General features: G+C 66.0%; 60 protein-coding genes (1 of these 60 running past the window's edge). 26 read left to right on the top strand and 34 right to left on the bottom strand.

Annotated features, from left to right (window positions below):
- Nucleotides 1-722: the 5' portion of a LytR/AlgR family response regulator transcription factor gene (locus tag SCH01S_RS08860; RefSeq protein WP_046348437.1), read on the bottom strand. Its footprint begins 22 nt before the window's first position; the window shows 722 of its 744 coding nt (coding positions 1-722); its start codon is at nucleotides 720-722; its stop codon lies beyond the left edge, outside the window.
- A complete protein-coding gene (locus SCH01S_RS08855; RefSeq protein WP_046348436.1) occupies nucleotides 709-1,827 on the bottom strand; it encodes a sensor histidine kinase in 1,119 nt (372 codons plus the stop codon). The genes SCH01S_RS08860 and SCH01S_RS08855 overlap by 14 nt, the downstream gene beginning before the upstream one ends.
- A 152-nt stretch (nucleotides 1,828-1,979) precedes the next feature.
- Between SCH01S_RS08855 and SCH01S_RS08850 the strand changes: the two genes are divergently transcribed.
- From SCH01S_RS08850 to SCH01S_RS08840, 3 genes are all read left to right on the top strand, one after another.
- Entirely contained in the window at nucleotides 1,980-2,228 is a 249-nt protein-coding gene (locus SCH01S_RS08850) for a hypothetical protein (protein WP_046348435.1), read from the top strand.
- A 171-nt stretch (nucleotides 2,229-2,399) separates the two neighbouring features.
- The gene (locus tag SCH01S_RS08845; RefSeq protein WP_046348434.1) at nucleotides 2,400-2,951 is read left to right on the top strand and encodes a hypothetical protein; all 552 of its coding nucleotides are present in this window, start codon (nucleotides 2,400-2,402) and stop codon (nucleotides 2,949-2,951) included.
- A 148-nt stretch (nucleotides 2,952-3,099) separates the two neighbouring features.
- Nucleotides 3,100-3,579 (top strand): hypothetical protein, encoded by a 480-nt coding sequence (locus tag SCH01S_RS08840; RefSeq protein ID WP_046348433.1) that lies wholly within the window; start codon nucleotides 3,100-3,102, stop codon nucleotides 3,577-3,579.
- 97 nt (nucleotides 3,580-3,676) lie between these two features.
- On the opposite strand, the gene SCH01S_RS08835 is transcribed toward SCH01S_RS08840, so the two are convergent.
- From SCH01S_RS08835 to SCH01S_RS16780, 4 genes are all read right to left on the bottom strand, one after another.
- Nucleotides 3,677-4,708, bottom strand: coding sequence for a mechanosensitive ion channel family protein (locus SCH01S_RS08835; RefSeq protein ID WP_369385538.1), 1,032 nt, complete (start codon nucleotides 4,706-4,708; stop codon nucleotides 3,677-3,679).
- A 158-nt stretch (nucleotides 4,709-4,866) separates the two neighbouring features.
- Nucleotides 4,867-5,844, bottom strand: a complete 978-nt coding sequence (locus SCH01S_RS08830) for a DNA topoisomerase IB (RefSeq protein ID WP_046348465.1) — start codon at nucleotides 5,842-5,844, stop codon at nucleotides 4,867-4,869.
- An 83-nt stretch (nucleotides 5,845-5,927) separates the two neighbouring features.
- The gene (locus SCH01S_RS08825; RefSeq protein WP_046348431.1) at nucleotides 5,928-6,194 is read right to left on the bottom strand and encodes a hypothetical protein; all 267 of its coding nucleotides are present in this window, start codon (nucleotides 6,192-6,194) and stop codon (nucleotides 5,928-5,930) included.
- Entirely contained in the window at nucleotides 6,191-6,361 is a 171-nt protein-coding gene (locus SCH01S_RS16780) for a hypothetical protein (protein WP_169746377.1), read from the bottom strand. Before SCH01S_RS16780 ends, SCH01S_RS08825 begins: the two co-directional genes overlap by 4 nt.
- Nucleotides 6,362-6,457: 96 nt before the next feature.
- On the opposite strand from SCH01S_RS16780, the gene SCH01S_RS08820 reads away from it, so the two are divergent.
- Nucleotides 6,458-7,093, top strand: a complete 636-nt coding sequence (locus SCH01S_RS08820; RefSeq protein ID WP_046348430.1) for a S24 family peptidase — start codon at nucleotides 6,458-6,460, stop codon at nucleotides 7,091-7,093.
- On the opposite strand, the gene SCH01S_RS08815 is transcribed toward SCH01S_RS08820, so the two are convergent.
- The gene (locus SCH01S_RS08815; protein ID WP_052733870.1) at nucleotides 7,090-7,566 is read right to left on the bottom strand and encodes a hypothetical protein; all 477 of its coding nucleotides are present in this window, start codon (nucleotides 7,564-7,566) and stop codon (nucleotides 7,090-7,092) included. The two genes, SCH01S_RS08820 and SCH01S_RS08815, sit on opposite strands and share 4 nt — an antisense overlap.
- 85 nt (nucleotides 7,567-7,651) lie before the next feature.
- On the opposite strand from SCH01S_RS08815, the gene SCH01S_RS08810 reads away from it, so the two are divergent.
- From SCH01S_RS08810 to SCH01S_RS08790, 5 genes are all read left to right on the top strand, one after another.
- Entirely contained in the window at nucleotides 7,652-8,422 is a 771-nt protein-coding gene (locus SCH01S_RS08810) for a Coq4 family protein (RefSeq protein ID WP_245612206.1), read from the top strand.
- 41 nt (nucleotides 8,423-8,463) lie between these two features.
- On the top strand, nucleotides 8,464-9,240 hold the full coding sequence (locus SCH01S_RS08805; protein ID WP_046348429.1) for a Coq4 family protein: 777 nt from the start codon (nucleotides 8,464-8,466) through the stop codon (nucleotides 9,238-9,240).
- Nucleotides 9,241-9,260: 20 nt separating this feature from the next.
- Nucleotides 9,261-10,322, top strand: coding sequence for a DNA replication/repair protein RecF (gene recF, locus SCH01S_RS08800; RefSeq protein WP_046348428.1), 1,062 nt, complete (start codon nucleotides 9,261-9,263; stop codon nucleotides 10,320-10,322).
- Between the two features lie 76 nt (nucleotides 10,323-10,398).
- Nucleotides 10,399-11,034, top strand: a complete 636-nt coding sequence (locus SCH01S_RS15830; RefSeq protein ID WP_157032870.1) for a hypothetical protein — start codon at nucleotides 10,399-10,401, stop codon at nucleotides 11,032-11,034.
- Between the two features lie 113 nt (nucleotides 11,035-11,147).
- Nucleotides 11,148-11,648: a glycine zipper 2TM domain-containing protein gene (locus SCH01S_RS08790; protein ID WP_052733868.1), complete on the top strand. Its 501-nt coding sequence runs from the start codon at nucleotides 11,148-11,150 to the stop codon at nucleotides 11,646-11,648.
- Nucleotides 11,649-11,683: 35 nt separating this feature from the next.
- Here the strand turns inward: SCH01S_RS08790 and SCH01S_RS08785 are convergent, their stop codons facing one another.
- The 6 genes from SCH01S_RS08785 to SCH01S_RS16775 form a co-directional block, all read right to left on the bottom strand.
- The gene (locus SCH01S_RS08785) at nucleotides 11,684-12,475 is read right to left on the bottom strand and encodes an esterase/lipase family protein (protein WP_046348427.1); all 792 of its coding nucleotides are present in this window, start codon (nucleotides 12,473-12,475) and stop codon (nucleotides 11,684-11,686) included.
- A 62-nt stretch (nucleotides 12,476-12,537) separates the two neighbouring features.
- Nucleotides 12,538-13,086, bottom strand: coding sequence for a GNAT family N-acetyltransferase (locus SCH01S_RS08780; protein WP_245612205.1), 549 nt, complete (start codon nucleotides 13,084-13,086; stop codon nucleotides 12,538-12,540).
- Entirely contained in the window at nucleotides 13,083-14,156 is a 1,074-nt protein-coding gene (locus SCH01S_RS08775; protein WP_046348426.1) for an alpha/beta fold hydrolase, read from the bottom strand. The genes SCH01S_RS08780 and SCH01S_RS08775 overlap by 4 nt, the downstream gene beginning before the upstream one ends.
- Nucleotides 14,153-14,512, bottom strand: a complete 360-nt coding sequence (locus SCH01S_RS08770) for a hypothetical protein (RefSeq protein ID WP_046348425.1) — start codon at nucleotides 14,510-14,512, stop codon at nucleotides 14,153-14,155. The genes SCH01S_RS08775 and SCH01S_RS08770 overlap by 4 nt, the downstream gene beginning before the upstream one ends.
- Nucleotides 14,513-14,553: 41 nt before the next feature.
- On the bottom strand, nucleotides 14,554-14,841 hold the full coding sequence (locus SCH01S_RS16130) for a type II toxin-antitoxin system RelE/ParE family toxin (protein WP_046348424.1): 288 nt from the start codon (nucleotides 14,839-14,841) through the stop codon (nucleotides 14,554-14,556).
- Entirely contained in the window at nucleotides 14,838-15,086 is a 249-nt protein-coding gene (locus SCH01S_RS16775; protein WP_245612207.1) for a ribbon-helix-helix domain-containing protein, read from the bottom strand. The genes SCH01S_RS16130 and SCH01S_RS16775 overlap by 4 nt, the downstream gene beginning before the upstream one ends.
- A 124-nt stretch (nucleotides 15,087-15,210) precedes the next feature.
- Between SCH01S_RS16775 and SCH01S_RS08755 the strand changes: the two genes are divergently transcribed.
- The 4 genes from SCH01S_RS08755 (at nucleotide 15,211) to glnA (ending at nucleotide 19,583) form a co-directional block, all read left to right on the top strand.
- Nucleotides 15,211-15,981 carry an ImuA family protein gene (locus tag SCH01S_RS08755; protein ID WP_245612204.1) on the top strand — a complete coding sequence of 257 codons (771 nt, stop codon included), beginning with the start codon at nucleotides 15,211-15,213 and terminating at the stop codon, nucleotides 15,979-15,981.
- Between the two features lie 115 nt (nucleotides 15,982-16,096).
- Nucleotides 16,097-17,686, top strand: a complete 1,590-nt coding sequence (locus tag SCH01S_RS08750; RefSeq protein ID WP_245612203.1) for a Y-family DNA polymerase — start codon at nucleotides 16,097-16,099, stop codon at nucleotides 17,684-17,686.
- A gap of 117 nt (nucleotides 17,687-17,803) precedes the next feature.
- The gene (locus SCH01S_RS08745) at nucleotides 17,804-18,142 is read left to right on the top strand and encodes a P-II family nitrogen regulator (RefSeq protein WP_046348420.1); all 339 of its coding nucleotides are present in this window, start codon (nucleotides 17,804-17,806) and stop codon (nucleotides 18,140-18,142) included.
- A 28-nt stretch (nucleotides 18,143-18,170) separates the two neighbouring features.
- A complete protein-coding gene (gene glnA / locus SCH01S_RS08740) occupies nucleotides 18,171-19,583 on the top strand; it encodes a type I glutamate--ammonia ligase (RefSeq protein WP_046348419.1) in 1,413 nt (470 codons plus the stop codon).
- 143 nt (nucleotides 19,584-19,726) lie between these two features.
- Here the strand turns inward: glnA and SCH01S_RS08735 are convergent, their stop codons facing one another.
- From SCH01S_RS08735 to SCH01S_RS08715, 5 genes are all read right to left on the bottom strand, one after another.
- Entirely contained in the window at nucleotides 19,727-20,020 is a 294-nt protein-coding gene (locus SCH01S_RS08735; RefSeq protein ID WP_157032867.1) for a hypothetical protein, read from the bottom strand.
- A gap of 113 nt (nucleotides 20,021-20,133) precedes the next feature.
- A complete protein-coding gene (locus SCH01S_RS08730) occupies nucleotides 20,134-20,436 on the bottom strand; it encodes a HigA family addiction module antitoxin (protein WP_046348417.1) in 303 nt (100 codons plus the stop codon).
- Nucleotides 20,436-20,711, bottom strand: coding sequence for a type II toxin-antitoxin system RelE/ParE family toxin (locus tag SCH01S_RS08725; RefSeq protein WP_046348416.1), 276 nt, complete (start codon nucleotides 20,709-20,711; stop codon nucleotides 20,436-20,438). Before SCH01S_RS08725 ends, SCH01S_RS08730 begins: the two co-directional genes overlap by 1 nt.
- Nucleotides 20,712-20,757: 46 nt before the next feature.
- Nucleotides 20,758-21,870: a DNA polymerase III subunit beta gene (gene dnaN / locus SCH01S_RS08720; protein WP_046348415.1), complete on the bottom strand. Its 1,113-nt coding sequence runs from the start codon at nucleotides 21,868-21,870 to the stop codon at nucleotides 20,758-20,760.
- A 145-nt stretch (nucleotides 21,871-22,015) separates the two neighbouring features.
- Nucleotides 22,016-22,594: an outer membrane protein gene (locus tag SCH01S_RS08715; protein ID WP_046348459.1), complete on the bottom strand. Its 579-nt coding sequence runs from the start codon at nucleotides 22,592-22,594 to the stop codon at nucleotides 22,016-22,018.
- Between the two features lie 280 nt (nucleotides 22,595-22,874).
- On the opposite strand from SCH01S_RS08715, the gene SCH01S_RS08710 reads away from it, so the two are divergent.
- The 3 genes from SCH01S_RS08710 (at nucleotide 22,875) to SCH01S_RS08700 (ending at nucleotide 25,646) form a co-directional block, all read left to right on the top strand.
- The gene (locus tag SCH01S_RS08710; protein WP_046348458.1) at nucleotides 22,875-23,882 is read left to right on the top strand and encodes a Ppx/GppA phosphatase family protein; all 1,008 of its coding nucleotides are present in this window, start codon (nucleotides 22,875-22,877) and stop codon (nucleotides 23,880-23,882) included.
- Nucleotides 23,879-24,541 carry an RlmE family RNA methyltransferase gene (locus SCH01S_RS08705; protein WP_046348414.1) on the top strand — a complete coding sequence of 221 codons (663 nt, stop codon included), beginning with the start codon at nucleotides 23,879-23,881 and terminating at the stop codon, nucleotides 24,539-24,541. Before SCH01S_RS08710 ends, SCH01S_RS08705 begins: the two co-directional genes overlap by 4 nt.
- A 205-nt stretch (nucleotides 24,542-24,746) precedes the next feature.
- Nucleotides 24,747-25,646, top strand: a complete 900-nt coding sequence (locus SCH01S_RS08700; protein ID WP_046348413.1) for an OmpA family protein — start codon at nucleotides 24,747-24,749, stop codon at nucleotides 25,644-25,646.
- A gap of 48 nt (nucleotides 25,647-25,694) precedes the next feature.
- Here the strand turns inward: SCH01S_RS08700 and SCH01S_RS08695 are convergent, their stop codons facing one another.
- The 4 genes from SCH01S_RS08695 to SCH01S_RS08680 all read right to left on the bottom strand — a co-directional run bounded on the left by SCH01S_RS08695 (nucleotide 25,695) and on the right by SCH01S_RS08680 (nucleotide 31,914).
- Entirely contained in the window at nucleotides 25,695-26,399 is a 705-nt protein-coding gene (locus SCH01S_RS08695; protein ID WP_046348412.1) for a DsbA family protein, read from the bottom strand.
- Nucleotides 26,396-27,775: a M48 family metalloprotease gene (locus SCH01S_RS08690; protein WP_046348411.1), complete on the bottom strand. Its 1,380-nt coding sequence runs from the start codon at nucleotides 27,773-27,775 to the stop codon at nucleotides 26,396-26,398. Before SCH01S_RS08690 ends, SCH01S_RS08695 begins: the two co-directional genes overlap by 4 nt.
- A 129-nt stretch (nucleotides 27,776-27,904) precedes the next feature.
- Complete coding sequence (locus SCH01S_RS08685) at nucleotides 27,905-30,424, bottom strand: Rne/Rng family ribonuclease (protein WP_046348410.1); 2,520 nt, start codon at nucleotides 30,422-30,424, stop codon at nucleotides 27,905-27,907.
- 338 nt (nucleotides 30,425-30,762) lie between these two features.
- Entirely contained in the window at nucleotides 30,763-31,914 is a 1,152-nt protein-coding gene (locus SCH01S_RS08680) for a GNAT family N-acetyltransferase (RefSeq protein WP_046348409.1), read from the bottom strand.
- Between the two features lie 88 nt (nucleotides 31,915-32,002).
- Between SCH01S_RS08680 and SCH01S_RS08675 the strand changes: the two genes are divergently transcribed.
- Nucleotides 32,003-33,100, top strand: coding sequence for a fatty acid desaturase family protein (locus SCH01S_RS08675; protein ID WP_046348457.1), 1,098 nt, complete (start codon nucleotides 32,003-32,005; stop codon nucleotides 33,098-33,100).
- On the opposite strand, the gene SCH01S_RS08670 is transcribed toward SCH01S_RS08675, so the two are convergent.
- From SCH01S_RS08670 to lptF, 3 genes are read right to left on the bottom strand one after another with little or no spacing between them, the layout of a single operon-like run.
- Nucleotides 33,090-34,604: a lipopolysaccharide biosynthesis protein gene (locus SCH01S_RS08670; RefSeq protein WP_046348408.1), complete on the bottom strand. Its 1,515-nt coding sequence runs from the start codon at nucleotides 34,602-34,604 to the stop codon at nucleotides 33,090-33,092. The two genes, SCH01S_RS08675 and SCH01S_RS08670, sit on opposite strands and share 11 nt — an antisense overlap.
- Nucleotides 34,601-35,695, bottom strand: coding sequence for an LPS export ABC transporter permease LptG (gene lptG / locus SCH01S_RS08665; protein WP_046348407.1), 1,095 nt, complete (start codon nucleotides 35,693-35,695; stop codon nucleotides 34,601-34,603). Before lptG ends, SCH01S_RS08670 begins: the two co-directional genes overlap by 4 nt.
- Nucleotides 35,696-35,698: 3 nt before the next feature.
- Nucleotides 35,699-36,904 (bottom strand): LPS export ABC transporter permease LptF, encoded by a 1,206-nt coding sequence (lptF, locus tag SCH01S_RS08660; RefSeq protein WP_046348406.1) that lies wholly within the window; start codon nucleotides 36,902-36,904, stop codon nucleotides 35,699-35,701.
- A gap of 380 nt (nucleotides 36,905-37,284) precedes the next feature.
- Here lptF and SCH01S_RS08655 point away from each other — a divergent pair, with 380 nt between their 5' ends.
- From SCH01S_RS08655 to SCH01S_RS08645, 3 genes are read left to right on the top strand one after another with little or no spacing between them, the layout of a single operon-like run.
- Nucleotides 37,285-37,782 (top strand): DUF2141 domain-containing protein, encoded by a 498-nt coding sequence (locus SCH01S_RS08655; RefSeq protein ID WP_046348456.1) that lies wholly within the window; start codon nucleotides 37,285-37,287, stop codon nucleotides 37,780-37,782.
- Nucleotides 37,782-38,744, top strand: coding sequence for a diacylglycerol/lipid kinase family protein (locus SCH01S_RS08650; protein ID WP_046348405.1), 963 nt, complete (start codon nucleotides 37,782-37,784; stop codon nucleotides 38,742-38,744). Before SCH01S_RS08655 ends, SCH01S_RS08650 begins: the two co-directional genes overlap by 1 nt.
- 11 nt (nucleotides 38,745-38,755) lie before the next feature.
- Complete coding sequence (locus tag SCH01S_RS08645) at nucleotides 38,756-39,601, top strand: hypothetical protein (RefSeq protein ID WP_046348404.1); 846 nt, start codon at nucleotides 38,756-38,758, stop codon at nucleotides 39,599-39,601.
- On the opposite strand, the gene SCH01S_RS08640 is transcribed toward SCH01S_RS08645, so the two are convergent.
- From SCH01S_RS08640 to SCH01S_RS08630, 3 genes are read right to left on the bottom strand one after another with little or no spacing between them, the layout of a single operon-like run.
- Complete coding sequence (locus tag SCH01S_RS08640; protein WP_046348403.1) at nucleotides 39,558-41,558, bottom strand: ATP-binding protein; 2,001 nt, start codon at nucleotides 41,556-41,558, stop codon at nucleotides 39,558-39,560. The genes SCH01S_RS08645 and SCH01S_RS08640 overlap by 44 nt on opposite strands.
- Before the next feature lie 50 nt (nucleotides 41,559-41,608).
- Nucleotides 41,609-42,865, bottom strand: coding sequence for a serine palmitoyltransferase (gene spt / locus SCH01S_RS08635; RefSeq protein WP_046348402.1), 1,257 nt, complete (start codon nucleotides 42,863-42,865; stop codon nucleotides 41,609-41,611).
- A gap of 4 nt (nucleotides 42,866-42,869) precedes the next feature.
- Complete coding sequence (locus SCH01S_RS08630) at nucleotides 42,870-43,112, bottom strand: acyl carrier protein (RefSeq protein ID WP_046348401.1); 243 nt, start codon at nucleotides 43,110-43,112, stop codon at nucleotides 42,870-42,872.
- A gap of 74 nt (nucleotides 43,113-43,186) precedes the next feature.
- Here SCH01S_RS08630 and SCH01S_RS08625 point away from each other — a divergent pair, with 74 nt between their 5' ends.
- Entirely contained in the window at nucleotides 43,187-43,723 is a 537-nt protein-coding gene (locus SCH01S_RS08625; RefSeq protein ID WP_046348400.1) for a Pycsar system effector family protein, read from the top strand.
- A 181-nt stretch (nucleotides 43,724-43,904) separates the two neighbouring features.
- Here SCH01S_RS08625 and SCH01S_RS08620 read toward each other — a convergent pair whose 3' ends face one another.
- The 5 genes from SCH01S_RS08620 to SCH01S_RS08600 all read right to left on the bottom strand — a co-directional run bounded on the left by SCH01S_RS08620 (nucleotide 43,905) and on the right by SCH01S_RS08600 (nucleotide 48,565).
- A complete protein-coding gene (locus SCH01S_RS08620) occupies nucleotides 43,905-44,816 on the bottom strand; it encodes an NAD-dependent epimerase/dehydratase family protein (RefSeq protein WP_046348399.1) in 912 nt (303 codons plus the stop codon).
- Nucleotides 44,817-44,823: 7 nt separating this feature from the next.
- Nucleotides 44,824-45,927: a glutamate 5-kinase gene (gene proB / locus SCH01S_RS08615; RefSeq protein ID WP_046348398.1), complete on the bottom strand. Its 1,104-nt coding sequence runs from the start codon at nucleotides 45,925-45,927 to the stop codon at nucleotides 44,824-44,826.
- A 52-nt stretch (nucleotides 45,928-45,979) separates the two neighbouring features.
- Nucleotides 45,980-46,747 carry a PEPxxWA-CTERM sorting domain-containing protein gene (locus tag SCH01S_RS16430; protein ID WP_245612202.1) on the bottom strand — a complete coding sequence of 256 codons (768 nt, stop codon included), beginning with the start codon at nucleotides 46,745-46,747 and terminating at the stop codon, nucleotides 45,980-45,982.
- A gap of 150 nt (nucleotides 46,748-46,897) precedes the next feature.
- Nucleotides 46,898-47,947, bottom strand: coding sequence for a GTPase ObgE (gene obgE / locus SCH01S_RS08605; RefSeq protein WP_046348396.1), 1,050 nt, complete (start codon nucleotides 47,945-47,947; stop codon nucleotides 46,898-46,900).
- Between the two features lie 33 nt (nucleotides 47,948-47,980).
- Nucleotides 47,981-48,565 carry a TetR/AcrR family transcriptional regulator gene (locus SCH01S_RS08600; RefSeq protein ID WP_046348395.1) on the bottom strand — a complete coding sequence of 195 codons (585 nt, stop codon included), beginning with the start codon at nucleotides 48,563-48,565 and terminating at the stop codon, nucleotides 47,981-47,983.
- Nucleotides 48,566-48,663: 98 nt separating this feature from the next.
- On the opposite strand from SCH01S_RS08600, the gene SCH01S_RS08595 reads away from it, so the two are divergent.
- Nucleotides 48,664-49,518 (top strand): metal-dependent hydrolase, encoded by an 855-nt coding sequence (locus SCH01S_RS08595; protein ID WP_046348394.1) that lies wholly within the window; start codon nucleotides 48,664-48,666, stop codon nucleotides 49,516-49,518.
- A 93-nt stretch (nucleotides 49,519-49,611) separates the two neighbouring features.
- On the opposite strand, the gene SCH01S_RS08590 is transcribed toward SCH01S_RS08595, so the two are convergent.
- Nucleotides 49,612-49,848, bottom strand: a complete 237-nt coding sequence (locus tag SCH01S_RS08590) for a hypothetical protein (RefSeq protein WP_046348393.1) — start codon at nucleotides 49,846-49,848, stop codon at nucleotides 49,612-49,614.
- A gap of 257 nt (nucleotides 49,849-50,105) precedes the next feature.
- On the opposite strand from SCH01S_RS08590, the gene SCH01S_RS08585 reads away from it, so the two are divergent.
- The 4 genes from SCH01S_RS08585 to SCH01S_RS08570 all read left to right on the top strand — a co-directional run.
- Nucleotides 50,106-51,290, top strand: a complete 1,185-nt coding sequence (locus tag SCH01S_RS08585) for a zinc-dependent alcohol dehydrogenase (RefSeq protein WP_046348392.1) — start codon at nucleotides 50,106-50,108, stop codon at nucleotides 51,288-51,290.
- Nucleotides 51,290-51,928 carry a DUF4267 domain-containing protein gene (locus SCH01S_RS08580; protein ID WP_052733867.1) on the top strand — a complete coding sequence of 213 codons (639 nt, stop codon included), beginning with the start codon at nucleotides 51,290-51,292 and terminating at the stop codon, nucleotides 51,926-51,928. Before SCH01S_RS08585 ends, SCH01S_RS08580 begins: the two co-directional genes overlap by 1 nt.
- A 56-nt stretch (nucleotides 51,929-51,984) precedes the next feature.
- Nucleotides 51,985-52,758, top strand: coding sequence for a nucleotidyltransferase (locus SCH01S_RS08575; protein WP_046348391.1), 774 nt, complete (start codon nucleotides 51,985-51,987; stop codon nucleotides 52,756-52,758).
- Nucleotides 52,745-53,468: metallophosphoesterase family protein (locus SCH01S_RS08570; protein WP_157032866.1), on the top strand; the 724-nt coding region annotated here is incomplete at its 3' end. The genes SCH01S_RS08575 and SCH01S_RS08570, both read left to right, overlap by 14 nt.

Below are 53,468 nucleotides of genomic sequence, written 5' to 3'. Positions count from 1 at the left end.
GCGTGGTCCAGATATGTCCGTCCGATCCGCACTTCCTCGCCATCGCCCAGATCGGCGGACCAGACACCGCCGCCGTCGTGCTTCAGGCCTTTGACCCGGTCGCGGCGAACGATCGTCGATCGGTGCAGGCGAATGAATTTGTCGGGATCGAGCCGGGCTTCCAGCGCGCTGATCGTCTGGTGCAGCAGGTAGCTGCGCTGGCCGATATGAAGGCGCATATAGTCGCGCTCGGCATCGATCCGCTCGATATCCTGCGCGGCGATGCGGATCAGCTCGGAGCGGTGAGGCACCCAAAATTCGGTGACGTAGCTATGGGCGGGCATGCCGCTCTCAACGCTGCCCCGGCGTTCCACTACCCGCTCTAGCGCGCGTCGCAGCCGATCGGGCGAGACCGGCTTCAACAGGTAATCGACTGCGGCGACATTGAATGCCTCGACCGCGAAGCTGTCGAACGCCGTCACGAACACGACTGCCGGCCGGTGCTTCGCCTGGCCCAGCGCCCGCGCGACGCCCATGCCGTCGAGCTCAGGCATCGAAATATCGAGCAGCAGGGTCTCCGGCTCAAGGGCTTCGGTCAGCCGCAACGCGGCATGGCCTTCCGACGCAGTGCCGACCAGATCGATCAACGGCTCGCGCGCGCACAGCACCTGGAGCCGCTCCACCGCCAACGGCTCGTCGTCGACGATCAGCGTACGAACCGGCTTTACGCTAGTGACATCCATCCTTCACCTCAGGCATCGCCACGGTCACGACGAAGCCCCCGCCTTTCGGCGCGTGAGTCACCAGCCCCGCCTTGCTCCCGAAGCGGGCTTGGAGCCGATCGCGGACATTCGCAAGCCCGACGCCGGTGCCGTGCTCCGCGGCCTCGCCGGGGCCCTTGCCGTCGTCGGAGACCGTCAGAACCAATTTGCCACGCTCGCTGCGGGCCGTGATCGAGATGGTGACCGGGCGGTTGGCTTTCGACACGCCGTATTTGATCGCGTTCTCGACCAGCGGCTGGAGGATCAGTCCGGGCACGCAGAGCTGCATCAACTCTTCGGGCAAGTCGATTTCGGTCTTCAGCCGGTCGGGGAACCTGACTGCTTCGATATCGAGATAGAGGCGTTGCAAGCGCACTTCTTCGGCCAGTGGAACATCGTCCATCGGGTCGCCGGACAGGCTGGTCCGGTAAAAGGTCGACAGGTTCATGATCATCGCTTCGGCCTCGTGCGTGCGGCCGGTCATCACCAGTGACGACAGCGAGTTCAGCGTGTTGAACAGGAAATGCGGATTGACCTGGTAGCGCAGCGCCCGGATCTCCGCTTCCTTGGCCGTTTGCGCGAAGGCGGCGACGCGGCGTTCGGCCTCGCGCGTTTCGCTGGCGTAGGAAATGGCGAGGTACAGCGCGGCCCAGGCGGTCAGGAAGAAATAGCGGGAGACGGCGATCTCGGCGATGTTCTTTGCCATGTACGGATGCCGGATCATCTCCCGCAGCATCTCCGGGTCGCGGTAGATCACTTCCGGCTTATAGGCGTTGAAGAAATAATAGTTCGCCAGCCCGATCCCGATCGCACACGGCACGGCCGCAATGAAGGCAACCGCGATCCGCTCGCCGAACGAACGATCATCGAACCTGCGCAGGATGGCGTAGAGCAGGAATGTCAGTGCGATGCCGGCGATCGTCACGCCGATCCGGCGCTGCACGAGTTCGAACTGATTGTCCCAGCCGACGATCAGCGACTGCGTCGACGCGATGACGACGTAGAACAGCCAGAAGCCCAGAATCGAATAGGTCGCGACCTCTAGCGCGACGCGACTGCGCCGGCGATCGCCGGTGTCTTCCTTCATTGCCCCTGTCCTAACGCTCCAGAGGCTCCGGCGCGACAGGTCCTCCTGCCGCCGGTCGAACCGCAGAGCGGGTTCATCGAACGGCAGCAGGAACCCGGCTTCCGGCTCGTTCGTTACGGGTGCGTCAGAAGACATGACTTCGGAGTGATCCCATGGCCGACACCGGAACTCAAGACACGTCGCGTGACCCGCGCCAGGATGCCGGCCGCGACCCTTCCATCGAAAAACGGCTGAAACGCGACCCGTTCGATGCCGACGCGAAGGTGGACGCCGGCTCGGACGAGTCGATGGACGCGTCCGATCCTCCCTCGGCGGCTGCTCCTGGCAGCCAGGACCCGGCACCGTCGTCCGGTTATGACGAGGACGCCGAAGCCGAGGCTGAACGCGCCAACAGCCAGTAACAAGCCGGTTTATCCACGGCTTTGACGATGTGGCGGCGGGCATTCGTCGCAACCTATGTTGCCTTGCAACACCCTTTCTGATCCGATCCTGAGCGGGGCTCTGTGCGGTTAACGGCGTGGAAAGCACCGTGGGCGCATAAGGTTAACGGCAAAAGGTCGGAGTACGAAGTGATGGCGAGCAAGGTCGGACCCGCCGCTGGCGCGATGGCCCTGGTGGAAATGAAGGAGTTTGCGGGCTTCCCGGCAGGGACGCAGCGCTACATCCGCCGCTCGCTCGATATCGGGCTGGAGCGTGAAGATGCGATCAAGATCTGGTCGCGCGACATGGTCGAGGCGGCCAGCATCAAGGCCCAGACCAAGATGTACGAGCGGCTGGATGAAATCCGCGCGCTGGTGCCCGACGATAGCGGACTCGATGCCGTCGAGCCCTTCCTCACGCCGCTGATCACCCTGTCGGCTTTCGATCTGGGGCAGGATCGGCTGAACAGCTTTTCGGCCTATCGTTTCCTCTACGAACGGCTGATCGGCCCGGGCGTGCGGCCGTGGCTGCCGAGCTCTTTCTGCGCCGCCGCCGCGCTGCCGCACCTGCATCCGGAAAAGCGCCGCAAGCTGCTGCAGTCAATCAGCGAAGCCGCGGCGACCGCGCCCGGCTGGTCGAGCCGCTCGCCGGCCTTCTATCCGCAATGGGTGGACAAGGTGGACACGAACGCGCTGCCGAACTGAGTTTCGTCGCGCCAGGGGCGGCCTTGGTCGCCTCGCCTCCTGAAGCTGCGGCTTCGTCGAATGCTCCGTTTTTCGCGGTGTGGGTTCTGTCACAGCGCGTCTCCACGGACCTGTCCAGACAGGCTCCGAGAGTTCAACGGAGACGAGCATGCTGTTTCACCTGTCGATCGAAGCCGACGATCCCAAGCGCGTGGCCGAAGTGCTCGCGGAGATCTGGGGCGGCAAGGCGCTGCCCTTCCCGCCGGTCGGCGTGGGCTCGTGGATGGCGTTCCATGGTGCCGACAATGGCACAATGATCGAGGTCTATCCGCGCGGCACGATGCTTACGGAGACCGGCGCCGACGCGGTCGGCACGATCGGCGAAAAGCGGCGCAACAACGCCACCCATTTCGCGATGTCGACGGACCTGGCGGCGGAGCGCATCTACGCGATCGCCGAGCGTGAGGGCTGGAACGCGAAATATTGCAAGCGCGGCGGCAAATTCGGCGTGATCGAGATCTGGATCGACGGCTGTCAGATGATCGAGGTGCTCACCGCGGAAATGCAGCGTGAATATCTCGACTGCGTGACCGTCGAGAACTGGACCCGGATGTTGAAGGCGGGGGCGCCGCAGCCGCTCGCCGCCTGACCACAGGCTTCCTCGCGCCGTGCCGCTCTTCCCCGGCCGGCATTCGCCTCCCTCTCTCCCCGACTTCCGGAGGCGGTCCCCGGCACCTGATTTCCCCTCAGGTCCGGGGCGGCGCGGGGGGGACGGGCTCAACGCCCGCGACCTTCTGCACGTCGGGATACGGCATGATCATGCGTCCGTCGGGTGCTGCGGTGAAGGTCGTCTGGGTTGGGTACGCAAGATCGATCTTCTCGTCGTTGAAGCGCTTCAAGATCGCCATGCCGATCGCATGACGCGCATTGTAGAAGTCCTGGTAATCGGCGCTCGCGACGTCGAACTCGACTTCGAAATTGAGCGAGCTTGCTCCGAAGCCGACAAAGCCTGCCCGGACGAATTGCTGTCCCTGGGCTTCCACAATCTCCCGCAACAGGCCCGGAAGATCCGCCGCACGGGCGGGATCGAGCTGATACACGACGCCCAATGCGAATTTGCCGCGGCGATAGAGCAGCCGGCTGTTGTTGCGGATTTCCTTGTCGAGCAGGTTCTTGTTCGAAATGATCCGCTGCTCGCCGGTGATGGCGCGTAGCCGCGTCGACTTGAGCCCGATCGCCTCCACGCTTGCGCTCGTCGTGTCGTAGGCGATCGAGTCGCCGCGGCGGAACGGCCGGTCGAACAGGATCGACAGCGCGGCGAACAGGTCGGCGAAAATGCCTTGGGCGGCAAGGCCGATCGCGATGCCGCCGATGCCGAGGCCGGCGACGAGGCCGGTGACGTTGACGCCCAGATTGTCGAGGATGACGATCGCCGCGATCGCGAACAACGCGATCGTCACGAGCAGGCGGATGATCCCCAAGGCGCTGCCGAGCGCCTCATGCTCACCAGCGCCGGTCCGGTGCTCGATGAACCCCAGGATGATCTCCCGCACCCAGACCGCGACCTGGATGACGCTCGCGATCACGAAGATGAAGTCGATCGTCTGCTTGAACAACTCGGGCGGCTGCGCATAGCCGTCGACCAGCTTGGCCGCGAGCGCGAGAATGAAGATGGTGCCGGTCCGGTCGAGCGCGCGGCCAAAGATCGTCGCCCAGCCCGTACCGGAACGGTCGCGGCGGCACAGCCGCGCCCCGAGCCCGCGGACCGCGAGCAGCACGATGACGATCAGCGCGCCGGCGGCTAGGCCGATCAGGATTTGCAGGAAATGCTGCTGCAGCCAGATGATGGTATCGGAATAGAGCTGGCTTAGTTGCCGGCCGGCCGCGTCGAAGGCCCCGGCGGGTCGTTGGATAGCGATGGGTCGTTCTCCCTCAGTCAGGCGGCCGCGCGCTGGCCCGCATCAGCCTCGTCGAGCTGGTCGAGAAATGCAATCAGACCGCGTTCGTAACGGTCGAGATAGCGCGTTGTGCGCGGCAATTTCATGCTCGCGCCCCAGTGTGCCCCGGATTTGGCGAGGTCGATCAATGCCGGATGCACATAGGATTTTCGTGCGATCGACGGCGTGTTGCCGAGTTCGTCCGACACGACCTCCAGCATCTGCTTGAGGCTCACATTGCCGTGTGTGTCGAACAGCACGCGGAACGCGACGACGGACGCGCCCCAGGTCCGGAAATGCTTCGCCGTGAAATCGGCGTGCATCGCCTCTTTGATGTACGCGTTGACGTCGGTCGAGGTCACCGGATTGGGGTTGCCGTCCGCGTCCAGCCAGCGGAACAGATGCTGGCCGCGCAAATCCTGCATCCGCTTCACGAAACGGAGCAGCGAGGAATCGCTGAGGCTGAGCTTGCAGGTCTTGCCGGATTTGGCGCGGAACTCGAGCTTCAACGTTCGCCCCTTCACGTTGACGTGCCGCTTGCGAAGCGTGGTCGCGCCGAAGCTTTTATTCTCCTGCGCATAGGCTTCGTTGCCGATGCGGACCTTCGACAGGTCCAGCAGCCGGACGACCGCCGCACAGGCCTTGTCTTTGCTGAGGCCCGACCGCTTCAAATCCTTTTCAACCCGGGCGCGAAGGCGGGGCAGGGCATGGCCGAACGCAGCGCAGCGATCGTACTTGGCGGCATCCTGCGCAGCGCGGAAATCCGGATGATATCGGTATTGCTTGCGGCCCCGCTCGTCCCAGCCGATCGCCTGGATGTGCCCGTTCGGGTCCGGGCAATACCAGGCTTCGCGGTAAGCCGGGGGCAGCCCGATCGCGTTCAGCCGGTCGATCTCGTCGCGGTCTGTGATGCGCTCGCCATCCGGCGTGAAATAGCCGAAGGCGCGGCCGAAGCGGCGCCGGGTGATCCCTGGCATCTCGTCATCGACAAAGGAAAGATGCGAAGTGCTGAGATCCGACACGCCGGGAGGAATGCGCGAGAGGTGCGGCGCGTTCCGCCTCAGGCTTCTTCGATTGTCAGCGCCTCGATCATGAGCCGATCGCCGTTTCGTTCGAACCCGATATCGGCGACGATATGGCCGGGCAGAGCGAATTCCGCCTCTTCGATGCCCGCCAGGTCGGGACCGGCGCTGCAGGTGAACATGTGGCGCGCGCCGGTATAGGTGATGCTCGCCCAGGGCTCGCTTGTGCCGGCAAGAACGAGCAGGCCCGGGTAGCGAGCGACGAGCGCGCGGATCAGCGCGCGGTGCGGATCGGCGCGCCTCATTTGTCGTCTCCGATGAACGAGATGATTCTGCGCGCGAGCCGCGCGCCCGGCTCGCGGCCGCGTCGCAGATCGTGCACCAGCCGCGGATCGCGCGCGACCTGCCGCCCGAACGCCGTCGCGGACATCCCGCTATGCTTCAGATATTGTTCGACTTGCCTCAAAATCATCCCACTCCCCTCCGCGACTCGCGTTCGATAGGAGTTTCCCTATCTCATAGGCAATTTCCTATTTGTCTAGGATAATTCCTATGCTATGGGATCGGAATGGACGGAGACGCTCGTGCCGCGCTCGAGGCGCTGATCCGGGAACGACGGGAGGATTATGCCTCCCTGTCTCGCCTGCTCGGGCGCAACCCCGCCTACATTCAACAGTTCATCAAGCGCGGGGTGCCGAAAAAGCTCGACGAGGAAGACCGGCGCACGCTGGCCCGCTATTTCGGCGTCGGCGAGGCAATGCTCGGCGGCCCGGAGGATGAACGAGAGGAACTGATCTCGGTGCCCGTTCTGGATGTGCAGGCCTCGGCCGGTCACGGCGCCTTTGCCGGCGACGAGCGCGCCCGCGCCCGGATGCGTTTCGACCCGAGCTGGCTGCGGGGACTAAAGCTCGATCCGGCGCAGCTGTCGGTGATCCAGGTGGTCGGGGATTCCATGTCGCCGACGCTCGACGATGGCGACGATATCCTGGTCGATCTGAGCGACGGCGCCGCGGGCGTGCGCGACGGCGTCTATGTGCTGCGGCTGGACGGAGCGCTCAACGTCAAGCGGCTGGTCGTCGACCGCGCACGCGGGCGCGTTTCGGTCAAAAGCGACAATCCTGCCTATACGAGCTGGCCGACGCTCGATCCGTCGCGGCTGGACGTGATCGGGCGCGTCGTTTGGGCGGGGCGACGGCTGGCCTAGTTCGTTGCGGCGCTTTCGGTGCGCGGCCGTTTGCACCCCTTGGTCCGGGCAATGCCGCGCAGATAGCCGCGCCGGGCGATGCCGGCGTCGACTGCGGCATTGTAGCGGCGCTCAGCGCCGGCCGCGCCGCTGACTTCCCGGATCACGCCGCGAAACGGGATGAAGCTGCCGACGACGCTTTTCGCCACCGACGTGGCATTCAGCCCGTGCTTCGTCTCGATGCCCGAATCGAAGTCAGGGCCAAGCACGGTATCGAGTTCGCCAAGCGCTGTGTTGAGCTGCGCGCAGTTGCGGGTCGCTTCGGTCGAATAGGGATCGTCCTGCGCCGAAAGCAGCACCGGCGGGATCTCTTTCTTCTTCAGGTTCACGTCCTCGACCGGCGTCATCGCCGCATCCTCGGCGACCTTGCCAGGAGGCTGTGCGAAGGCCGGAACGGCGGAGCAGAGAGCGACAGCCAGCATCACGGTGCGCATGGGACTCTCCATAGATGATCTGTTCACCACCTTCTCACGGGAAGACCGCTTGCACAATCGCGACTCGACCGATATACTTACAGCCATGTCAGCAACGATGACTCAGACCCAGCCTCAGATGCTGCCCGTGCCCGGCACCGTGACGCGGCGCGATTGGAAGAGCGCGTGGATCGCTCTCCGAAAGCTGCTGCACGACGGCAACGATACCGTCCAGGTGTTCCGGATCATGCGGGCACTGAACGCCGGCAATGGGGCTCTCAACTATCACCGGTTGCTCGACACGCCGGGCGGCGGGCGGATCGCGTTCCGCCGGACTGAGCTGGCGCAGTTGTTCAGCGATCCCGATTACGTCGCAAGCTTCAGGCCCGGCACCGTCGGCGCCGCCTATCGCGACTTCCTGAGCCGCACCGGCTATACGGCGATGGGGCTGGCCGAGGTGTCGCAAGCCGACAATGTTCCGCACGATGCCGAGCATCCCTATGCCTGGTTCGGCCGCCGAGAGCGCGACATCCATGACATCTGGCACGTGCTGACCGGCTATCAGGCCGACGAGCCGCTCGGCGAAGCGTGCTTGGTCGCTTTCTCTTATGCGCAGACCAGAGGGTTGGGCTGGGCGGCCATCGCGCTCGGTGCGTCCCTGAAGGCGCGGCGCGTGACCGGCAGCTGGATGTTCGCCCGCGCCGTGATCGAGGGCTATCGCAACGGCAAGCGCGCGACCTGGCTGTCGGGCCAGGATTACGAGCAGCTGATGCACGAGCCGATCGACAGCGTTCGCCGGCGCCTCTGCATTCCCGATCCCGTCCGCTATCGTGAAACCCAGGCGGCGCTCGCGGCGATGGGCAAGACGGGCCTCTGAATTGTTGCCGATCCGGTGCTTAGGCCATAATTGATGGCCTGATGGCGACACTTGTATCCAACCAGTCCGGCGCGGCCGACCAACCCGTCGTCTACGGCACGTCCAGCCGGCGCGACTGGAAGGCGGCCTGGGCGGCGCTCAGGACGCTGCTCGCGGACAGCGACGACACCGTCCAGGCGTTCCGGATCATGCGTGCGCTGAATGCCGACACGCCGGCGAAGCAGTATCGCAAGCTGTTGATGAGTCCCGGCGGTGGCCGGATCGCCTATCACCGGGTCGAGCTGTCGCAGCTGTTCAGCACGCCCGGGTTTCTCACACAGTTTGCGCCCGACACGGTGGGCGCCGCTTATCGCGATTTCCTTGGCCGCACCGGCTATACCGCGATGGGGCTGGCCGACGTCTCGGAAGCACAGCATCGGGAAGACGAGCTGGAGCACCCCTATGGCTGGATCGGCCGACGCGAACGCGACGTGCACGATATCTGGCACGTGCTGACCGGCTACCAGGCCGACGAGCCACTGGGCGAAGCCTGCCTGATCGCCTTTTCCTATGCGCAGACCGATGGCCTCGGCTGGGCGGTGATCTCGGGCGGCGGCGCGCTCAAGTCGCTGCGCGTGACAGGGGAGACGGCGTTCTTCCGCGCCGTGTGGGAAGGCTATCGCAACGGCAAGCGCGCGGCCTGGCTGTCCGGCGAGGATTACGAAAAGCTGCTGCACGAACCGCTACAAGCGGCGCGGCGCCGCCTGAACATTCCGGAACCGGTTCGCTATCTCCACGCCCAGAGGCGGCTCGCCAAGCAGGGACTGACGGGGCTCTGATCCTTGACTACAGCGGGCCTGTGATCGCCCGCCTCTCCTTGACCGATTTCCGGTCCTACGCCGATGCGCTGATCGAGCCGGGGCCGGGGCTCGTGATCCTGACCGGAGAGAATGGCGCGGGCAAGACCAACCTGCTCGAGGCGGTGTCGCTGCTTGCCCCCGGGCGGGGTTTGCGGGGCGCTGCGCTGTCGGACATGGCGCGGCAGGGCGGGGCGGGGGGGGTCACCCTTGCTGCGCGGCTTGGCGACGATGTCGAGATCGGCACGGGCACCCTGGCCGGCGCTCCCGAACGGCGGATCGTGCGGATCAACGGGGCGCCAGCCGCGGCGAACGCGCTGGCCGAGCGGCTGTCGGTGCTGTGGCTGACGCCGGCAATGGATCGGCTGTTCACGGAAAGCGCCGGCGGACGGCGACGATTTCTCGATCGGCTGGTGCTCGCGCTGGAACCGGCGCACGCCCACCACGCCGCGCGCTATGAAGCGGCCATGCGGGCCCGCACCCGGCTGCTGACTGGCGACGAGGTTCCGGATCCGGCCTGGCTGAGCGCGCTCGAAGCCCAGATGCACGAACACGGATCGGCGGTTGCCGGCGCCCGGTCGCGGACAGTCGCTGCGCTGGGCGCACGGATCGGCGACGCGCCGGAAACAATCTTCGCCCGCGCCGGCCTGGCGCTGGAAGGCTGGGACGCCGAGCATCCGTGGCCGCTCGCCGCCAATCGCAATCGCGACGCTGCGGCGGGTCGCGCAACAGAAGGACCGCACCGGCAGGACCTGCGCGTCACCCATTTGGGCAAGGGCCAGGCGGCGGCGCTGTGCTCGACCGGCGAGCAGAAGGCGCTGCTGATCGGGCTGATCCTGGCCCATGCGGCGCTGGTTGCGGAGCGGACCGGCGGTCCTCCGGTGCTGCTGCTCGACGAAGTCGCGGCGCATCTCGACCCGCGCCGGCGTGCGGCCCTGCTCGACCGGCTTAGTGCCAGTGGCGGGCAGGTGTGGATGACGGGCACCGAGCCGGCGCTGTTCGCGGACGCGCCCGCTCAGGCGACTCGCTTCGTCGTCGACAATTCCACGATCCGGCGCGCCTGATCCGCTTGTTGTTTTCCGTTCATGCAACCGTATCCGCTCTACTGCCGTTGAAACGCGGTCTAGAGGAGGACAAGTCATGCGTAAGTTGCTCACTGGGCTCGCTCTGACGGCGACCATGTTGACGGGCATGTCTGCGCCTGCATTCGGCCAATATTATGGCAGCTATGGTTCCGGCTACACGGGCAGGAATACAAGCGGCTATTATGGCACGAACGGGTATTATCGCGATCGCTACGGCGTGATGCGCGATCGTTATGGCAATCGCGTCGATGAAGCGGCTATCAATGCTGACGTGAATGCCAGCGGCTTTTACGTTGACGGCCGCGGCACGCTGCGCGACCGGCGGGGCCGGATCGTGACGGCTGCCCGTGCGGACAGGAACGGCTGGTATCGCGACAGCAACGGCTATTGGGCGCAGGGCGCCGCCGGTTATGCGCAGAACGGCTATGTCCGCGACCGCTACGGCGTGCTGCGGGACCGCTACGGCAACCGCGTGTCCGAACAGACCGCCTATAATGGCCGGACCTGGCGCGGCGATGACGGCCGCACCTATTGCCGTCGCAGCGACGGCACGATCGGCACGATCGTCGGCGGCGTGGCCGGCGCGCTGCTCGGCAGTGCGATCGGCGGCACAGGCGCCACGATTCTCGGCGGCGGCGCGGGCGCGCTGGCTGGTCGAGCGATTCAGCGCAACAGCGACGACTGCCGCTGAAAACGATCAGCTCAAAACAGAAGGGCGGAGCCTTCGGGCTCCGCCTTTTTGTTGCCTGCCGTTCAGCGAGGCGGCGATATGCTCATTGCATTCGGGTTCAAACGGAGGGGTTTATGCGCAGTCTGGTTCTCATCGCGGGTGTCGCCGCCTCGCTCTTGCCGCAGGCGGGGGCGCTCGCTCAGCCTGCGCCCCCGCCGCCGCCGCGCTATGACGATCGGTACGACGACCGCTACGACAGGCGTGCCCTCGACGCGGACATGGATGCGGCGCAGCGGCGGTTCGATGCGGCGCAGGCGCGGTTCGACCGCGAGCGCGACATCTACGGCCGCGAACGCCAGGCCTATGACGATGCGCGCGCCCGCTACGATGCGGAACGCGAGCGGCTCGCCTCGCGCGCCTATGACGCGCCGACGTGGCGCGGCGCCGACGGGCAGGTTTATTGCAAGCGCAAGGACGGGACCACCGGCACGATTATCGGCGGCGTCGCCGGCGCGCTACTCGGCCGCGCGATCGACGGCGGCCGGCATCGCGCGGTTGGAACGATCATCGGCGGCGGCGCCGGCGCCCTCGCCGGCCGCGCTGTCGAGCAGGGCAGCGATCCGGACTGCCGGTAATTAATCCTCCCCTGCAGATGCAGGGGAGGATCTCATCAATGCACATGCCCTGACGACGGATACACCAGCGCCCGCAGTCCCCTGCGCTCGAACGGAGCCCATTCGCCTTCCGGCTGCGCCAGGCGATCGGCAATCGCGTAGAGGACCGAGGCGTTGATGCCCAGGCCGCAATGGCTGCCATAAACCTCGATATTATCGGTCGCCGCGTCTTCGGGCTCGCAGCAATTCTGCCAGGCGACGATGCCGTCTGCCTTGGTGAAGATCGCGGTCGACGGCACCGGCGGCGTGGTCGCGCTCTCGCGCAGCTGCGCCTGCGTGTCGTGGTCGCCGATCCGCTGCCCGCTCAGCGATTCATAGGCGCGGAGCACGTTCGTCGCGCGTGGATCGCCGGTGAATGGGGAGCCGAGTGAGATCACCTGCCGCACCATGTCGGGACGGCGGCGGGCCACCTGCCGCGCCATCACGCCGCCCAGCGACCAGCCGATGATCGAAGCCTTGCGCCCGGTCTCGGCATGGATGGCCTCCAGCCTCTCGATCAGCTTCTCGCCTTGCCGGCCGATCGCCTTCGGGCCGAGATTGCGGCCAAGCTCCCAGCCATAAGGCGCGTAGCCGAGCAGCTCGAGATAGCGGCGCAGCAGGGATGTAGAAGCGTCGGTGGTGATGAAACCGGGCAGGACCAGCACCGGATGGCCGTCACCGCGCGGGGCATTCAGCAGCAGCGGCGCTGCCCAGGGCAGCGCGCCCAGCTCGGCCAGCGCGCGCGGCAGCTCCGACAATGCCAGCAGCTTCGACGGCGGCTCGATCCGTGCCGCAGGTGCGTCCGTCATTCCATTCCTTTCCGCTCACGTAAGCCGTCCCAACGCTTGTGCCCGCGTTATCTTTCCGACGGTTACGCCCCTCCCAGACCGAATGCCTCATGCTGCGCGGCCAGCCGCCCAACGTCGAGACTGAGTATCACGAGATCGTGCACCGATCCTTGCCGGTCCATCACATGATCCTTGAGCAGCGCTTCCCCCCGAAAGCCATGCTCCTCGAACAGCTGGATCGCGCCGCGCTGATCGGGCGTCATCTGCGCGACCAGCTTCTTGAGGTCGCGCTGGACGGCGACCTTGAACATTTCCTCCAGCAGCCGTCGGCCGACGCCTTGGCCGCGCAGTTGCGGCGAAACGAGCAGCCGGATTTCCCCGACATGGGTCGACCAGCCGAGCGGGTCGCGGACCAGCGCGCAGGTGCCGACGATTGCATCGCCGTCTTCCGCGACGAAGCTGTCGATGAACCCGTCCTCCACGGCTTCCTGCCACGCCTCGATCACCTTGCGATGCTTCAGGTCGCGGCTGAGGAACAGCAGGTCATGCTCCGGAAGCGCGCGGGAAAAGCGCATCATCGCGTCGATATCGTCCGGCTTGAAGCGGCGGATCGTGACGGGAAGGTCGGTCAAAGCGAACGCTCCTGGAGCCAGTCGTCGAGTTTGGGCCAGAGCCGGCGGACCGCGTTGCCGCCCGCGACCAGGCTGACATGCCCGCCCTTCAGCACAATCTCCTCCTTGTCGGCGGAGCCGATCATGTCGATCAGCGGCGCCGAGGCCGCTTTCGGCACGATATGGTCGTGTTCGGCGACGACGTGGAGGAACGGGGCAGTGATGTTGCCCAGATCGACTTGCCTGCCGCCCACCTCCATCGTGCCTTCGTAAAGGCGATTCTCCCACATCAGCAAGCGGGTGGTCTGACGAAAATATTCGCCGGCCAGCGGCAGCATGTCGGTCGTCCAGCGATCGAACATGCGGTAGCTCTTGACGAATTCGTCGTTCCAGAGGTTGTCGAGCAGGCGAATCTGCCCGGCGAGGCGCTGCGCCGGCCGCAGCATGTCGAACGATGTGTAGAGCATGTCGGCCGGGCAGCAGCCGAACGTGTCGACCAGCCGGTCCACGTCGAAAAAGCGCCGGTCCGCCCATGCCTGGAACATCTCCATCGCCTTGAAATCGATGGGCGTGGTGAAGGTGACGAGGTTGGCCATCGGTCCGTCGGGATGGAGCGCGGCCCACAGCACCGACAGCACGCCGCCGAAGCAATAGCCGACCAGCGTCAGGTCGGGCTCGCCCGTTTCCTCCGCGATCCGCGCAATCGCAGCCGGAAGGAAATCGAGGACATAATGTTCGAGGCTCAGGTCTTTCTCGTCCGGCCGCGGCGGCGACCAGTCGAGCATGAACACGTCGTAGCCGCGCTTCAGCAGGAACTCGACCAGGCTCTGCCCCGGCACCATGTCGAAGATATAGCCGCGGTTGGTGGTCGCCATCACCAGCAGCAGCGGCACGCGATAGACCTCCTCCGACATCGGCCTGTAATGATAGAGGTTCATCGTGCCGCGCTGGATCAGCACGTCCTTGGGGCTGGCGCCGAGCACCGGTGCAGGCGAGGCGAAATAGCCGAGGCCCTTGATGTTGCGCTTGAGCGCGCGGTCGAAGGCGACCCGGGCCTGCTCGACGAGATCCGGGGCCGCCGTGTCGGTCATTCGCCCTTTTTCGGCGGCTTCTTGGTGCGTTTGGGCCTGGGCCGGTCGGAGGCCGGCTGAGCGTCTCCGGCGATCTTCGCGAGCAGGGATTCGATCCGGTCCAGCCGCGCCTCGATCCCGCGCATGCGCGCCGTCATGTCGATCATGTCCTCGCGGCTGGGCATGTTCGCGGCTTCCAGTGCGCGGCTCATCGCTTCCTTGGCCGCTTCCTTCGCCTTCAGGCCGGCGGTGGTGGCGCCATGCATGGTCCGGGCGAACTCCCCCGACTTCATCATCTCGGCGCCGAACTGGTTGGCGATGCCCTCCCACTGGCCGAGCATTTCACGAAAGAAAGTGCCGGGATCGGGTTTGCTCATGGGAGGATCATCGGTGGGAGAGGACGCGTCGTCAAGCGGCGCTAGTCGAAGCTGACCCTACGGACATCACGAGCGGAGTGAAGAACGCGGACAATCAGAACCGAGCGGTCGGTAACCTTGTAATAGATTGTGTAGGGCGGTGCGGAGATCGTCCTGAATTCCGTTTCTTCGAGCGCCGGGCCGCTGAACGGATGATCGCGCAAGCGGGCTGTTGCTTCCGAAATGCGTTGAACGGTACGGAAAGCGGCGTCAGGATTGTCTTGCGCGATGTAGTACCAGATGTCGTCAAGATCGGCGATCGCACGCGGAAGCCGGACAATCGCCTTCAAGCAGCTCTTTCCCGCTTCATGCGCTCCATGCCGCGGCGATGAATGTCCTCCGGATCGAAGTTTCCCTCGATGGGCTCGCCGCTGTCGAGGCCTTCCTGAATTAAGGCACGCAACCGCTCGACTTCCTCCTCGCGGCGTTTGCGCCAAAGGTGAAGAGCTTCGTCGATTACATCGTCGCGACCGGAATAGTCGCCCGATCGAATGGCTCGGTCGATGTCCGAAATCAGCTCTTCGCTGAGCGTCACGTCCAATTTGCGCATCTCACCCATAGGGGCGCTCCTCGTCTCAAAGTGAATATGAAGGTCCGGTGCAGCTCCGGCAACCTTCATTGACTCCGTTGCGGAGCCTATGGGAACATAAAGAGAACATATGAGTCGAGTCGGCAGCATGGGACGGGCATTGCGCCTGGAGCGCCTCCGCGCGGAGGTGCGTGCGATCGCCGCCGCGGGGCAGGACCCGGCGGCGGTGCTGCCGTTCGGCGTGAGCGACCTTGATGCGCGGCTCGCGGGAGGCGGGCTCGCCGATGCGGGCGTGCACGAGGCCGCGGGGGCTTCGGACGGTTACAGCGACGATGCGGCGGCGACCTTGTTCCTCGCCGGGATCGCAGCGCGACGGGCGGGCCGCCGTGGCACTGTGCTTTGGGTGGTCGCCAGACGTGATCTATTCGCGCCGGGCCTGGCACAAGCGGGGCTCGATCCGGGCAAGCTGCTGGTCGCCGAAACGGGACGTGACAGCGACGTGCTCGCGGTGATGGAGGAGGGCCTTAGGCACGGCGCGCTGGCCGCGGTGGTGGGCGAGATCGGGCGCGCCGGACTGACCGAGACACGACGGCTGCAGCTGGCGGCGGAGGAGGGCGGCACGATGGCGCTGCTGCTCCGCCGCTGGCGCAAGGGCGATCCGCTGGGCGAACCATCGAGCGCACTCACGCGCTGGCGGATCGGCTCCGCGCCGTCCGTGCCGCTGCCCGGGCCCGGCGTGGGCCGTGCTTGCTGGCATGTCGAACTTGCCCGTCAGCGTGGCGGGCCCGGTTTTTCCCTCTTGCTGGAGTCTTGCGATGCGCAGGGTCGCCTCGCTGTACCTGCCCTGTCTGCCGACCGACCGGATCAGGCGGATCGAGGGGACGAACGTCAGGCGGCATAAGCCCGTTGTTCCTTCTGAACCGCTTCTGCTGCCGAAAGATGATGAGGAGTTTGCCTGCTCCTGCCCACGCGGCGGTCCTTGGCGGCCGGGCGCACGCTGGGCGAGGCGTGCGGAATTGGAAGCACAGATCGAGCAGCTGCCGATGCACCGGCGGCCGACGATCCGCGAGATGGGCCGCCGGAGCGAAGCGGCGGAGATGCCGTTCAAGCGGATGAGGCCCGATGAGGGCGGCGGCTCGGTGTTCCTTCCATCCTTCGCTGCCGAGGGCGCTGCGCTCGTCACGATCCATAATTCCGGCCAGCGCGTGGTGCTGGCGGCGGTGTCCCGGGAGGCAGCGGCCCTGGGCCTCGCCCTCGGCATGCCGCTGACGCAGGCGCGAGCGATGATCCCAGGGCTCGATATTCACGAAGCCGATCCGGCCGCTGATGCCGCGCTGCTGGATCGGATCGGCCGGTTCGCGGCACGGCGGATCACGCCGCTGGTCGCGACGGCGGGCGCGGACGGGCTGTGGCTGGACCTGACCGGGGCCGCGCATCTGAATGGCGGCGAACGCCGGGTCTGTGCCGGCCTGCTGCGCTTCTGCGCGAAGCTGGGGATCGAGGCGCGGATCGCCGTTGCCGGCAATGGCGCCGCCGCTGACGCGCTGGCGCGGCATGGGCCCGAGCGGCTGACCCTCTGCCCCGAAGGCGGCGAACAGGCTGCACTCGGGCCATTGCCGATTGCTGCGCTGCGGATCGACCCCGCGGTCGTCGAGAAGATGCGTCGGCTCGGGCTGGAATGGATCGGCGAGCTGGCCGCGGTTCCGCGTGGACCGCTGGTGCGGCGCTTCGGCCGGGACGTGCTGCTGAAGCTGGACCAGGCCTTGGGCCAGGCCGCCGAGCCGATCGACCCTATCGTGCCACGCGATGCGCCGAGCGCCGAACTGCGTTTCGCCGAGCCGATCGGAGGTGCGGAGGTGATCGCGCGGGCAGTGAGCGACCTGCTCGATCAGTTGATCGAACGGCTGCGGGAAACCGGGCTCGGCGCCCGTGCGCTGCTGCTGCTCTGCGACCGAGTCGACCGGCAGCAGCAGCGAGTCGAGATCGGCGCCGCACGGGCGACGCGCGACAAGGCTCATCTGCTGCGCCTGCTCGCGCGGCGGATCGAGACGATCGAGCCCGGCTTCGGCATCGATGCGATGCGCCTGATCGCCGCCCGGACCGAGCCACTGGGCGCGATCGCCGTCCCCGGCGATCTCGCCGCGCCTGAACCCGTGCCGGACTTGTCGCAGCTGATCGATCTGATCGCCGGCCGTCTCGGCGCGCAGCGGCTCTACCGGCTGAGCGCGATCGAAAGCGATGTGCCAGAGCGCAGCGTCTGCAGGATTGCGCCACTCGATACGACCATTGCCTGGCCCGATGCCTGGCCGCGGCCGCCGCGGCTGCTCCCGCGGCCGGAGCGGATCGATCATGTCGTCGCCGAACTGCCAGACGCGCCGCCGCGGCGCTTTACCTGGCGCGGCAGGATGTACAAGCTGGTCAGGGGCGACGGTCCCGAGCGCATCTATGGCGAATGGTGGAAACGGGGCGCCGAACGCGACGCGGTGCGCGATTATTTCCACGTCGAGGACGAGAGCGGCGCACGCTTCTGGCTGTTCCGCCGCGGCGACGGGATCGACCCGCGCACGGGCGACCTCAGCTGGTGGATTCAAGGCGGATGTGGATAACTCCGCCGGCCGATCCTTGAGCGGCTGCAACAATGTGACGGATCGCTTAAAGGCGCTTGCGACTCGTGGCGACGCGCGCCATGATTTGTGCAGCGCACAATAAGCGGGGCCTCCTGCGTGAAGAAGATCGAAGCGATCATCAAGCCGTTCAAGCTCGACGAAGTGAAGGAAGCGCTGCACGACGTCGGCGTGTCCGGCATCACCGTCACCGAAGCGAAAGGCTTCGGCCGGCAGAAGGGCCATACTGAGCTGTACCGCGGTGCGGAATATGTCGTCGATTTCCTGCCCAAGGTGAAGCTGGAAGTGGTGGTCGAGGACTCGCTTGCCGAACGCGTGGTCGAAGCGATCGCCGCCGCCGCCCAGACCGGCCGCATCGGCGACGGCAAAATCTTCGTCTTGCCGGTTGAAACCGCCCTCCGCATCCGTACTGGCGAACGCGACGCCGACGCTCTCTAACCGCTCAGCCCACCCCGGAGACACTCAAATGCCCGCCACTGCCGCCGACATCCTCCAGCGCATCCAGGACGAGGAGATCGAATGGGTCGACCTCCGCTTCACCGACCCGAAGGGCAAGTGGCAGCATTTGTCGATGGTCGCGGGCGTGATCGACGAGGATGCGCTGACCGACGGACTGATGTTCGACGGATCGTCGATCGCCGGCTGGAAGGCGATCAACGAAAGCGACATGATCCTGAAGCCGGATCTGGACGCCGTCTATGTCGATCCGTTCTCGGCGACGCCGATGATGATCGTCTTCTGCGACATCGTCGAGCCCTCGACCGGGGAGCTCTACAGCCGCGATCCGCGCTCGACCGCCAAGCGCGCCGAGGCGTATCTGAAGAACACCGGCATCGGCGACACCATTTATGTCGGGCCCGAGGCCGAGTTCTTCCTGTTCGACGACGTCCGGTTCGAGAACAGCTACGCGACCAGCTATTACAAGATCGACGATATCGAGCTGCCGACCAACACCGGCCGCGAATATGAGGTCGGCAACCTTGCCCATCGCCCGCGCGTCAAGGGCGGCTACTTCCCGGTCGCGCCGGTCGACAGCGCGATGGACATCCGCGGCGAGATGGTATCGACCATGCTCGAAATGGGCCTGCCCTGCGACAAGCACCACCATGAGGTGGCGGCCGCGCAACACGAGCTCGGCCTGACGTTCGGCACGCTGGTCGAGACCGCCGACCGGATGCAGATCTACAAATATGTCGTGCACCAGGTCGCCCAGGCTTACGGCAAGACCGCGACCTTCATGCCGAAGCCGATCAAGGAAGATAACGGCTCGGGCATGCACACGCACATGTCGATCTGGGCCAGCGACAAGCCGCTGTTCGCCGGCAACGGCTATGCGGGCCTCAGCGACATGTGCCTCTATTTCATCGGCGGCGTGATCAAGCATGCGCGCGCGCTGAACGCCTTCACCAATCCGTCGACCAACAGCTACAAGCGGCTGGTGCCGGGTTACGAGGCGCCGGTGCTGCTGGCCTATTCGAGCCGCAACCGCTCGGCCTCGTGCCGCATCCCGTACGGGACCGGCAGCAAGGCGAAGCGCGTCGAGTTCCGCTTCCCGGACGCGCTCGCCAACCCGTATCTCGCCTATGCGGCGCTGCTGATGGCCGGCCTCGACGGCATCCAGAACCGCCTCCACCCGGGCGATGCGATGGACAAGAACCTCTACGACCTGCCGCCGGCCGAGCTCGCCGACGTGCCGACCGTCTGCGGTTCGCTCCGGGAAGCGCTGGACGCGCTTGAAGCCGACATGGACTTCCTGCTGAAGGGCGATGTGTTCGGCCGCGAGCAGATCGACGCCTACATCGGGCTCAAGCGCGAGGAAGTCGCCCTTTGGGAAATGACGCCGTCGCCCGTCGAGTTCGATATGTACTACAGCGGCTGAGGCTGGCGTGCCGCCAGCTGGTGCGGGCGAGCGAAGCGTTGCCCGCGCAGCTGCTGTCGGCCGGCCTCGCCAAAGCGAGGACCGACGGCGCGGGATTTACTCCCGCGCCGTTTTGCTTTGGAGACTCAACGTCAAATGGTTGGTTATTTGCTCTTGAGACGCCGGTCGTTTTCATCCGAACATTGATTCATAAACCCGAGAATCTTTTGGGTGATGGCGTCCTGCGGAGTGTCATAGGTTATGTCGCTCTCGCGAATGAGCTTGACTGTGCACTCGTCCAGAAACTTGAGCTGCGCGGCAAGTTCCGCCGTCGGAGCCGGCGGCTGCGGGCTCGCCATGAACTGCTGTACAATCACCTCGGTCGCGGGCGGGCGGTCTGCTTGCCCATTGCCGCACGCAACTAGCGCTAAGGCCACGACTGGCCATGGACGCATCATTTACTTCTCCACGGGCTTCTATTCGTGTCCAGCTGTACCGGACGTGCGCCGCCAACAGGTGAGTAAGGCGCTAATGTCCGTAACAGGCCGATCACCGACGTAGCAGGCGCCGGCTAAGCCGCCTCCAACGTCGGAATCCGCTCCAACTCTTCGGCCATCGCCGGTGCAGTGACCGCCAGATCATAGTTGGCCTGCATCCGCAGCCAAAACTCCGCCCCGTTTCCGCAAAGCTTTCCCACGCGAAGCGCCATCTGCGGAGTCACCGGCTGCCGCTCGCCCAACAGCTCGTAAAGCGTATGCCGCGACACGCCCAAAGCGCGCGCAATCTCCGTCTTCGGCTTGCCGATAGCCGGCAGGACCACTTCCCGCAGCAGTTCGCCGGGATGCGTTGGCGGTAGCCCTCGTAGGAGAGTCATCAATGATAATCCTCGATGTCGACTTGCACAGCGTCCTTGCCGTCAAAACCGAACGTGACACGGTAGTTTCCGCTCGCGTCCACGGCGTACCGCTTCGGATTTCCATGCAATCCGTGAAACCGCAAACCTGGCAAGTTCATCCGCTCAGGCTCCGATGCCGACTCAAGCGCCGCCAGAATGAGGCGAACCCGTGCCGGATTTTGCACCGGCAGCTTCGAAGGGTTTCCGGTCTCCGCGAACAACTTCAGCGCCTTGCTGCGAAACGAGCGGATCATATGTAAGTTATCGGCTTACAACTGTCAACCTTCAGCTTACAGCCGCTCACACCCGCATCGGCATCAGCACATAGAGGGCGGGCGCATTGTCATTCTCGCGGATCAGGGTCGGCGCGGCGGCGTCGGCGAGGTGGACTTCGACCAGGTCGCCGTCGATCTGGTGGAGGATGTCCATTAGGTAACGCGCGTTGAAGCCGATCTCGAACGCCTGGGCGGCATAGTGGCCAGGCACTTCCTCGGAAGCGGTGCCGTTTTCCGGGCTGGTGACCGACAGCGTGATCTTGTCGCGGTCGAGCGCCATCTTAACCGCCCGGGTCTTTTCACTGGCGATCGTCGAGACGCGGTCAACCCCTTCCATGAAGCTCTTGGGGTCGAGCTTCAGCAGCTTGTCGTTCCCCGTCGGAATTACGCGGCTATAGTCGGGGAAAGTGCCGTCGATCAGCTTAGACGTCAGGATCGCCGCGCCGAGATCGAAACGCACTTTGGTGCCCGACAGCGAAACGGACACGGTGCCGTCGACTTCCTCCAGCAACTTGCGCAGCTCCGCCACGCATTTGCGCGGCACGATCACGTCGGGCATGCCTTCCGCGCCTTCAGGGCGCTGCACCGTGACGCGGGCGAGACGGTGGCCGTCGGTCGCCGCCGCCTTCAGCACCGGCTGCGCGTCATCGGAGACGTGGAAGAAAATGCCGTTCAGATAGTAACGCGTTTCCTCGGTCGAGATCGCGAAACGCGTCTTGTCGATGATCTGGCGCAGCGTCGCGGCGGGCAGCTCGAACTTCGTCGGCAGCTCGCCCTCGGCGATGATCGGGAAATCATCGCGCGGCAGCGTCTGCAGGCTGAAGCGCGCGCGGCCCGCGTTGATCGCCATCTTGCCCTCGGCGGCCGAGAGCTGGACCTGGCTGCCTTCGGGCAGCTTTCGGACGATGTCGAACAGCGTGTGCGCGGAAACGGTGGTCGCGCCTGGCTGGTCGACCGCGGCCTCGATCGTCTCGACGATCTGCAGGTCGAGGTCGGTCGCCATCAGGCGGATGCCACCTTCGGCCGATGCGTCGATCAGCACGTTTGACAGGATCGGGATCGTGTTGCGCCGCTCGACCACCGACTGGACATGGGCCAGGCTTCGCAGCAGCGTTGCCCGTTCGATCGTCGCCTTCATGGGTCCCCCCGGGCGGATGCGCCCTCAAAGCCTGTTGAGAGGGGCGAAAGCGCCCCGGTTCACCGGATTTACTGGACAAAAAAAGGGGCCGGAGCAAGCGCCCCGACCCCTGTTTTCCACAGCCCTCTCTTAGGAGAGCGCAGGCTTAGAAGCGGATACCGACCCCGCCCAGCACCTGGTGGCGCGAAACGCCGGCCTCGTAGTTCGAATAACGATACTCGGCCTTGGCATAGAGGTTGGTGCCAAGCTTCTGCTCGATGCCTGCACCGACGCGCACGCCGTCCAGGTTATTCCGGGTCGAGAAGTTGTTCGCCGGGGTGGCCGGATCGGTGTAGTTCACGCCGACGCGCGCATTGGTGTAGCCGGCCTTGGCATAAATCAGCGTGCTCGGCGTCACCGCCGCGCCGACCCGGCCGCCTACGTAAAGATCGCGCTTGGCGGTCGCGCAGACGGTGTCGGTCGCGGTGATGAAGCTGTTTTTGCAGCCGTCGGTGTTGGAATCCATCCACTCACCTTCCACGCCGGCGACCATGCCGCCGAGCTGGAAATCGTAGCCGGCGCCGACGCCATAGGCGACGCCGTCACGTCCGCCGCCATTGCCCTTTAGGTGATCGTACCCGGCCAGGCCTTCCACGCGGAAGCCGGTGAAGGGGGCCGCGTTCTGTGCCAGGGCCGGCGTCGCCGCAGCAGCGCCGAACAGGGCCGCGATCAGAATCTTCTTCATGTTGTTCACTCCACTCGTACATCTTCTGGTTTCGTCCCGTCCGGCGCGAAGGGGGTGCCGGAACGAGAGCCGCCAGATGGGCCTGAACGGCTGAACCTGCGACAACGAAACATGAACGTCAGACAACAAGCCGGGCTGTGGCAAATCCGCCACAGTCGCTTGCCCGCCGGCCCCTGGCCATGTAGAAGCGTCCTCAAGTACCGGCGGTATCATCCGTCCGGAGAATGATAGAGTGACGGCAGCAATGGCGGATGTTTCGCCCCTGCCGCTGCAGCCCGATATGTCCCGGGCGCGGACGGCCCCCTATGCTCCGGCCTCGACGCCGCAGCGTCGTACCTATGGCGCGCTCGACCTTGGCACCAATAATTGCAGGCTGCTGATCGCGCGGCCGTCCTCGAACGGCTTCGTGATCGTCGATGCCTTTTCGCGAATCGTGCGGCTCGGCGAAGGACTGGCCGCGACCGGGCGCTTGAGCGACGCTGCGATGGACCGGGCGGTCTCCGCGCTCCGCATCTGCGCCGACAAGCTGCGCCGCCGCCACGTTCATATCTGCCGGTCCGTGGCGACCGAGGCGTGCCGCCGCGCCGCCAACGGCGCCGCCTTCGTCGAGCGGGTGCAACGCGAGACCGGGATCATGATCGACATCATCCCGGCCGAGGAGGAAGCGCGGCTGGCGGTGATGGGCTGCCATGTGCTGCTCGAGGAAGGTGACGGTCCGGCCCTGATCTTCGATATCGGCGGCGGATCGACCGAGCTGGTGCTGGTGGACACGCGTGGCCGGCTGCCGCGCACGCTCGATTGGTACAGCGCGCCCTGGGGCGTCGTCTCGCTGACCGAGGTGGAACCGGGCGACGTCTCGACCCTGGAGGGGCGGCTGGACATCTACCGGCGCATGCGCGCACGGGTCTCCGACAGCTTCGCCGCCTTTGCCGCGCGGCTGCCGCAGAGCGCGCGCGAGCATCTGCGGCTGCTCGGCACCAGCGGCACGGTCACGACGCTCGCCAGCGTTCATCTCGGGCTGCCGAGCTATGACCGCAGCGCCGTCGACGGGCTGATCGTGCCGGCCGATTCGATGCGCGGCGTCAGCCAGATGCTCTCGGGCATGTCGCACGCGGAGCGGGTCGAGCTGCCGTGCATCGGGCAGGAACGGGCCGACCTGGTCGTCGCCGGCTGCGCGATCCTTGAATCGATCCTCGACATCTTTCCGGCCGAACGGCTCGGCGTCGCCGATCGCGGCATACGCGAAGGCATATTGCGCACGCTGATGGCGCGCGACGGCTTCGAATGAGGGGCACCGGACGGCAGCGGGTCAAGACCGCGCGCAACCGCACCGCCGCGTCGACACGCTGGCTCGAGCGGCAGCTGAACGACCCCTATGTGAAGCGGGCGAAGGCGGAAGGCTATCGCTCGCGCGCGGCCTATAAGCTGATCGAACTGGACGAGCGGTTCGGCATCCTGAAGGGCGCGAAGCGGATCGTCGACCTGGGCGTCGCGCCCGGCGGCTGGGCGCAGGTCGCGAAGAAGCGGCACCGCGATGCGGCGATCGTCGGCATCGACCTGCTGCCGACCGATCCGATCGAGGGCGTCACCCTGTTCCAGATGGATTTCACCGACGACGCTGCGCCGGACAGGCTGCGCGACGCGCTGGGCGGTCCCGCGGACCTGGTGATGTCGGACATGGCCGCGAACACGGTCGGCCACGCGCAGACCGATCATCTGCGCACGATGGCGCTGGTCGAAAGCGCCGCCTGGTTCGCGATCGAGACGCTCCGGCCCGGCGGCAGCTTCATCGCCAAGGTGCTGGCCGGAGGTGCGGACAACGATCTGGTCGCGCTGCTGAAAAAGCATTTCATGACGGTCAAGCACGCCAAGCCCCCGGCGAGCCGCAAGGAATCGTCGGAATGGTACGTGATCGCGCAGGGCTTCAAAGGCGCACCCACCGGATAGCTGCATCCGCGAAAGAACGACGCCAGTTGGCTTGCGGGCGTCTGCATCGGCTCGCCTCACGATTCGCTCGAATTAACCGGACGGTTATGGACGCACCGGGAGCGTTCATCTGCGCGAAAGGTCGGGATGCGTGATCAAAGGCCGCGGCCGGACGAGTAGCTGCGATCACGCAGACCCGGCACGCCGAGTTTGAAGGAGTCGCGCAATGAATGTCTTTTCCAAAAACCCAAAAACTCTCTTGCTGCTTGCCACGCTTGTCGGGCCCGCGTCGGTCAGCTTCGCTCAGCAACCGCAGGACCTGCCGGGCGCCGACCCGGTGACCGTCTATGGTTCCGCTCCGCCCGAAGCGGCGGAAATGACCAAGGGACCTGACGTCGAAGGCATCATCTCCGCGCGCACCGGCAACAGCGTGCAAGTCACGACCGCCAATGGCGCCAACACGGTCATCGCGATCAACGATGCGACCCGGATCAAGGCCAGCGGGGGATTTCTGGGTCTCAGCCGCAGCAAGCTTGCCGCGGATTCGCTGCTTAACGGCCTGCCGGTCAGCGTCGAGACATTGCAAGGCGGCGGTCGGCTTGTGGCGAGCGAGATCGACCTCAAGAACAAGGACCTGAAGACCGCGTCGATGATCCGCAACGGCACCCAGCAGCGCTTCGGTGAGCAAGGTGCGGCGATCGCACAGAATGCGGCGGCTACAGAGGCGCTGCGTGGCCGCATGGGTGACATCGATCAGTACAACGTCAAAAGCACGACGAACGTGAACTTCGACACTGGCAAGGCGGCGCTGTCTGCCCAGGCGAAGAATGATCTTTGCGCCACGGCGGCCCAAGCCCAGGGGATGGATAACGCCCTGCTGCTTGTCGTCGGTTACACCGATTCCACCGGCAGCCAGGAGTTCAACCAGCGGCTGAGCGAAAAGCGCGCCGGCAGCGTCGTCAATTATCTTCAGCAGGCGTGCGGCTGGAAACCGTATCGCATGCTGACCCCCACCGGGATGGCCGAAGCGGACCCGGCGGCAAGCAATGATACCGTCGACGGCAAGGCGCAGAATCGCCGCGTTGCGGTCAATATCCTGGTCAGCAAGGCCGTTGACGGCCTGTGAGACGAACGGGGTGGGCTTTGCCCACCCCGCCTTCCGCGCTGGCGTCAGCTATGACGTCGCGCGCGCCGCCTCGACAGCTTTCTTCAGCGCGTCGTAGCCGACGGCGCCGCTCAGCACCTGGTTGCCGACCACCCAGCTGGGGGTGCCGGTAAATCCCAAGGTGCGGGCGAGCTCGATATTTTTGCCAAGTTCCTGCTCTGCGCGCGGCGTGTTCATGGCCGTCTGGAGCTTCGTCTGGTCCAGCCCAGCTTTGCGCGCGGCGGCGGCGATCGTCTCCGGACTCGGCCGGCCGGCGGCGTACATCGCATCGTGGAAGACCTCGAAACGGCCCTGCTCGGCCGCGGCGAGACTGGCGCGCGCGGCGACCTCACTCTCGCGACTGAGGATCGGCAGCTCGCGGAACACGACCTTCACCTTCGGGTCCTCACGCACCAGCCGCTGCACATCGGGCAGGCTGGCTTTGCAATAGCCGCAGGCATAGTCGAAGAACTGGACCAGGGTAACGTCGCCGTCCTTCGCGCCGATCCATGCGCCGGCAAAGGGCGTCTCGATCTGGCGGCGATAGGGTTCGATCTGGGCGGCAACCTGCTTCAGCCGCAGCCGGTCCATCGCTTCCTGAAGCACTTCGGGATTCTGGAGCAGATAGGCGCGCACGCCCTCGCCGTCGCGACTTTGCAGCGCGGCCGCCGTGCCGAGCGATGCCACCACGCCGGAGAGCAGCGCAACGCCTGCATAGGGCAACCAGCGCCTCATTGATCGCTTTCCTCTTTGTTTTTCTTCTTCTTTTTGATCTCGGGCTCGGAGACCATGTAGATGTCCTGCGCGCGTACCCAATCGGGGGAGCCGCGCGGAATGCCGGCCATTGCCATTTTTGCGTTCACATAGGCCAGCTTCGGATTGCCTTCGAGATTGTAGCGTTCGGCGCTGGCCAAGGCAGCGCGCGCCTGATCGCCCTTGCGATCGTAGACGACGCCAAGCTGGTACCAGGCGAACGGGTTCTGATTGTCCTTGGCCACCGCCGATTTGAGCACGCGCTCGGCCTCGGGGAAGTTCTTCGGATCCTCGGTCGCAATCAGCGCGTGGCCGAACAGGGAGGTGATCAGCGGGTTGAAGTTGGTCAGCTGGGTGGCTTCGCGAAGCTCCGGCAGCGCCTCGGCGGGCTTGCCCGATTCAAGCAGGATCTGGCCCTTGAGCTCCAGGAAATAGGGATCGTGCGGCGCCGTCGCGAGCAGCGCATCGGCTTCCTTCAGCGCCTGGTCGGGATAGGCGGAGCGATGCCAGGCATAGGCCCGGGCATAATGCGCCGGGACACTCTGGTCGGTCTCGGGATATTGCCGCATCACCTGCGGCGGATCGAGGACATAGCCGTTGAGCTTCGCCTTGATCCGGGCGAAGCGCGCGTCGAGCGCCGGATCGGTCTTGGCGTTCCACGATTTGGACGCTTCCAGCGTATCGGTCAGCGTCGTCACGCGCTCGCGGTCGAGCGGGTGGGTCTGATCGTAGGAATCCTTCGGATTGTAGCCGTAGCGGAGCGACTGGTTCTGCAGCTTCTTGAAGAACGCGATCATGCCCTTGCCGCTGATGCCGGCCTTGTCGAGGAACGACGCGCCGGCGGCGTCGGCGCTCGATTCCTGGACGCGGGTGAAGGCAAGGAACTTGCCCATGGCCGCTTGCTGCCCGGCCATCAGCACGCCCGCGCCGGCGTCGCCCGCACCGGCCGCGATCGCCGCGGCGCCCAGGAGCAGCGACAGCAGCATCACGCCGGTCGCCGCTTTCGCGCCTTCGGCAAGGCGAACGATATGGCCGCCGGTGATGTGGCCGATCTCGTGCGCGATCACGCCCTGGACCATGTCCGTATTGTCAGCCGCGGTCAGCGTGCCCGAGTGGATGTAGACGATCTGGCCGCCGGCCACGAACGCGTTGATGCTCTTGTCGAGCAGCAGCACGATCTGGACGTTCTTCGGATCGAGGCCGGCCGCGATCACCAGCGGCCGCGAAATATCCTGCAGCCAGGCTTCGGTTTCGGCATCGCGCAGCACCGATTGCGCGGCGACCGGGCGGACGAGCACCGCGAACGAGACCAGCAGCGCGAACAGCGCGCGGATCAGAAGCTGTGCTCTAGGCCTCATGCGCGTGCCATCTCCGCAACCGGCTGAACCTGCGGTGAAGTCATACTCTTACCCGTCATTCCCGCCAAAGCGGGAATCCCGCTTTGTGTCGGGGATCGCGCTTCCGCGGGAATGACGGGGAAAGGGCCGTCAGAATTTTCCCGTGATCGTCCGCTGCCACCAGCCCTTGCGGGCCGGCTGGTCGTTGGCGGCCTCTGCCGGCACCGTCTCGACGGCAGGAGCCGCTTGCGGCTCGGGCGCTGTCTCGATCGCGACCGGCTCGGCAGTACCGGGCTCCTCCGCCGGTGCGGCATCGGCCTTCTTGCGTCGGGTGCGCTTGGGCTTGGCTTCTGCTTCCGGAGCGGGCTGCTCCAGCGCAACAGGTTCAACTGCCTCAGCCTTGGGACGACGGCCGCGCCGGGGCTTCGCTTCGGCTTCGGGCGCAGGTGCCTCGACCTCCGGGGCGGCCGACACTTCGGCCGGCTCCTCGGCCTTGCGGCGCGAGCGGCGGCGCTTCGGCGCTTCCTCGGCCGCGGGTTCCGGCTCGGGTGCCGCTTCAACGGGTGCCTCGGCCGTGACCGGCTCTGCTTCCGTCACATCGGCCCCGACCGCGACCTGTTCTTCACCGCCACGCCGACGACGACCGCCCCGGCGGCCACGGCGTCCACGACGGCGCCGTCCTTCGGCGTCCTCGCGCTGCTCGGCGGCTTCGACGGTGCCCGGCTCCTCGACCGTGTCCTCGGCCTCGATCGCCTCCATTTCAGGCTCGCCCGCCTGCGGCTCGGCGTCGTGATCGCGATCGCGCTTGCCGCGGCGACGGCGGCGCCGGCGGCGTCCGCCTTCGCCCTCGGCGCGGTCCTCGCGCGGGCCGCGCTCGACGCGCTCCTCGACTTCTTCCTCTTCGTCTTCCTCGACGATCGGCTCGTCTTCGTCGAACGCGATCTGCGGCGGCTCGAAGCGCGGCGCGTGGGCCGGCGGCGGGCCGCTCGCCTCGACCGCCATGCGCGCGCCCTCGATCTCGCCGGAATGCGCGACCTCGATGCGGACGCCGTAGCGATCCTCGATCTCGGCAAGCTCGGCGCGCTTGTGGTTCAGCACATAGAAGGCGGCTTCCTGGCTGGCGCGGAGCAGCAGCTGCGAGCCGCGGCCGCGTGCGGCCTCGTCCTCGAGCAGCCTGAGCGCCGACAGGCCCGCCGACGAAGCCGTGCGGACGAAGCCCGAGCCTTCGCAATGGGGGCAGGGGCGCGTCGACGCTTCGAGCACGCCGGTGCGCAGCCGCTGGCGGCTCATCTCCATCAGACCGAAGCTGGAAATGCGGCCGACCTGAATGCGCGCGCGATCGTTGGCGAGCGCGGCCTTCATAGCCTTCTCGACCTTCCGGACGTTGGAGCCGTTCTCCATGTCGATAAAGTCGATCACGACCAGCCCGGCCATGTCGCGCAGCCGTAGCTGGCGCGCGATTTCCTGCGCCGCTTCAAGGTTGGTCGCGACGGCGGTCTGCTCGATGCCGTGTTCGCGGGTCGAGCGGCCGGAGTTGATGTCGATCGAGACGAGCGCCTCGGTCGGGTTGATGACCAGATAGCCACCCGATTTCAGCTGCACGACCGGCTGGTACATCTGCGACAGCTGATCCTCGACGCCGAACCGCTGGAACAGCGGCACCGGGTCCGAATAGCCCTGGATGCGGCGCACATGGCTGGGCATCAGCAGCTTCATGAACGAGCGCGCGGCGCGATAGCCTTCCTCACCCTCGACGATCACTTCGTCGATGTCGCGATTGTAGATGTCGCGGATTGCGCGCTTGATCAGGTCGCTGTCGCCATAGATCAGCGCCGGCGCAGAGGCGCCGAGCGTGTTCTCGCGGATCGTGTCCCACAGCCGCGCGAGATAGTCGAAATCGCGCTTGATCTCGGTCTTGGTGCGCTGGAGCCCCGCGGTCCGGACGATACAGCCCATCGTGCGCGGCAGCTTCAGCTCTGCCATGATCGACTTCAGCCGCTTGCGGTCGGCAGCGTTGGAGATTTTCCGCGAAATGCCGCCGCCCTGCGCGGTGTTGGGCATCAACACGCAATAGCGGCCGGCGAGCGACAGATAGGTGGTCAGCGCCGCGCCCTTGTTGCCGCGCTCTTCCTTGACGACCTGGACCAGCAGCACCTGGCGCCGGCGGATCACGTCCTGGATCTTGTAGCGGCGGCGCAGACGCATGCGGCGTTCGCGCAAGGATTCGACGGCGTCGTCATGCGAGCCGTTGCTGTTGCCGTCGACCGATTCGGCGCGGGGCGCCTCGTCGCCTTCCTCGCCCGTTTCCTCATCGGAATCGGACGGCTCGGTGCGCTCCTCCTCGGCTTCCTCCCGGGCGCGGAGCCGTTCCTCCTCTTCGGCGTGCTCGGCTTCCTCGCGGAGCAGGGCCTCGCGGTCTTCCTTGGGGATCTGGTAATAGTCGGGATGGATTTCGCTGAAGGCCAGGAAGCCGTGGCGGTTGCCGCCATAGTCGACGAACGCCGCCTGGAGCGACGGTTCGACCCTGGTCACTTTCGCGAGATAGATATTCCCTTTGAGCTGCTTCCGCTCGGCAGATTCGAAATCAAACTCCTCGATGCGGTTTCCCTTGACGACGGCCACCCGGGTCTCTTCCCGGTGGCGCGCGTCGATCAGCATGCGCGTTGTCATTTATTATTCTCCGGGCGCGGCCGCGGCTCCACGAGCAACGTGCGGCTGCGCAATCTGTGATTGGGGGCGAAGGCGCGGCCTCAGGCCACCCCTCCGCCAATGGTGTTGACGAGATAAAAAACGCTTCTGTCGCAGGGGCATGCCGGGGAGAAAGTCCCGGGCCAAAGGTCCGCGAGGCGCAATCGCCGGCCTCAGCCGTACGATGCGGGACACGGAAAGAATGCCTCATTGCAACATCAACCTGCGGGATCGGCGGTCAAGCGGCCGATCAAATCGCGCCGATACCTACATAGGTGCTCGGCGGGCGACTGCTAGCATTGGAGCGAGTCGGGGGCAAGTTACAGCTGCTTTTCGTAGATCCGATAAAGCTTGTTGACCTTGCTCTCGATCGTGTCGGCGATCGCGACCATTCCCTGATTGTCCTCGAGAATCCAGCCGATCTCGCCGCGCTGGGCGCCGTAGCGGGCGACGGCGGCGCGACGCGAATATTCGATCATCATGAAAGCCAGCTGGCTGGCAAGACGGGAGGCCTGGAGCCGCTTGACCACGCCCATCAGCGGCACCCGCATCGTCCGCGCTCTGGGCTTGCGCAGCCACAGCAGCAGCTTCGCCCAGCCGAACGGCAGCAACGAGCCCTTCAGCGGCTTCAGCGGCTCGTTCAGATCGGGGAGGGTGATCATGAAGGCGACCGGCTCGCCCTCCACCTCGGCGATGTAGATCAGGTCTTCGAACACGATCGGCTTCAGCTTCTTGCCGACTTCCTCGACCTCCGGATCAGTCAGGGGCACGAACCCCCAATTGTCGGACCAGGCATCGTTCAGGATGCCGAGGATGATCGCCGCCTCGCGGTCGAACTTCGACTTGTCGACCTTGCGAATGTTGATGCGGGCATTCTTCTCGCCCATCTCGACGATACGATTCACCAGCGGCGGAAAGCCGTGGGTCACGTCCAGATCATAGGTGAAGACGTCCTTGGCCTTCGTGTAGCCGAGTCCTTCGATCCACGCCTGATAGCGCGCGTCCTGATGGCCCATCATCACCGTCGGCGGATGGTCGTGACCCTGGATCAGCAGCCCCGGCTCTTCCCAGATCGAGGCGCTGACCGGCCCGATGGCGCGCGTCATGCCTTTGGATCGAAGCCATTCCTCGGCGCTCGCGATCAGCGCTTTGCCGGTCGCCTCGTCGGCGGCATCGAAATAGCCCCAGAAGCCGGTGCCCGGGCCGAAACCCTGCTCCGGCGGCTGCTCGAGCGCGAGCCGGTCGATATGGGCGGAAATGCGACCGACCACCTTCCCATCGCGCTTCGCCAGGAACAGCTGCTGGTCGGCATGGGTGAGCCACGCATTCTTGCCCGGTGTGATCATGCCGACCGCTTCGCCCTTCAGCGGCGGCACCCAATTGGGATCGTTCGCGTAATGGCTGAACGCATAATCGACAAAGGCGCGGCGCCCGGCCTGGTCGTTGACGGGCACGATCTGAAGGTCTGACATGGGCCGCCTAACTGACGCGGGAATACGCCGCGCGCCAGTCCTTTGTTTGCCACGCTGCCGCCACTATGTTCGGCAAATGGCCCAGCCGATGACGACGACTCTGACCTTTGACGCGCCTGCCGCCGGAGCCGAAGCGCCCGCGCCCAGGCGGCGCGTTGCCGACGACACCGCGCTGCTGAAGGCTGCGGCCGAGCTGACGCGCGAGCTGAGCGCGGCCAACCCGCGCATTTACTGGGCCGATTTCCTCACCTCGGCGGTCATCGGCTACGCGGCGCTGATCGCGACGATCCTGGCCGGCTCGCTCGGTTGGGCGCTGGCATTTGCCGCCGTCAGCGTTCTGGCGCTTTATCGGGCGGAGAGCTTCATCCACGAGCTTACGCATATGAAGCATTCGACCTTGCCCGGCTTCCGCGCCGCGTGGAACGCGCTGATCGGCGTGCCGATGCTGGTGCCGTCGTTCATGTATGAAGGCGTGCACAATCTCCATCACGCGAAGACGCGCTACGGCACTTCCGACGATCCCGAATATCTGCCGCTGGCGCTGATGAAGCCCTGGACCCTGCCGGCCTTTATCCTGATCGCGGCGCTGGCGCCGGTCGGCCTCATCATCCGCTATGCGGTGCTGGCGCCGCTATCGCTGCTGTCGCCGAAGCTGCGCGAAGCGGTGGTTGCTCGCTATTCCGGGCTGGTGATCAATCCGGAGTTCCGCCGCCGCCCGGCCGAAGGCGAGGCGAAGGCGCTTTGGACGAAGCTGGAAGTGGCTGCGAGCGTGTGGGCGATCGCGCTAGTAATGCTGGTCGCGACCGGCGTCCTGCCGCTCCGCGCCTTCCTGATCATGATGGGCATCGCCTCGGCCGTTGCCGTGCTCAACCAGGTGCGGACACTCGTCGCGCATCTGTGGGAGAATGAGGGCGAGGCGATGACCGTCACCGCCCAATATCTCGACAGCGTCAACGTGCCGCCGCCGACGCTGCTGCCCGGCTTGTGGGCACCGGTGGGGCTGCGGTATCACGCGCTGCACCATCTGCTGCCGAGCGTGCCGTATCACAATCTGGGCATCGCCCATCGCCGGCTGTCGGCCGTGCTCGACCCCGCATCGCCCTATTTCAAGGCGAACTATAAGGGCTTGCCGGGACTGATGGGAAAGATCGCGCGAAGCTCCATGACGCGAGGCGTCAGGCGCTGACCAGGCGCAGCTTACGCGCGGCTTTTCCCAGCGCCTGACGATCCATCAGCGGCAGGCCGAAGCGCAGCAGCATCCACTGCAGCGGCAGGAATAGCAGCAGCAGCGATATCGCGCGCACCGGGGCGCCGAAGGACGTCAGCGCCTCTCCGGCCGCCCACAGCACTGCGGACGCGATCAAGGCGACCAGCAGCGCCGTTGTCGCGGGCCGATCGAAGGCGACCAGCCCGTCGGCAATGCGCAGCTCCAGCGTCGCGGCCCAGGCGATCAGCACGGTGCCGGCGCTGACGGCCCAGGCCATGCCGGTCGCGCCATAGGCGGGCACCAGCCAGGCGCCGAGCAGCCCCCACGCGCCGAGCCCGATCGCGCTGTTCAGCAGCGGAAGAATGCGGTGGCCGGTCATTTCGATGACCGGGGTCGCAGGTCCGACGACCGCCTCGGCGGCACGGCCGAGCACCAGGATTACGAGCAGCGGCAGCGCCGCGGCGGCGGCGGGCGCGAAGGCGCTCAATATGTCGGATGCCGTCAGCATCAGCAGCGCCGACAAGGGCACGACGAAGGCGATCGAAAGCCGCGTCGCAAAGCCGTACAGTTCGGCCACGCCCGCGCGGTTGTGCGCGGCCTGCGCGGCCGCCAGCGGCGCGAGCACGTATTGAAAGGCCTGGCGCACGATCAGCGGCACCGTCGAGACCTTGCGGGCGATACCGAACAGGCCCGCTGCGGTGGCGCCATTGGCGCCAGGAAAGGAGAGGTTCAGCAGGACTGCCGGCAGGTCGATGAACAGCCGCCGGCTGATCGCGGAGGGCAGGAGCGCGACGCCGGTCTTCAGCAGCTCCCGCCGGACCGCGGGCGAGGCCCTGGCCGTCAGCAGCAGCCGCGAATCGTAATAGCGGCCGAGCAGCCGCGCCGCGAGCACCGCGGTCAGGAACAGCGACGCCAAGTGCGCGAGCAGCAGGCCGAGGCTGTGGGCGCCAAGCGCGAAGAAGCCGACCGCGAAGACGAGCCGCGCCACCTGCTCCCAAAAAATCCGCAGCCGGATCTCCGGCCCGAACGCGCGGCGTGCCCGCGCGGCCGAGGTCGCCACCTCGACGAACGTCCACAAGGGAAGCGCCCAGGCAAAGATCGCGATCGCGGTCGGCAATTGGGCCCGGTCGCGCGCCGCCGCCGACAACAGCCCCGCCAGCGGCTCCGCGAACAGTGTCGCGCCGAGCGCGAGCAGGGCCGCGGGCACCACGGCGGCGAGCAGCGCGAAGCGAACGGCGGCGTGCGCGTCATGCTCGCTCTCGGTGGGCACGATTCGCTGCAGCGCCTGCGTCATCGACAGATCGACGAAGTTCTCGGCGATGCTGACCACCGCCCACAGCACCGTGTAGATGCCGTAGGTCGCGATTCCGAACAGCCAGGTGTAGGCCGGCTGGGCGACGACTTCGATCAGCGCGCCAAGTCGGGACAGCGCGGCCAGGCCGGCGCCGCGGGCCACCTCGCGTTGGCTGACGGGTCCGATCACTCCTCGGTCCGCACCAGCACCGTTTCGCCGATCAGCAGGAACAGGAGGAACGGCGCCCAGGCGGCGAGCAGGGGCGGGTAGGCACCGAGATTGCCCATCGCCAGCGCGAAATTATCGGCGACGAAATAGGTGAAGCCGAGCGCCATGCCGATGACGGCGCGCAGGAACATCTTGCCCGACCGCGCGAGGCCGAAGCCCGCGACCGCACCCAGCAGCGGCATCAGCACGGCGGAAAGCGGGCCGGACAGCTTGTGCCAAAGGCTCGCCTCCAGCGATTTGGTCGGCCGCCCGGCCGCCTTCAGGTCACCGATCGCCTGACGCAGCTCGAAGAAAGACAAGCCGTCCGGGTCGACGTTCGCAAGCGTGAACCGGTCAGGGCTGACGCCCCGCGCAATCGCGATCGTGCCGAGCTTCGTCTCCGTGCCCGTCGCCACGTCGAAGCGGGTGGCGTCGGTCAGCCGCCATGCGCCGCCGACATAGCGACCTTCCTTCGCCTCGATGATCTGCGACAGCGTGTTGCCGGTACGGTCGTAGATCGAGACCCCTTCCAGCCGCGTGTCCGGGCCGCGTCCGACCGCGCGGGCAGCGCGGATCAGGTCTTCGCCGTTCCGCACCCAGAGGTTCGATTGGACGGCGCTATCTTTCGGGATCGGCCCGTAATCGGCCTTTTGCCAGGCGCTCAGCGTCGCGGTCGAGCGCGCGACCACGCGTTCGTTGAAGGTGAAGGACAGGGCCGCGACGAACAGGCCGGCGATGATCAGGGGCGCCAGGATCTGGTGCGCCGACAGGCCCGAGGCCTTCATCGAGATCACTTCGCTGTTCTGGTTGAGCGTCGCGAGCGTGATCAGCGTGCCCAGCAGCACCGAGAATTTCAGGAAGGTCGAGATGATCTGAGGAACGCGCAGCCCGACATAGGTCCATAGCTGCGCCTCGCCATTGCCCGGATAGGCGAAGATCTTGTCGGATTCGCCCAGCAGGTCGAGCGTGGTCAGGATCAGCACCAGCCCGGCGAGCACCGCGAAGGAGCGCACCAGAAACATCCGCGCGGTGTAGACGGTGACCGTGCGGGACGGGAAGAATTGCAGCTGCATCGGTTACGCGATCACCTCGGGCCGTCGCCGGCGGATGCGCAGCCAGCGGCGGACCGCGGCGCCTGCCTTGGCGAAGACGCGCTCCAGCCCGCCGATCGGCTGACCGCCGGGAACGAAGGCGAGCTGATAGAACAGCCACCAGATCAGCGCGGCGAAGATCACGAACGGCACCCAAAGCGCGATCAGCGGATCGATGCGGCCGAGCGCTCCCATGCCCTGCGCATATTCGTTCACCTTGTGATAGGTGACGACCATCACGATCGAGAGGAAGACGCCCAGTGCCGAGGTCGACCGCTTCGGCGGCACGGCAAGGGCGACGGCGAGCAGGGGCAGCAGGAACATCATCGCCACCTCCACTACGCGAAAGTGGAAGTTGGCGCGGCTCTCGTTGCGCTGCGGCAGCGGGACTTTCGCATTATGGCCGATGCGGACCAGCTCCGGAATCGTCAGCTCGCGCTCCTTGCCGCCGCGGCTGCGGAAGCGCTCGATCTTGGGCAGGTCGATCGGCAGGTCATGCGAGGTGAAGCTCAACACGCGCGGCACCTTGAAGCCGGGCTCGTTATGGACGAGCGTGCCGTTCTTCAGGCGGAAGATGATGACGTTCGGATCGTCGGTGCGCAGGAAGCTGCCCTTTTCTGCGGTCACCGCGAGATTGCGGCCCTGCCGGTTCTCCGCACGCACGAAAATGCCCGACAGGTCGGCGCCCGATTTATGGCTTTCCTCGATCCGGACCGTCATCTGCGGGCCGAGGCTGGTGAACTCGCCGACCTTGATCGAGGCCCCGAGCGCGCCGGAGCGCAGCTCGAACTGCAATCCTTCATAGGCGTAGCGCGCCTTGGGCTGGATGAAGCCGACGATCGCGAGGTTCAGCAGCGCCAGCGCGATCGTGAAGAGATAGGGCACGCGCAGCAATCGTCCGTAGCTGAGGCCCACCGCGCGAAAAACGTCGAGCTCCGACGAGGTGGCGAGCCGACGAAATGCGAGCAGGATGCCGAGCATCAACCCGATCGGGATCCCCAGCGACAGATATTCCGGCAGCAGGTTCGCGAGCATCCGCCATACGACGCTGACCGGGCCGCCTTCCTCTGCGACGAAGTCGAACAGCCGGAGCATCTTGTCGAGGACGAGCAGCATCGCCGCGATCACGAGCGTGGCGAACAGGGGGACGGCGATCAGCCGGGCGAGGTATCGGTCTACGGCGGTCAACATCTTCGAATTTCAGGGTGTGTATTCAGCGGCCATGCCGGCGTGACGGGGCGAGTTTTGGCCTGTGGGTAGGAGCGAGGAGAGAGCGATGTGCAGACATCGTGACCGAGGAGCGACGCCCTCCACAGGCCAAAAAACGCCCCGCCGCGACGCGGTCGCCTGGAGAGGCGCGCTGGCCGCGTCGCTTGCTTGCGCGTAGCTTCGGCTACGCGTCTGCGCTGCGCTTCTCGCCAGCGCGCCTCTCCAGGCGATCACGCTCGGCATGGCCACTGAATACACACCCTCGACGCCCTGCGACCATGTTTTGGCCGCAAAGCACGACCAATTCCGAGGTCAAGGTGCGGTGCGGCGCGTCCGCTATAACCGCGGTTGCAGAGATGGTCATGAAGAAAGTTTGGGTTGCTTGCGTTGCCGGTCTGGCGACGGCCGCATGGAGCGCGCCGGCGGCGGCAATGTATGGCGACAGCGAGGCCTGCGCGCGCGGCGATACCGCGGTGCTGGTGCGCGTCGACGGATTCAAGGAGCGCGAGGGAACGCTCCGCGTCCAGATCTATGGCTCCAATCCGGCCGACTTCCTTGCCAAAGGCAAGAAGCTGCGCCGCATCGACGTGCCGGTCGCGAAGACGGGTCGCATGGAGGTGTGCGTCGCATTGCCGGCGCCGGGCGCCTATGCCGTCGCAGTCCGTCACGACATGGACGGCAATGGCAAGTCCGGCTGGTCCGACGGGGGTGGCTTTTCGCGGAATCCGAAGCTCTCGCTGTTCCACCTGAAGCCCAGCTATAACGACGTGGCGATCGAGGTTGGACGCGGCGTCCGGCCGGTGGACGTTCGGCTGCTGTACCGGAACGGCCTGTCGATCGGCCCGGCGCGGGAGAGCTGATGGCCTGCGTCGCGCTCCTTTCCAATCCGCGCTCGACGGGCAACCGCGCCCTGCTGCCGCGTGTCCGCGCCTATTGCGCACGAAATCCCGACATCTTTCACTACGAAGTCGAAGAGATCGGCCAGATTCCCGATGCGATGCGGACGATCGCCCGGGTGAGCCCGAAAGTCCTCGTCATCAATGGCGGCGACGGGTCGGTGCAGGCAGCGCTGACGGAGCTGCATGGCGGAAAATATTTCGGCGAGACACCGCCGCCGGTCGCCGTGCTGCCCAACGGCAAGACCAACCTGATCGCGCTCGACCTGGGGGCGCAGGGCGACCCGCTCGACGCGCTCGCCAGGATCGTCGAGCTCGCTCAATCGGATCTGGCGCCGCACACCGTGCAACGCGAACTGATCGCGCTTTCGGACGGGCGCGACAGCCGGCCGGTGCTGGGCATGTTCCTCGGCGGCGCGGGGCTGGCCGATTCGATCCTGTTCTGCCGGACCAAGATCTATCCGCTCGGGCTTCCCAACGGGCTCAGTCACGTGCTGACCGCGTTGGCGGTGCTGGTGTCGGTGGTGCTCGGCGTTCGCGCGGCCTTCCTGCCGCCGCGCCCGGCGCCGGTGAGCGTGTCGCTGAAGCGCGGCGGCCAGTTTTCCGGGCGTTTCACGTTGCTGATCGTGACCACGCTGGAGCGGTTGCTGCTGGGCAGCAAGACCGAAAGCGACACGGGGCGGCTGAAGCTGATGGCGGTCGAGCAGGGGCCGGTGACGCTGCTCCGCGCGCTAGCGGCGAGCATCCGCGGTCGGCTCGGGCGCAACCGGCTCCAGGGCGTGCATATCGAGCAGGGCGACGAGATCGAGATTGCGGGAGACCGCTCGAACGTCATCCTTGACGGCGAGCTGTTCGAGACCAGCGCCGGCAACCCGATCGTGCTCCGCACCACCGCGCCGGTTCCGTTCCTGAAGCTGGCGGCTTAGTTTCGGCCCGAATGGGCGACCTGGAACAGTTGATTGCGGACGAACTGGCGCAGCCGGTCGATCCGCGCGCTGTGGATGCGGCGGCAGCGATTGCGGCCGGCTATCCCGGCGCGCGCGCGGTGCTTTTCTACGGATCGTGCCTCAGGACCGGCGCGATCGACGGGCAGATGCTCGATTTCTACCTGATCGTCCGCGACTATCGCGAAGCGTATGGCAAGCGCTGGCTGGCCTGGGCCAACCTACTGATCCCGCCGAACGTGTTCCCCTTCGAGCGAAACGGCGTCGCCGCTAAGTATGCGGTGTTGAGCGAAGCCGACTTCATGCGCCTGACCGGGCCGGAGGCGAGCACCGTGTCCGTGTGGGCGCGGTTCGCACAGCCGGCGCGGCTGGTCTGGGCTGCGGACGATGCGGCGCGGGACGCTTCCGTGCAGGCGGTTGCACGCGCGCCCGCGACATTGCTGTCGCTCGCGCCTGTGAAGGGTGATCTGCTGGAGCGCTGGCGCGCCGGGTTCACGCTGACGTACAGCGCCGAGCTTCGCGCCGAACGCGGCGACCGGCCCGGCGCGATCGTCGACTGGGATCCTGCACGCTACGAGCGGATCGGCAGCGCGATTACGCCGATGCCGCTCTATTCCGCCGCACGTTGGCGCAGCCTCCGCCGCATGGGCAAGCTGATGACGCTGGTGCGGCTGGCGAAGGCGAGCCTGACTTTTGCCGGCGGCGTCGATTATCTCGCGTGGAAGATCAACCGGCACGCCGGCGCCGGCATTGTCGTGAAGCCGTGGCAGCGGCGGCACCCGCTGCTCGGCGCGATCATTCTGCTGCCGCGGCTGCTTCGAAAGGGTGCGGTCCGCTAGTCCTGGCGAGCGCCGCCTGCACGGCGCCGGACAGCGCACCGATCGTGAACGGCTTGCGCAGCACGCCGTGCCCGCCGAACGCCGCCGCCTCGTCGATCTCGCCGGCATAGCCCGTCACGAACAGAATACCGAGATGGGGGTGACGCGGCTGGAGCGAAGCGATCAGCTCGGGGCCGGTCGTCCCCGGCATCACCACGTCGGACAGGACCAGCCGCACGTCGGGATGGGCGTCGATCAGCGCTTCGGCCCGGTCGGGCGTCGCGCACGGGATCGGGTGATGGCCAAGCTCGGCGAGCGCCTCGACTGTTGCGTTCAGCACGCGGGGATCATCCTCGACGACAAGAATCGTCGCCTGTTCTTCCATCCGCTGCCGAACTGGCAGGCGGGACGGCGGCAGCTCCGTCGGCGCGATGCGCTTCACTCCGCTGAAGCGCGGCAGCAGCAGTGTGACGGTCGTGCCGATGCCTGGCTGCGACGCGATCACGATTTCGCCCAGCGACTGGCGGACGAACCCGAAAATCTGGCTGAGGCCCAGGCCGGTGCCCTTGCCGACCGGCTTGGTCGTGAAGAACGGCTCAAACACGCGGTCGAGCACCGTCCGGTCCATGCCGCAGCCGGTATCGGCGACCGAGATCGCGACATAATCGCCGGCCCGCATGTCGCCGAGTTCGCCTTCGCCCACGATCCGCGTGCCCGTGCCGATGGTCAGCGTGCCATCCCCGTCCATCGCATCGCGCGCATTGACCGCGAGGTTGAGCAGGGCGTTTTCGAGCTGGTGCTTGTCGACCCACACCGCCCAGTCGGCGCTGGCGAACCGGGTGCGCACCTTGATCCGCTCGCCCAGCGTGCGATCGAGCAGGTCCGTCATGCCAGCGATTAGCGCGTCGGGCGAAACGGCTTCGGGCAAAAGCGGTTCGGCGCGCGCGAAAGCGAGCAGGCGCCGGGTGAGCGCAGCCGCGCGACTGGCACCTTCCATTGCGTTTTCGATGTGGCGGCCGGCATCGTCGCTGCCATCGGTCAGTCGGCGTTTTGCCAGCTCCAGGCCACCGATCACGACGGCCAGCATGTTGTTGAAGTCGTGAGCGATACCGCCGGTTAGCTGGCCGACCGCGTCCATCTTCTGCGCCTGGCGGAGCTGTGCCTCGGCTGATTCGCGCTCTGCCGCCTCGGCAAGCAGCGCAGTGTTGGCGCGGCGCAGCTCGGCCGTACGCGCGGCGACAGCCTCTTCCAGATTTTCGGCGCGCCGCGCGACTTCGTCTGCGTCCCGCCGCGCGGCACGACGCCCGGCGACGGCCTGGACCACGCTGTAGCCCAGCACTCCCGCGCCGATGACCAGGAGCAGCGCAAAGGCCAGCAGCAATGTCGCCGCCCAGTTCGACTGGTCGAGCGTCGCGTTGGCGTGGTTGATCCGCGCGTCGAGAACGCGATTCTCGATGTCGATGATTCGATCGAGCGTGTCGTTCAGCTCTTTGCGGTTCGCGACCTTGCCAGCCCGATCGAAAATGGCGAGGCCGCTGATCTTCTGGTCGTAGCGGGTGCGAAGCGCCGCGCTCGACAGCAGCCGCCCCCGCTGGTCGTAATAGGCGCGCAGCTTTGCGGCGAGCGCTGCCTGCTGCGGATTCTCGCGGGTGACTTCGCGAAGCCGATTGATCGCCAATCCGGCCCGCCGCCAATCGTCGACATAGACCCGTCCGAACTCGGGCTGAAGGTTGACCACGTAGCGGCCGAGGCTCAGCTCCGCCTCCGCCATCGTGCTCTGCAGCGTGCGGACGAGGATGATCACTTCGAAGCTGTGCCGCTGGGCGGCGAGCGCTTCGTCGCGCTGGCGGCTGGAATTGGTGACGAAGACGGTGAGGGCGATCAGGCCGACCGCGACCATCAAGGCGAGCGCGATCGCCAGTGCGCGACGCACGCTGATCGAGCCCTGCCCGACCTCATGGCCTGAAATCTCACCCATCCCCACGCCGCTATGAACAAAGCGGCGTGAACGGCGGCTGTCCAGCGCCGTTAAGGGATTACGGACATTTGGCGGCCGGCCTGTGCGAACATGTCGACGATCCGTTCGACCTGCTCGCCCGTATGCTCGGCGCAGAGGGAGCAGCGCAGCAGATACATGCCGGCGGGCGTCGCCGGCGGACGGGCCATGTTGACGTAAAGCCCGTGCTCCAGCAGCGCCTGCCACATGCCGACCGCCTGCTCCTGCGTCGGCAGGATCACGGCGATGATCGCGGATTGCGGCGTGTCGGTGCCGAGCGTGAAGCCGAGCTGCGTCAGCCCGTCATGCACGCGCCGCGCATTCTCCCACAAATGCTGGCGCTTGTTGTGGGCATGGCGAAGCTTGCGGATCGACGTCGCCGCGGTCGCGACCACCGACGGCGGCAACGAAGCGGTGAAGATATAGGGGCGGCAGGCCAGCCGGATCGCCTCGAATTTCGGGTGGTTCGACACGCAGAAGCCGCCGACAGTACCGACCGACTTGGAGAAGGTGCCGACAACGAAATCGACCTCCCCTTCCAGTCCCTGGTCTTCGTAGACGCCGCGGCCGTTGGCGCCGAAAAAGCCCATCGAGTGCGCCTCGTCGACCAGCACCATCGCGCCGTGCTTCTTCGCGACCGCGACCATCTCCTTCAGCGGGGCGATATCGCCCATCATCGAATAGACGCCCTCGAGCACGACGAGCTTGCCTGGCTCAGGCGGCAGCCGGCCCAGCCGCTTGTCGAGATCCTCGACCGAATTGTGGCGGAAGCGGACGATTTCCGCCGCGCCCATCGAGCAGCCGTCATAGATGCTGGCGTGGCTGTCGGCATCGAGGATGATGTACTCGCCCCTGCCGGCGAGGGTGGAGATCATGCCCAGATTGGCCATGTAGCCGGTCGAAAAGACGATCGCGCCGCTGGTGCCGTAGAACTCGCGCAGCGCCTGCTCGACTTCCATATGGTCGCGGAACGTGCCGTTCAGCATCCGGCTGCCGTTGGTGCCGGAGCCGAACGTGTCGAGCGCGTCCTTGCCCGCCGCGATCACGTCCGGGTCGAACGTCATGCCCATGTAATTGTAGGTGCCGAGCAGGATTGTCTTCTTGCCCTGGATCACCGCTTCGGTGGGTGAGAGCACTTGCTCCATCACGATCGCGAACGGATCGCGCACGCCGCTGTCGAGCAGCGCCTGGCGCTCCGCGATCAGCCCGTCGAATTTGGACATCAGGTCGCGCTCCGGCGCGATCCTCTCGAAAACGGGCGCGTCGGCTGTCTGGAGACTGTCGGTCATCGATTCAGCCCTTCAGCCGGCCCACCGCGTCGACCAGCTGGCCGACGGTTTCGATTTCCGCCTGCATGTTCATCGTGATGATGATGTCGAACTCGTCCTCGACGGCAGCGACGAAGTCCATCACCGTCAGGCTGTCCCATTCGAGATCGCCTGCGAAGGTGGTCGAATCGGTCAGCGCCACGCCCTTCTTGTTGAACGGCTCGATCAGGCGGCGGACGGTCTTTTCAATTTCTTGACGGTCGGACATGAGCGGCCCCTAATGCTCTTCGGCGCGACTTGCCAAGGGATTGCGGCTGAAGGGTGGCAGCGCCGCGACTGAACATGGGGGATCATTTGCCGTACGAAGCCAAGCAGAAACGCTACGCGCCCGACGCGATTCACCTGATCCGCACGACCCAGCAGATCCAGGTCCAGCTGTCGGCCATGGCGGACGCCAAGGCGAGCATCCTGATGGGTGCCACCTTCGTCGTGTTCACGATTACCCTCAACCAGACGTCGAAAGGCTATGTCGCGCCGGAAATGCTGGTGCTCGCCGCCTTTGCCCTCGCTTCCGCGGCGCTGGCGGTGATGGCGGTGCTGCCCGCGGTCGGGCCCAAGCCCGGCACGCCGCTCAACCTGCTGTTCTTCGGCTCGTTCACCCAGCTTGGCCAGGAAGAGTATATCGACACGCTGATCGAGCACATGCAGGAGGAAGAGGAGGTGTACCGCACGATGGCGCGGGACATCTACCAGCACGGCAACGTGTTGCGGCGCAAGAAATACCGGTTTCTCGCCTTATCCTACCGGACTTTCCTGACTGGCATGGTGCTGACGGTGCTGACCTTCGCGGTCGACCGGCTGCACCTGATCCACCTCTAGGGTGTGTCCTCATACCCAGCACCGGCGTGACGGGGCGTATTTTGGCCTGTGGCTAGGAGCGAGGAGGGACGCGATGTGGGACATCGCGCCCGACGAGCGACGCCGCCACGGTCCAAAAGACGCCCCGCCCCGGAGGGGTCGCCTGCAGAGGCGCGCTCGGTGCTGGATGTGAGGACACACCCTAGAGCCAGCCGGCCGCCCTGTAGGCGACCGCGGTCGCCTTCAGCCCGGCATTCGTCTCGATATGCGGCCGCCAGAGCTCGGCCGGCGGGCGGCGATGGGCGACCCAGTCGGGATGGCTGAAGTAATTGGCGCGATCGAGCGTCAGCTTGGCGCGCTTGCCGCGAACCAGCCGGTCGATCCGCGCGCCGGCCCGCATCAGCCCGCGCGGCACCGACAGGGTCGTCACACGCCTGCGGCCGACCGCGGCCCCGATCGCCTCGGCGAACTGCTTGTGGGTCCAGCCCTGCGCATAGCCGTCGTCCGGCTCATAGGTGTCGCCAAGTGTTTCCTCATGGCTGATCAGTGTCAGCAGGAAACGGCTGAGATCGCTGACCTCGATCACCGAAAGCTTGCCGTGCGGGGGCAGGAAAACGAGCCCGCGCTTGGCCATCTTGAACAGCTCCAGCGTCTCGCGGTCGCCGGGGCCGTAGACGGCCGGCGGCCGCACGATCGTCCAGTCGAGCCCGCTTGCGCCGACCACCTGCTCCGAACGGGCCTTGGACCAGCCATAGTCGGACAGCTCCGGCTCGCGCGCGGCCATCGAGCTGACATGGATGAAGCGGCGCGCGCCGGCGGCCTTGGCGGCTTCGACCATGTTCAGCGTCCCGAACACATTGTCTGACTGAAAGCCGGCGCGGTCGGCGGCGTTGATCGCGCCGGCGACGTGGATCACGACGTCGGCGCCGACGGCGAGGCGGACGAGCGATTCGGGCTGGTCGAGCGAGCCGTCGACCCACCGGATCTTCGAACCGGACGATTGCGGCTTGCGGGTGAGTGCGCGCACCGAATGGCCGCGCATCGCCGCATGACGGACGAGGGTTGCGCCGACAAATCCGGTGCCGCCGGTGATGGCGAGGGTGGGAAGGGGCATCAGGTCTTCAAATCAGAACGAGGTGGTCACGGTGCACGAGCGCCGAACGAGGCGCATAGCCGAGGATTTCGGCTTGCGCATCGCTCTTCGTGCCAAGGATGCGCGCAGCGTCGGCGGAATCATATTCGGAAAGCCCGCGTGCGACCGGTTGTTCCTGATGCAGGATCGTCACCACGTCGCCGCGCGCGAAGCTGCCGTCGATGCCCAGAGCGCCGGCCGCGAGCAGGCTGGCGCCGCCCGCCAATGCCGAGGCCGCCCCGGCATCGATCCGGATCGCGCCGCGCGCGGTCAGCCGGCCGGTGAGCCACGACTTTCGGGCCCGCGCCCGCTTGTCCGGCACGAACAGCGTGTGCCGTGCCTCTGCCGACAACGGCCGCTCGATCCGGCCCGAGGCGATCGCGAGCGCCACGCCCGCGCTTGTCGCGATGCGCGCGGCTTCGAGTTTCGAGGCCATGCCGCCGGACCCCATGCCGGACGCCGAGCCGCGATCCGCCATCGCCTCGATCGCCGCGTCGATCCGTTCGACCCGGCCGATGTGCACCGCGCCAGGCAGCGCGGGATTGCGATCGTAGAGTCCGTCGACATCGCTCAGCAGCAGCACGCCTTGCGCTTGCGCGGCCTGTGCGACCCGGGCGGCGAGCCGGTCATTGTCGCCGAAGCGGATTTCGGCGGTTGCGACCGAGTCATTCTCGTTGATGACCGGAACGGCGCCGAGGCTCAGCAGGCGGTCAAGGGTCGCAGCAGCATTCAGGTAGCGGCGACGGTCCTCGAGATCGTCCAATGTGACCAGCATCTGCGCGGCGGTCAGTCGCTCCGCATCCAGCACCTCCGCCCAGACCTGGCTTAGCGCAATCTGCCCCGTCGCTGCAGCAGCCTGCGCATCCTCCAGCGAAGCGCGGCCGCCCTTCGCGAGCCCGAGCCGGCGCGCGCCGAGCGCGATCGCGCCCGACGAGACGACCGCGACTTGCTGCCCCGCGTGCACCCGCGCAGCGATGTCGGCGGCCACTCCTCGAAGCCAGTCCCGCCGAATGCCGCCGTCCGGGTCCACAAGCAGCGCCGACCCGATCTTGACGATCAGGCGCGGACAGGCTGCGGGCGGAAAGAGCGGCATCGACTGCCGTTAGCGCGCGCGGCCGCGCCAGGCCAATGCCGGAAGGCGCGGATCAGGCGGTCCGCAACCGCCTCTGCCTGCGCGCGGCAGCGCCGGCGAAGCCGAAACCGGCGATCATCATCGCCCAGGTCGCCGGCTCTGGGATCACGGCCAGGTTCGTGATCTTGAACCCGTCGATCCGGCCATCGGCATTGGTGAAATCCGCGCCGATTAGCCAGAGGTTGCCCCAATGGAGGTTGGGGTTGATGTTACGTGTATTGCTGTTGCCGCTGTTGTTGGGGGACAGCGACGTGTAGGTGCCGCTGAACAGCGCATTCAGCACCGACACGTTCTGGTTGTTGAGGTTCAGGCCGCTGTTCCAGCTTGCCGTCGTGGTGCCGTATTTCAGCGTCGCGTCGCTGTCCTTGCCGAAATTGTAGACCTCGAACGTGTTGAACGTCGCGGTCATCAGCGCGACCGGCTTGTCGAACTGCAGGAGGACGAAGTCCTTGCGGTTGTAATTGTCGATCGTGTGCTGGTTGTTGGCCCCGTTATTGTCGTCGCCGGAGGTGACGCCCAGGCCACCCGAATACACCATCAGCTTGGAATCGCGCACATAAGTGACGCCGTTCACTTTCTCGAGGCTCCAGCCGGTCGCGCGGACCTTGAACGTGCCGAGATCGGGAGACGTCGCGCTGAAGATTCGGGCGTTGCCGTCGGCGATGTTGGTGTTGCTTCCGACAGTGAAGTTGAACACCGCGGGCGTTTTCGTGCCGAATGCAGAGGCCCCGGAAGGAAGCGTGAAAGCAGCGGCGACGGCCAGCACGGCCCAGCGGTTCACTGTCATGGAAACCCCCCGCAATCTAGCCGCGAAACGATACATCCGTGCCGCGGACGCATGGTGCGATGATTACCGAGTCGCTTTAGCGCAATTTCGTGAACGCGTCACCGATTCTTCGGCAATTGTGCGTCGATTTGGGGCAGTTCTAACCTAGGTTGGCGACCATTCGATCGCGTCTTCACCCTGGTCGTCAGGGCCGACTGCAGAGGCCTCGGGGCCGATCGCTTCCAACAGCTTGTCCAGCGCCCAATCGACACCGACGCCGCTGGCGCCGGAGATCGGAATGACCGGGTGGCCGCTCGCCGCCTCAAGCTCGGCCGACAAGGCGGCGATCAGCTCGTCGTCGAGCGTGTCGATCTTGTTCAGCGCGACGACCACCGGCTTGTCGCCAAGCCCGGCGCCATAGGCTTCGAGCTCGTCGCGCACCACGCGGTAGCTCTCGCCGACATCCTCGTCATTCGCATCGACCAGGTGGAGGAGGACCCGGCAGCGTTCGATATGGCCAAGGAACCGGTCGCCGATGCCGGCGCCGTCGGCGGCGCCTTCGATCAGGCCGGGAATGTCAGCGATCACGAACTCGCGGCCCTTGTGGCGGACCACGCCAAGCTGCGGCCGGGTGGTCGTGAATGCATATTCGCCGACCTTCGCCTGCGCGTTGGTCACGGCGTTGATGAAGGTCGACTTGCCGGCATTCGGAAGCCCGACCAGGCCGGCGTCGGCAAGCAGCTTGAGCCGCAGCCATACCCACGCTTCCTCGGCGGGCCAGCCGCTGCCGTGCTGGCGCGGCGCGCGGTTGGTCGACGTCTTGTAGCTGGCATTGCCGCGCCCGCCGTCGCCGCCGCGCAGAAAGACCATGCGCTGGCCGACCCTCGTCAGGTCGGCGAGCAGGCTGCGATCCTCGTCGTCGGCAAGGATCTGCGTGCCGACCGGGACCTTGATCACGAGGTCGTCGCCGCCCGCGCCGGTTTTGTTGCTGCCGGAGCCGCCGGTGCCGCGGGGCGCGCGGAAATGCTGGGTGTAGCGGAAATCGATCAGCGTATTGAGGCCGGCGACCGCCTCGAACACGATATCGCCGCCCTTGCCGCCATTGCCGCCGTCCGGGCCGCCATATTCGATGAATTTTTCACGGCGAAAGCTAACCGCGCCGGGGCCGCCGGCACCGGAGCGCACGAAGATTTTCGCCTGATCGAGAAAGTGCATGGCGCGGCAGATAGGGCCCTTGCGCCCCTGCGCCTAGCCCTCGCGCCGCTGCTCCACCGTCGCCGACAACTTGGCCGCCGCGAGCTCGCGCGCGGTGTCGCGGGGCAGGCCGAGCGCGTTCGCCATCGCTTCGCCGAGCAGGGCGTCGCCCAGCGCGCTCAGCACCAGGTCGAGCGTGTCGCGGCGCATGTCCTCGTCGTGGGTGGTGCCGTCGCTCAGCTGATCCATCAACCGGTGAATCGCCTGCAGAATCGGATCGAGCGCATCGTCATTGCCCGACAGGATCGCCCAGGAGGCAAGCGCGCCACCGCCTTTTTCGAAGGCGTCGAAGGTCATGTCAACCACGGCCCGCGGCGAGCCCTCGCCCGTGCGCGCCTTCAGCACCGCCGCGCCGATCTGCTGCGTGATCCGTTCGGCCATGGTTTCGGCAAGCGCCTTCTGCAGCCCGGCGGCCGAACCGAAATGATGGAGCAGGTTCGCGTGCGTGCGTCCCATCCGCGACGCCACCGCCTTCAGCGTGACGGCCTGAGGGCCCGCTTCGATCAGCAGGTCGCGAGCCGCCTCCAGTGCGGCGGAGCGGCTGGCTTCGGGCGACAGGCGGCGTTTGGCGAGAGACATGGCGCTGTCCTACGTCATCCGTGGCCTGAGGGGAAATCGCGAGAGATATTGACATTAGTGTCAGTATATGATCTCTTCAACTCTGAGGAGACTCGCTCATGGAATTCGCCGCGAAGACGCCTGCCGACTTGACGATCACGCCGCGCGATCGGCGCTTCGGGCGCGGTGCGAGGCAGGCGCGCTGGTGGCACGGCGGCGACCCGATCGCGACCGCCTGGCACAATGCGCTGTCGATCACCTTTCCCCGAGGCGAGGCCTTCTTCATCGAAAGCGTGAAGGCGTTTCGCGACGGCGCGCCGCCGAAGCTGGAGGCGGAGATCAAGGCCTTCACGATGCAGGAGGTCATGCACAGCCGCGAGCATGTCGCGTTCAACAAGCGGGTGACCGAGGCCGGCTATGACGTGTCAGGGCTGGAGAAAGCGGTGGTGGATTCGCTGGAGCTCACCAAAGGGCGCCCGCAGATCCTGAACCTCGCCGTCACAATGGCGCTGGAGCATTACACGGCGATGCTCGCGCAGATGATGCTGACCCACCGGCGCTATTTCGCCGGCGTCAACGCCGAGATGAAGGCGATGTGGCAGTGGCACGCGATCGAGGAGATCGAGCACAAGGGCGTGGCCTACGACACGTGGCTGCACGCGACGCGCGACTGGACGCGGTGGAAGCGATGGAAAGTGAAGAGCATCATGATGCTGCTCGTCACCTATCGCTTCTGGACAAAGCGCTGGCAGGGCACGCTCGAGCTGCTGGCGCAGGATAAGATCGGCGGCGCGAAAGCGCGAGCGCGGCTGCTCTGGTATCTAGTCGCGGCGCCGGGGCCGGTGACCCGGATCCTTCCCGCCTGGATCGCCTATTTCCTGCCGGGCTTCCACCCGTGGAACCATGACGACCGCGCGCTGATCCAGCGGGCGGACAGCGCCTATGCGGACGCGCGGGTTCCGGCTGCGGCCTGACGCTAAATCGAACGACCCTCGACGTCGGCACAAACGAAAACGCCGGCGGCTCGTCGAGCCGCCGGCGCTTCGTTTCGCGTTTGAGCGATCGGCTTATGCGCTGACCGACTTATCGCTGCTTTCGGCAACGGCGTAGATCACGCCGACGAGGGCCGCGAACACCAGCACGCCGATCAGAGCCGTGCCGCCGGCGAGGTGCTCACCGTCGGCCGAAGTGCTCGCACGAGCCGACGACGCAATCGAAAGCTTCGATGCGCTGCTCTGGGCAAGAGCCGGAGCCGCCACCAGGCTCGCCGCTGCAACAGCAGCCATCAAACCACGCTTGAACATTCTTTGCCTCCCTGAACGGCACAAATAGTGAATCTCGTGAGCGATCAACCCGCTCACCCAGACCGTCTGTAGCCGATCCGAAACGGAAGGCAAGCACCGCCCGGCCGTTTCTGCCGCGGTGTTGTGATTTTGCTACACCTGCCAGAGCCTTGGCGCGCCCCTCGGTTCGCCGCAGCATCTCGTTTCGCGCGCGCATTCCATTGCAACGCCGCCGGTCCGCTCACGTTGGTGCCGCGACCCTGAGCAGGAGACCGAAAATGAAGGCGCTCGTCTGGCACGGCAAGCAGGACATACGCTACGAAACCATGCCCGATCCTGAGATCGAGGACGGGCGCGACGCAATCATCAAGGTGACCAGCTGCGCGATCTGCGGATCGGACCTGCACCTGTTCCATAACTTCATGCCCGGCATGAAGCCGGGTGACATCGTCGGCCATGAGACGATGGGCGAGGTCGTCGACGTCGGCAAGGGCAACAAGGCACTGAAGGTCGGCGACCGCATCGTCGTTCCCTTCACAATCTGGTGCGGCGAATGCCACCAGTGCAAACGCGGCAACTATTCGGTGTGCGAGCGCTCGAACCGCAATGCCAAGCTCGCCGAACTCGCGTTCGGACACACGACCGCGGGCCTGTTCGGCTACACCCACCTGACCGGCGGCTATCCGGGCGGACAGGCCGAATATCTGCGCGTGCCGATGGCCGACACGACGCATATCAAGGTGCCAGATCATTTCACCGACGAGCAGGCGCTGTTCCTGTCCGATATTCTGCCGACCGGATGGCAGGCCGCGGTCTGGTGCGACATCGAGCCGGAAGACACAGTCGCGATCTGGGGCGCGGGGCCGGTCGGCCAGATGGCGATCCGCAGCGCGGTCCTGCTGGGGGCCAAACAGGTGATCGCGATCGACTTCCTGCCTGAGCGCCTCAGCATGGCGGCCGCCGCCGGCGCGATCACGATCAACCCGGGCGAGGAGAGCGTGAAGGACCGGCTGAACGAGCTCACCGACAATATGGGCCCAGACAAGTGCATCGACGCGGTGGGCATGGAATCGCATTCGCAGATCCTGCCCGAGCATCTTTACGACCGGACCAAGCAGAGCCTGATGATGGAAACCGACCGGCCGCATGTGCTGCGCGAGATGATGCTGATGTGCCGTCCCGGCGGCGTGCTGGCCGTGGCGGGCGTCTATGGCGGCGTGCTGGACAAAATCCCGTTCGGCGCGCTGATGAACAAGGGCCTGACGCTGCGAACCGGCCAGACCCACGTCAATCGCTGGACCGATGAGCTGATCGAGCTGATCGACGAAGGCGCGCTCGATCCGAGCTTCGTGATCACGCACACCGAGCCGCTGGCGAACGGCCCGCAAATGTATCCGACGTTTGAAAGCCGGAAGGACAATTGCATCAAGGTGGTGCTGAAGCCCGGACAGGAGGCGGCGTAATGGCTTGGAAATATGGCAGCGACAGCTCACTCACCGGCTCGGATGCCCTGGTGCGCGGCATCGGCCTGTTTGCCCTCGGGCTGGGCGTTGCCGAGATGGTCTCGCCCGGCCGGTTCACGAAAATGTTCGGTCTTGAAGGCAAGGAAAACCTGATCCGCGCCTATGGCGTGCGCGAGATCGGCTCCGCGATCGGCACGCTGTCGATCAATCCGCAGCCGGCGCTGTGGGCACGTGCGGCCGGCGACATGATGGACCTAGTCACGGTCGCGCTCGGCACCCGCAGCGACAATCAGGAGCAGAAGCGCAACGCCTGGATCGGCATCGGCGCAGCGGCCGGCTTCGCCGCGCTCGACGCGTTCGCGGCGACGCTGATGGGAAAACGCGGCGGCGAACGACCACCGCCGGCCGATTACAGCGACCGCTCCGGCCTGCCGAAGGGCGTCGAGGCGTCCCGCGGCTATTACCGCCAGAAGCGCGAGAAGGGCCCCGCCGTCGCAACCCACGACATGCGCAAGGACCGCATGCATTCGGGCGGTACGCAGGCCGATTCGGATCGGTCCGGCCGTGCCGGCAATCCGGCGCAGACCGAGACCGATATCGGGCCGCCGCCAATCCCGGCCGGAACGGCGGTCAGCTGACGCAGCTCTGGATCGGTGCTCCCGGAACTGGCGTGCGGGAGCGCCGTTCCTGTGCGATGGCCGAGAGCGACCTCCACGCGCCCGAGCTCCGGATCGCTCCCGAGCGCGAGGATTTCTACGCCGAGAGCCTCGACCTGCTGGTTCAGTCCGGCCATCCGTTCCTGCTGTCCGGCACGTTCGCGCTGTCCTGCTACACCGGCATCAATCGCCCGACCAAGGACGTGGACGTGTTCGCGAAACCCAGCGACGCGCTCAAGGTCCTCGCCTGGTTCCGGGAGCATGGCCGCGCGGTCGAGATGGTGGACGAACGCTGGCTGGCGCGGATCACGCGCGGCGATCTGTTCATGGACCTGATCTTCTCGATGCCGACATCCGGCACGTCGGTCAGCGACGACTGGTTCCGGTCAGCGCCCAAGGCGCAGATCTACGACAGCGTCGTCCATCTCGTTCCTCCGACCGAGTTCATCGTATCGAAAATCTTCGTGCAGGACCGCTACCGTTATGACGGCGCGGACGTCGCGCACGTGATCCTGAAGAAGCATGAGGAGATCGACTGGCGGCGGCTGCTCGATCATCTCGAGCTCTATTGGGAAGTGCTGCTGATGGCGCTGCTCAATTTCCGCTTCGTCTACCCGAGCGAGCGCGACCTGATCCCCAAATGGCTGATGGATGAGCTGCTCGAGCGGCTGGCGCAGCGCGGGATGCCTGGCCCCGGCGTGAAGGTCTGCCGCGGCCGCATCTTCAGCCCCCGCGACTATCAGATCGACGTCGCCGAATGGGGCTTTTCCGAAGCCTTCGGCAATCTGGAAGAACGCTATGAGCACCACTGACACGCTGACCATCGCCGCGATCGGCGACCTGCACGTGACCGAGGCGGCAACGCGCCCCTATTCCGATCTGTTCAAGGAAATGTCGGACCAGGCCGACGTGATCGTGCTCGCCGGCGACCTCACCAATTTCGGCAAGACGAAAGAGGCGGAAATCCTGGCCGAGGATATCCGCTGCGCGACCAAGCCGGTGATCGGCGTGCTCGGCAATCACGATCATGAATGCGGGCAGCCGGAAACGGTCGCGCACATCCTGCACCAGGCCGGCATGACGATCCTGGACGAACAGGCGGTCGAGCTGGAAGGGGTCGGCTTTGCCGGGGTGAAGGGATTCCTGGGCGGTTTCGGCCGCGGCGAGCTTGCGCCGTTCGGCGAAGGGCCGCTGAAGGCGATCGTCGAGGAAGCGAACAACGAAGCGCGCAAGCTCGAAAACGGCCTTCGCTCGCTGCGCACCGAGCGATCGGTCGCGGTGCTCCATTATTCGCCGATCCCGCAGACGCTGGAAGGCGAGCCGATCGAGATTTTCCCCTGGCTCGGCTCGGCCCGGCTGGCGGATGCGATCGACCGGTTCGATCATGTGAAACTGGTCGTTCACGGCCATGCGCACCACGGCGCGTATGAGGGACGGACGATGCGGGGAACGCCGGTCTACAATGTCGCGCAATTCGTGGTGCGGCCGAAATTCGACCGGCCGTACGCGCTGTTTACGGTCT

This window comes from Sphingomonas changbaiensis NBRC 104936 (genome assembly GCF_000974765.1).
GTDB lineage: Bacteria > Pseudomonadota > Alphaproteobacteria > Sphingomonadales > Sphingomonadaceae > Sphingomonas_B > Sphingomonas_B changbaiensis.
The sequence above is the reverse complement of the archived record's forward strand: the minus strand, read 5'-3'. Positions and strand labels throughout refer to the sequence as shown.

Coding starts and splice junctions, on each gene's coding strand:
- SCH01S_RS08855 (WP_046348436.1), bottom strand. CDS start 1,827: ATGAAGGAAGACACCGGCGATCGCCGGCGCAGTCGCGTCGCGCTAGAG.
- SCH01S_RS08850 (WP_046348435.1), top strand. CDS start 1,980: ATGGCCGACACCGGAACTCAAGACACGTCGCGTGACCCGCGCCAGGAT.
- SCH01S_RS08845 (WP_046348434.1), top strand. CDS start 2,400: ATGGCGAGCAAGGTCGGACCCGCCGCTGGCGCGATGGCCCTGGTGGAA.
- SCH01S_RS08840 (WP_046348433.1), top strand. CDS start 3,100: ATGCTGTTTCACCTGTCGATCGAAGCCGACGATCCCAAGCGCGTGGCC.
- SCH01S_RS08830 (WP_046348465.1), bottom strand. CDS start 5,844: ATGCCAGGGATCACCCGGCGCCGCTTCGGCCGCGCCTTCGGCTATTTC.
- SCH01S_RS08825 (WP_046348431.1), bottom strand. CDS start 6,194: ATGAGGCGCGCCGATCCGCACCGCGCGCTGATCCGCGCGCTCGTCGCT.
- SCH01S_RS16780 (WP_169746377.1), bottom strand. CDS start 6,361: ATGATTTTGAGGCAAGTCGAACAATATCTGAAGCATAGCGGGATGTCC.
- SCH01S_RS08820 (WP_046348430.1), top strand. CDS start 6,458: ATGGACGGAGACGCTCGTGCCGCGCTCGAGGCGCTGATCCGGGAACGA.
- SCH01S_RS08815 (WP_052733870.1), bottom strand. CDS start 7,566: ATGCGCACCGTGATGCTGGCTGTCGCTCTCTGCTCCGCCGTTCCGGCC.
- SCH01S_RS08810 (WP_245612206.1), top strand. CDS start 7,652: ATGTCAGCAACGATGACTCAGACCCAGCCTCAGATGCTGCCCGTGCCC.
- SCH01S_RS08805 (WP_046348429.1), top strand. CDS start 8,464: ATGGCGACACTTGTATCCAACCAGTCCGGCGCGGCCGACCAACCCGTC.
- SCH01S_RS15830 (WP_157032870.1), top strand. CDS start 10,399: ATGCGTAAGTTGCTCACTGGGCTCGCTCTGACGGCGACCATGTTGACG.
- SCH01S_RS08790 (WP_052733868.1), top strand. CDS start 11,148: ATGCGCAGTCTGGTTCTCATCGCGGGTGTCGCCGCCTCGCTCTTGCCG.
- SCH01S_RS08785 (WP_046348427.1), bottom strand. CDS start 12,475: ATGACGGACGCACCTGCGGCACGGATCGAGCCGCCGTCGAAGCTGCTG.
- SCH01S_RS08775 (WP_046348426.1), bottom strand. CDS start 14,156: ATGACCGACACGGCGGCCCCGGATCTCGTCGAGCAGGCCCGGGTCGCC.
- SCH01S_RS08770 (WP_046348425.1), bottom strand. CDS start 14,512: ATGAGCAAACCCGATCCCGGCACTTTCTTTCGTGAAATGCTCGGCCAG.
- SCH01S_RS08755 (WP_245612204.1), top strand. CDS start 15,211: ATGAGTCGAGTCGGCAGCATGGGACGGGCATTGCGCCTGGAGCGCCTC.
- glnA (WP_046348419.1), top strand. CDS start 18,171: ATGCCCGCCACTGCCGCCGACATCCTCCAGCGCATCCAGGACGAGGAG.
- SCH01S_RS08735 (WP_157032867.1), bottom strand. CDS start 20,020: ATGATGCGTCCATGGCCAGTCGTGGCCTTAGCGCTAGTTGCGTGCGGC.
- SCH01S_RS08730 (WP_046348417.1), bottom strand. CDS start 20,436: ATGACTCTCCTACGAGGGCTACCGCCAACGCATCCCGGCGAACTGCTG.
- SCH01S_RS08725 (WP_046348416.1), bottom strand. CDS start 20,711: ATGATCCGCTCGTTTCGCAGCAAGGCGCTGAAGTTGTTCGCGGAGACC.
- dnaN (WP_046348415.1), bottom strand. CDS start 21,870: ATGAAGGCGACGATCGAACGGGCAACGCTGCTGCGAAGCCTGGCCCAT.
- SCH01S_RS08715 (WP_046348459.1), bottom strand. CDS start 22,594: ATGAAGAAGATTCTGATCGCGGCCCTGTTCGGCGCTGCTGCGGCGACG.
- SCH01S_RS08710 (WP_046348458.1), top strand. CDS start 22,875: ATGTCCCGGGCGCGGACGGCCCCCTATGCTCCGGCCTCGACGCCGCAG.
- SCH01S_RS08705 (WP_046348414.1), top strand. CDS start 23,879: ATGAGGGGCACCGGACGGCAGCGGGTCAAGACCGCGCGCAACCGCACC.
- SCH01S_RS08700 (WP_046348413.1), top strand. CDS start 24,747: ATGAATGTCTTTTCCAAAAACCCAAAAACTCTCTTGCTGCTTGCCACG.
- SCH01S_RS08695 (WP_046348412.1), bottom strand. CDS start 26,399: ATGAGGCGCTGGTTGCCCTATGCAGGCGTTGCGCTGCTCTCCGGCGTG.
- SCH01S_RS08690 (WP_046348411.1), bottom strand. CDS start 27,775: ATGAGGCCTAGAGCACAGCTTCTGATCCGCGCGCTGTTCGCGCTGCTG.
- SCH01S_RS08685 (WP_046348410.1), bottom strand. CDS start 30,424: ATGACAACGCGCATGCTGATCGACGCGCGCCACCGGGAAGAGACCCGG.
- SCH01S_RS08680 (WP_046348409.1), bottom strand. CDS start 31,914: ATGTCAGACCTTCAGATCGTGCCCGTCAACGACCAGGCCGGGCGCCGC.
- SCH01S_RS08675 (WP_046348457.1), top strand. CDS start 32,003: ATGACGACGACTCTGACCTTTGACGCGCCTGCCGCCGGAGCCGAAGCG.
- lptG (WP_046348407.1), bottom strand. CDS start 35,695: ATGCAGCTGCAATTCTTCCCGTCCCGCACGGTCACCGTCTACACCGCG.
- lptF (WP_046348406.1), bottom strand. CDS start 36,904: ATGTTGACCGCCGTAGACCGATACCTCGCCCGGCTGATCGCCGTCCCC.
- SCH01S_RS08655 (WP_046348456.1), top strand. CDS start 37,285: ATGAAGAAAGTTTGGGTTGCTTGCGTTGCCGGTCTGGCGACGGCCGCA.
- SCH01S_RS08650 (WP_046348405.1), top strand. CDS start 37,782: ATGGCCTGCGTCGCGCTCCTTTCCAATCCGCGCTCGACGGGCAACCGC.
- SCH01S_RS08645 (WP_046348404.1), top strand. CDS start 38,756: ATGGGCGACCTGGAACAGTTGATTGCGGACGAACTGGCGCAGCCGGTC.
- SCH01S_RS08640 (WP_046348403.1), bottom strand. CDS start 41,558: ATGGGTGAGATTTCAGGCCATGAGGTCGGGCAGGGCTCGATCAGCGTG.
- spt (WP_046348402.1), bottom strand. CDS start 42,865: ATGACCGACAGTCTCCAGACAGCCGACGCGCCCGTTTTCGAGAGGATC.
- SCH01S_RS08630 (WP_046348401.1), bottom strand. CDS start 43,112: ATGTCCGACCGTCAAGAAATTGAAAAGACCGTCCGCCGCCTGATCGAG.
- SCH01S_RS08625 (WP_046348400.1), top strand. CDS start 43,187: ATGGGGGATCATTTGCCGTACGAAGCCAAGCAGAAACGCTACGCGCCC.
- SCH01S_RS08620 (WP_046348399.1), bottom strand. CDS start 44,816: ATGCCCCTTCCCACCCTCGCCATCACCGGCGGCACCGGATTTGTCGGC.
- proB (WP_046348398.1), bottom strand. CDS start 45,927: ATGCCGCTCTTTCCGCCCGCAGCCTGTCCGCGCCTGATCGTCAAGATC.
- obgE (WP_046348396.1), bottom strand. CDS start 47,947: ATGCACTTTCTCGATCAGGCGAAAATCTTCGTGCGCTCCGGTGCCGGC.
- SCH01S_RS08600 (WP_046348395.1), bottom strand. CDS start 48,565: ATGTCTCTCGCCAAACGCCGCCTGTCGCCCGAAGCCAGCCGCTCCGCC.
- SCH01S_RS08595 (WP_046348394.1), top strand. CDS start 48,664: ATGGAATTCGCCGCGAAGACGCCTGCCGACTTGACGATCACGCCGCGC.
- SCH01S_RS08590 (WP_046348393.1), bottom strand. CDS start 49,848: ATGTTCAAGCGTGGTTTGATGGCTGCTGTTGCAGCGGCGAGCCTGGTG.
- SCH01S_RS08585 (WP_046348392.1), top strand. CDS start 50,106: ATGAAGGCGCTCGTCTGGCACGGCAAGCAGGACATACGCTACGAAACC.
- SCH01S_RS08580 (WP_052733867.1), top strand. CDS start 51,290: ATGGCTTGGAAATATGGCAGCGACAGCTCACTCACCGGCTCGGATGCC.
- SCH01S_RS08575 (WP_046348391.1), top strand. CDS start 51,985: ATGGCCGAGAGCGACCTCCACGCGCCCGAGCTCCGGATCGCTCCCGAG.